52 protein-coding genes and 8 pseudogenes (2 of these 60 cut by a window edge) are annotated in these 56,558 nt (G+C 58.9%); 28 read left to right on the top strand and 32 right to left on the bottom strand.

The genetic code is table 11. From position 1 onward, the window contains the following. Nucleotides 1-146 carry the 3' portion of an ATP-dependent zinc metalloprotease FtsH gene (gene ftsH / locus MMG91_RS04570; RefSeq protein ID WP_310658874.1) on the top strand. 1,681 nt of this gene lie to the left of the window's left edge, so only the last 146 of its 1,827 coding nucleotides appear in the window; its start codon lies beyond the left edge, outside the window; it ends in the stop codon at nt 144-146. A 6-nt stretch (nt 147-152) separates the two neighbouring features. On the opposite strand, the gene MMG91_RS04565 is transcribed toward ftsH, so the two are convergent. Further along, the gene (locus MMG91_RS04565) at nt 153-2,534 is read right to left on the bottom strand and encodes a phosphoketolase family protein (RefSeq protein WP_310658873.1); all 2,382 of its coding nucleotides are present in this window, start codon (nt 2,532-2,534) and stop codon (nt 153-155) included. 213 nt (nt 2,535-2,747) lie between these two features. Here MMG91_RS04565 and fnr point away from each other — a divergent pair, with 213 nt between their 5' ends. Then, nucleotides 2,748-3,494: a fumarate/nitrate reduction transcriptional regulator Fnr gene (gene fnr / locus MMG91_RS04560; RefSeq protein WP_310658872.1), complete on the top strand. Its 747-nt coding sequence runs from the start codon at nt 2,748-2,750 to the stop codon at nt 3,492-3,494. 34 nt (nt 3,495-3,528) lie between these two features. Continuing rightward, on the top strand, nt 3,529-4,512 hold the full coding sequence (locus tag MMG91_RS04555) for a zinc-dependent alcohol dehydrogenase family protein (RefSeq protein ID WP_305502432.1): 984 nt from the start codon (nt 3,529-3,531) through the stop codon (nt 4,510-4,512). Here MMG91_RS04555 and MMG91_RS04550 read toward each other — a convergent pair. Beyond that, a complete protein-coding gene (locus MMG91_RS04550; RefSeq protein ID WP_310658871.1) occupies nt 4,502-5,422 on the bottom strand; it encodes a universal stress protein in 921 nt (306 codons plus the stop codon). The two genes, MMG91_RS04555 and MMG91_RS04550, sit on opposite strands and share 11 nt — an antisense overlap. 223 nt (nt 5,423-5,645) lie before the next feature. Between MMG91_RS04550 and MMG91_RS04545 the strand changes: the two genes are divergently transcribed. Continuing rightward, on the top strand, nt 5,646-6,209 hold the full coding sequence (locus MMG91_RS04545) for a GNAT family N-acetyltransferase (protein WP_310658870.1): 564 nt from the start codon (nt 5,646-5,648) through the stop codon (nt 6,207-6,209). 226 nt (nt 6,210-6,435) lie between these two features. Beyond that, nucleotides 6,436-8,244, top strand: coding sequence for a DAHL domain-containing protein (locus MMG91_RS04540; protein ID WP_310659075.1), 1,809 nt, complete (start codon nt 6,436-6,438; stop codon nt 8,242-8,244). Nucleotides 8,245-8,331: 87 nt separating this feature from the next. Here MMG91_RS04540 and MMG91_RS04535 read toward each other — a convergent pair whose 3' ends face one another. Both MMG91_RS04535 and MMG91_RS04530 read right to left on the bottom strand, forming a co-directional pair. Further along, nucleotides 8,332-9,150 carry an aldo/keto reductase gene (locus MMG91_RS04535; protein ID WP_305506880.1) on the bottom strand — a complete coding sequence of 273 codons (819 nt, stop codon included), beginning with the start codon at nt 9,148-9,150 and terminating at the stop codon, nt 8,332-8,334. Nucleotides 9,151-9,272: 122 nt separating this feature from the next. After that, on the bottom strand, nt 9,273-10,556 hold the full coding sequence (locus MMG91_RS04530) for an NTP/NDP exchange transporter (RefSeq protein ID WP_305446072.1): 1,284 nt from the start codon (nt 10,554-10,556) through the stop codon (nt 9,273-9,275). 122 nt (nt 10,557-10,678) lie between these two features. Between MMG91_RS04530 and MMG91_RS04525 the strand changes: the two genes are divergently transcribed. From MMG91_RS04525 to MMG91_RS04505, 5 genes are all read left to right on the top strand, one after another. Beyond that, nucleotides 10,679-11,467, top strand: coding sequence for an alpha/beta fold hydrolase (locus tag MMG91_RS04525; RefSeq protein WP_310658869.1), 789 nt, complete (start codon nt 10,679-10,681; stop codon nt 11,465-11,467). Nucleotides 11,468-11,727: 260 nt separating this feature from the next. Beyond that, on the top strand, nt 11,728-12,705 hold the full coding sequence (locus tag MMG91_RS04520; RefSeq protein ID WP_310658868.1) for an NAD-dependent epimerase: 978 nt from the start codon (nt 11,728-11,730) through the stop codon (nt 12,703-12,705). Nucleotides 12,706-12,751: 46 nt separating this feature from the next. Then, nucleotides 12,752-13,492: a glycosyltransferase family 2 protein gene (locus tag MMG91_RS04515; RefSeq protein WP_310658867.1), complete on the top strand. Its 741-nt coding sequence runs from the start codon at nt 12,752-12,754 to the stop codon at nt 13,490-13,492. Then, nucleotides 13,489-13,767: a lipid-A-disaccharide synthase N-terminal domain-containing protein gene (locus MMG91_RS04510; protein WP_310658866.1), complete on the top strand. Its 279-nt coding sequence runs from the start codon at nt 13,489-13,491 to the stop codon at nt 13,765-13,767. Before MMG91_RS04515 ends, MMG91_RS04510 begins: the two co-directional genes overlap by 4 nt. Nucleotides 13,768-13,770: 3 nt before the next feature. Continuing rightward, nucleotides 13,771-15,291: a glycosyltransferase family 39 protein gene (locus MMG91_RS04505; protein ID WP_310658865.1), complete on the top strand. Its 1,521-nt coding sequence runs from the start codon at nt 13,771-13,773 to the stop codon at nt 15,289-15,291. A 149-nt stretch (nt 15,292-15,440) separates the two neighbouring features. Here the strand turns inward: MMG91_RS04505 and MMG91_RS04500 are convergent. The 7 genes and pseudogenes from MMG91_RS04500 to MMG91_RS04470 all read right to left on the bottom strand — a co-directional run bounded on the left by MMG91_RS04500 (nt 15,441) and on the right by MMG91_RS04470 (nt 26,482). Beyond that, nucleotides 15,441-16,120, bottom strand: a pseudogene (locus MMG91_RS04500) (PDDEXK nuclease domain-containing protein). 167 nt (nt 16,121-16,287) lie between these two features. After that, nucleotides 16,288-17,103, bottom strand: a complete 816-nt coding sequence (locus MMG91_RS04495; protein ID WP_310658864.1) for a DUF2135 domain-containing protein — start codon at nt 17,101-17,103, stop codon at nt 16,288-16,290. A gap of 3 nt (nt 17,104-17,106) precedes the next feature. Next, complete coding sequence (locus MMG91_RS04490) at nt 17,107-18,726, bottom strand: DUF2300 domain-containing protein (protein ID WP_310658863.1); 1,620 nt, start codon at nt 18,724-18,726, stop codon at nt 17,107-17,109. A gap of 1 nt (nt 18,727) precedes the next feature. Continuing rightward, nucleotides 18,728-23,302: an alpha-2-macroglobulin gene (locus tag MMG91_RS04485; protein WP_310658862.1), complete on the bottom strand. Its 4,575-nt coding sequence runs from the start codon at nt 23,300-23,302 to the stop codon at nt 18,728-18,730. Continuing rightward, nucleotides 23,299-23,937 carry a DUF1175 domain-containing protein gene (locus MMG91_RS04480; RefSeq protein ID WP_405046516.1) on the bottom strand — a complete coding sequence of 213 codons (639 nt, stop codon included), beginning with the start codon at nt 23,935-23,937 and terminating at the stop codon, nt 23,299-23,301. The genes MMG91_RS04485 and MMG91_RS04480 overlap by 4 nt, the downstream gene beginning before the upstream one ends. Beyond that, on the bottom strand, nt 23,934-25,655 hold the full coding sequence (locus tag MMG91_RS04475; protein ID WP_310658861.1) for a DUF2138 domain-containing protein: 1,722 nt from the start codon (nt 25,653-25,655) through the stop codon (nt 23,934-23,936). The genes MMG91_RS04480 and MMG91_RS04475 overlap by 4 nt, the downstream gene beginning before the upstream one ends. Nucleotides 25,656-25,690: 35 nt before the next feature. Continuing rightward, on the bottom strand, nt 25,691-26,482 hold the full coding sequence (locus MMG91_RS04470) for a DUF2135 domain-containing protein (RefSeq protein ID WP_310658860.1): 792 nt from the start codon (nt 26,480-26,482) through the stop codon (nt 25,691-25,693). A 315-nt stretch (nt 26,483-26,797) separates the two neighbouring features. Here MMG91_RS04470 and MMG91_RS04465 point away from each other — a divergent pair, with 315 nt between their 5' ends. Further along, nucleotides 26,798-27,547 carry an SDR family oxidoreductase gene (locus MMG91_RS04465; RefSeq protein WP_305502449.1) on the top strand — a complete coding sequence of 250 codons (750 nt, stop codon included), beginning with the start codon at nt 26,798-26,800 and terminating at the stop codon, nt 27,545-27,547. Nucleotides 27,548-27,562: 15 nt separating this feature from the next. On the opposite strand, the gene MMG91_RS04460 is transcribed toward MMG91_RS04465, so the two are convergent. Together MMG91_RS04460 and MMG91_RS04455 are read right to left on the bottom strand one after the other, a co-directional pair. After that, entirely contained in the window at nt 27,563-28,921 is a 1,359-nt protein-coding gene (locus MMG91_RS04460) for an MATE family efflux transporter (RefSeq protein WP_310658859.1), read from the bottom strand. Between the two features lie 179 nt (nt 28,922-29,100). Beyond that, on the bottom strand, nt 29,101-29,742 hold the full coding sequence (locus MMG91_RS04455; RefSeq protein ID WP_305446084.1) for a LysE family translocator: 642 nt from the start codon (nt 29,740-29,742) through the stop codon (nt 29,101-29,103). Between the two features lie 203 nt (nt 29,743-29,945). Between MMG91_RS04455 and MMG91_RS04450 the strand changes: the two are divergent. Together MMG91_RS04450 and MMG91_RS04445 are read left to right on the top strand one after the other, a co-directional pair. Beyond that, nucleotides 29,946-30,119, top strand: a pseudogene (locus tag MMG91_RS04450) (dienelactone hydrolase); the annotation flags it as partial. A 259-nt stretch (nt 30,120-30,378) separates the two neighbouring features. Further along, nucleotides 30,379-30,993 carry a LysE family translocator gene (locus tag MMG91_RS04445; protein WP_305446085.1) on the top strand — a complete coding sequence of 205 codons (615 nt, stop codon included), beginning with the start codon at nt 30,379-30,381 and terminating at the stop codon, nt 30,991-30,993. A 296-nt stretch (nt 30,994-31,289) separates the two neighbouring features. Here MMG91_RS04445 and MMG91_RS04440 read toward each other — a convergent pair whose 3' ends face one another. The 4 genes and pseudogenes from MMG91_RS04440 to MMG91_RS04425 all read right to left on the bottom strand — a co-directional run bounded on the left by MMG91_RS04440 (nt 31,290) and on the right by MMG91_RS04425 (nt 33,636). Then, nucleotides 31,290-31,532, bottom strand: coding sequence for an SDR family oxidoreductase (locus tag MMG91_RS04440; protein WP_405046518.1), 243 nt, complete (start codon nt 31,530-31,532; stop codon nt 31,290-31,292). Further along, nucleotides 31,490-32,465, bottom strand: a pseudogene (locus MMG91_RS04435) (saccharopine dehydrogenase family protein). Before MMG91_RS04435 ends, MMG91_RS04440 begins: the two are co-directional and overlap by 43 nt. Continuing rightward, nucleotides 32,462-32,863 carry a VOC family protein gene (locus MMG91_RS04430; protein WP_150640965.1) on the bottom strand — a complete coding sequence of 134 codons (402 nt, stop codon included), beginning with the start codon at nt 32,861-32,863 and terminating at the stop codon, nt 32,462-32,464. Before MMG91_RS04430 ends, MMG91_RS04435 begins: the two are co-directional and overlap by 4 nt. A 29-nt stretch (nt 32,864-32,892) precedes the next feature. Further along, complete coding sequence (locus tag MMG91_RS04425; protein WP_310658858.1) at nt 32,893-33,636, bottom strand: SDR family oxidoreductase; 744 nt, start codon at nt 33,634-33,636, stop codon at nt 32,893-32,895. Nucleotides 33,637-33,781: 145 nt separating this feature from the next. Here MMG91_RS04425 and MMG91_RS04420 point away from each other — a divergent pair, with 145 nt between their 5' ends. Next, nucleotides 33,782-34,675, top strand: coding sequence for an AraC family transcriptional regulator (locus tag MMG91_RS04420; protein WP_310658857.1), 894 nt, complete (start codon nt 33,782-33,784; stop codon nt 34,673-34,675). Between the two features lie 219 nt (nt 34,676-34,894). Here MMG91_RS04420 and MMG91_RS04415 read toward each other — a convergent pair whose 3' ends face one another. After that, nucleotides 34,895-35,968: an FAD-binding oxidoreductase gene (locus tag MMG91_RS04415; protein WP_305506169.1), complete on the bottom strand. Its 1,074-nt coding sequence runs from the start codon at nt 35,966-35,968 to the stop codon at nt 34,895-34,897. 200 nt (nt 35,969-36,168) lie between these two features. Further along, nucleotides 36,169-37,068, bottom strand: a complete 900-nt coding sequence (locus MMG91_RS04410; protein ID WP_310659073.1) for a LysR family transcriptional regulator — start codon at nt 37,066-37,068, stop codon at nt 36,169-36,171. A gap of 115 nt (nt 37,069-37,183) precedes the next feature. On the opposite strand from MMG91_RS04410, the gene MMG91_RS04405 reads away from it, so the two are divergent. Then, on the top strand, nt 37,184-38,026 hold the full coding sequence (locus MMG91_RS04405) for a type 1 glutamine amidotransferase domain-containing protein (protein ID WP_310658856.1): 843 nt from the start codon (nt 37,184-37,186) through the stop codon (nt 38,024-38,026). 66 nt (nt 38,027-38,092) lie between these two features. Then, nucleotides 38,093-38,815, top strand: a complete 723-nt coding sequence (locus MMG91_RS04400) for an SDR family oxidoreductase (protein ID WP_310658855.1) — start codon at nt 38,093-38,095, stop codon at nt 38,813-38,815. A 192-nt stretch (nt 38,816-39,007) separates the two neighbouring features. Here the strand turns inward: MMG91_RS04400 and MMG91_RS04395 are convergent. Continuing rightward, nucleotides 39,008-39,163, bottom strand: a pseudogene (locus tag MMG91_RS04395) (LysE family translocator); the annotation flags it as partial. 59 nt (nt 39,164-39,222) lie between these two features. Here MMG91_RS04395 and MMG91_RS04390 point away from each other — a divergent pair. Both MMG91_RS04390 and MMG91_RS04385 read left to right on the top strand, forming a co-directional pair. Beyond that, nucleotides 39,223-39,966, top strand: a complete 744-nt coding sequence (locus MMG91_RS04390) for a protein-L-isoaspartate(D-aspartate) O-methyltransferase (RefSeq protein ID WP_310658854.1) — start codon at nt 39,223-39,225, stop codon at nt 39,964-39,966. Between the two features lie 2 nt (nt 39,967-39,968). After that, nucleotides 39,969-42,401: an SAM-dependent methyltransferase gene (locus MMG91_RS04385; RefSeq protein WP_310658853.1), complete on the top strand. Its 2,433-nt coding sequence runs from the start codon at nt 39,969-39,971 to the stop codon at nt 42,399-42,401. A 325-nt stretch (nt 42,402-42,726) separates the two neighbouring features. Here the strand turns inward: MMG91_RS04385 and MMG91_RS04380 are convergent, their stop codons facing one another. Beyond that, the gene (locus tag MMG91_RS04380; RefSeq protein ID WP_310658852.1) at nt 42,727-43,296 is read right to left on the bottom strand and encodes a DJ-1/PfpI family protein; all 570 of its coding nucleotides are present in this window, start codon (nt 43,294-43,296) and stop codon (nt 42,727-42,729) included. A gap of 313 nt (nt 43,297-43,609) precedes the next feature. Here MMG91_RS04380 and MMG91_RS04375 point away from each other — a divergent pair, with 313 nt between their 5' ends. Beyond that, complete coding sequence (locus tag MMG91_RS04375) at nt 43,610-44,350, top strand: Mut7-C RNAse domain-containing protein (RefSeq protein ID WP_310658851.1); 741 nt, start codon at nt 43,610-43,612, stop codon at nt 44,348-44,350. Nucleotides 44,351-44,501: 151 nt separating this feature from the next. Continuing rightward, nucleotides 44,502-45,014 carry an AAA family ATPase gene (locus MMG91_RS04370; protein WP_310658850.1) on the top strand — a complete coding sequence of 171 codons (513 nt, stop codon included), beginning with the start codon at nt 44,502-44,504 and terminating at the stop codon, nt 45,012-45,014. 16 nt (nt 45,015-45,030) lie between these two features. On the opposite strand, the pseudogene MMG91_RS04365 reads toward MMG91_RS04370, so the two are convergent. Further along, nucleotides 45,031-45,279 (bottom strand): annotated as a pseudogene (locus tag MMG91_RS04365) (hypothetical protein); the annotation flags it as partial. A 46-nt stretch (nt 45,280-45,325) separates the two neighbouring features. Between MMG91_RS04365 and MMG91_RS04360 the strand changes: the two are divergent. The 6 genes and pseudogenes from MMG91_RS04360 to MMG91_RS04335 all read left to right on the top strand — a co-directional run. Further along, nucleotides 45,326-45,456: pseudogene (locus MMG91_RS04360) on the top strand (oxidoreductase); the annotation flags it as partial. Between the two features lie 89 nt (nt 45,457-45,545). Then, nucleotides 45,546-46,088 carry a histidine phosphatase family protein gene (locus MMG91_RS04355; protein ID WP_310658849.1) on the top strand — a complete coding sequence of 181 codons (543 nt, stop codon included), beginning with the start codon at nt 45,546-45,548 and terminating at the stop codon, nt 46,086-46,088. Between the two features lie 302 nt (nt 46,089-46,390). Then, entirely contained in the window at nt 46,391-46,909 is a 519-nt protein-coding gene (locus MMG91_RS04350; protein ID WP_310658848.1) for an isochorismatase family protein, read from the top strand. A 49-nt stretch (nt 46,910-46,958) separates the two neighbouring features. Further along, a pseudogene (locus MMG91_RS04345) lies at nt 46,959-47,156 on the top strand (chorismate mutase); the annotation flags it as partial. Between the two features lie 48 nt (nt 47,157-47,204). Continuing rightward, nucleotides 47,205-47,708 (top strand): GNAT family N-acetyltransferase, encoded by a 504-nt coding sequence (locus tag MMG91_RS04340; RefSeq protein ID WP_310658847.1) that lies wholly within the window; start codon nt 47,205-47,207, stop codon nt 47,706-47,708. Between the two features lie 309 nt (nt 47,709-48,017). After that, nucleotides 48,018-48,572 carry a lipid-binding SYLF domain-containing protein gene (locus MMG91_RS04335; protein ID WP_310658846.1) on the top strand — a complete coding sequence of 185 codons (555 nt, stop codon included), beginning with the start codon at nt 48,018-48,020 and terminating at the stop codon, nt 48,570-48,572. 92 nt (nt 48,573-48,664) lie between these two features. Here MMG91_RS04335 and MMG91_RS04330 read toward each other — a convergent pair whose 3' ends face one another. The 4 genes from MMG91_RS04330 to MMG91_RS04315 form a co-directional block, all read right to left on the bottom strand. Beyond that, nucleotides 48,665-49,261, bottom strand: a complete 597-nt coding sequence (locus MMG91_RS04330) for a LysE family translocator (RefSeq protein WP_305502460.1) — start codon at nt 49,259-49,261, stop codon at nt 48,665-48,667. Nucleotides 49,262-49,312: 51 nt separating this feature from the next. Beyond that, nucleotides 49,313-50,149: an AraC family transcriptional regulator gene (locus MMG91_RS04325; protein ID WP_305446095.1), complete on the bottom strand. Its 837-nt coding sequence runs from the start codon at nt 50,147-50,149 to the stop codon at nt 49,313-49,315. A 74-nt stretch (nt 50,150-50,223) separates the two neighbouring features. Beyond that, nucleotides 50,224-50,700, bottom strand: a complete 477-nt coding sequence (locus tag MMG91_RS04320; RefSeq protein ID WP_305446096.1) for a VOC family protein — start codon at nt 50,698-50,700, stop codon at nt 50,224-50,226. A gap of 409 nt (nt 50,701-51,109) precedes the next feature. Further along, nucleotides 51,110-51,487 carry a c-type cytochrome gene (locus MMG91_RS04315; protein WP_305446097.1) on the bottom strand — a complete coding sequence of 126 codons (378 nt, stop codon included), beginning with the start codon at nt 51,485-51,487 and terminating at the stop codon, nt 51,110-51,112. 216 nt (nt 51,488-51,703) lie between these two features. Between MMG91_RS04315 and MMG91_RS04310 the strand changes: the two are divergent. Next, nucleotides 51,704-51,953, top strand: a pseudogene (locus MMG91_RS04310) (integrase); the annotation flags it as partial. Between the two features lie 6 nt (nt 51,954-51,959). Here MMG91_RS04310 and MMG91_RS04305 read toward each other — a convergent pair. Then, the gene (locus MMG91_RS04305) at nt 51,960-52,514 is read right to left on the bottom strand and encodes a YdeI/OmpD-associated family protein (protein ID WP_123722198.1); all 555 of its coding nucleotides are present in this window, start codon (nt 52,512-52,514) and stop codon (nt 51,960-51,962) included. Nucleotides 52,515-52,810: 296 nt separating this feature from the next. Next, complete coding sequence (locus MMG91_RS04300) at nt 52,811-53,143, bottom strand: hypothetical protein (RefSeq protein WP_310658845.1); 333 nt, start codon at nt 53,141-53,143, stop codon at nt 52,811-52,813. Nucleotides 53,144-53,389: 246 nt separating this feature from the next. Between MMG91_RS04300 and MMG91_RS04295 the strand changes: the two genes are divergently transcribed. After that, the gene (locus tag MMG91_RS04295; RefSeq protein ID WP_305446099.1) at nt 53,390-54,073 is read left to right on the top strand and encodes a hypothetical protein; all 684 of its coding nucleotides are present in this window, start codon (nt 53,390-53,392) and stop codon (nt 54,071-54,073) included. 64 nt (nt 54,074-54,137) lie between these two features. On the opposite strand, the gene MMG91_RS04290 is transcribed toward MMG91_RS04295, so the two are convergent. From MMG91_RS04290 to MMG91_RS04275, 4 genes are all read right to left on the bottom strand, one after another. Continuing rightward, nucleotides 54,138-55,238, bottom strand: a complete 1,101-nt coding sequence (locus MMG91_RS04290) for an NAD(P)/FAD-dependent oxidoreductase (protein ID WP_310658844.1) — start codon at nt 55,236-55,238, stop codon at nt 54,138-54,140. Nucleotides 55,239-55,276: 38 nt separating this feature from the next. Next, nucleotides 55,277-55,627 (bottom strand): helix-turn-helix transcriptional regulator, encoded by a 351-nt coding sequence (locus tag MMG91_RS04285; RefSeq protein ID WP_305446101.1) that lies wholly within the window; start codon nt 55,625-55,627, stop codon nt 55,277-55,279. Nucleotides 55,628-55,660: 33 nt separating this feature from the next. After that, nucleotides 55,661-56,251: a DUF4157 domain-containing protein gene (locus MMG91_RS04280; protein ID WP_305446102.1), complete on the bottom strand. Its 591-nt coding sequence runs from the start codon at nt 56,249-56,251 to the stop codon at nt 55,661-55,663. A gap of 219 nt (nt 56,252-56,470) precedes the next feature. Next, nucleotides 56,471-56,558: the end of a hypothetical protein gene (locus tag MMG91_RS04275; RefSeq protein WP_305446103.1), read on the bottom strand. 140 nt of this gene lie beyond the right edge of the window; 88 of the gene's 228 nt are visible here — the last part of the coding sequence; its start codon lies off the right edge, out of view; the stop codon is at nt 56,471-56,473.

Raw genomic sequence — 56,558 nt, 5'->3', positions numbered from 1 at the left:
ACCAACGGGCCAAGGCATTGCTGCAGAGTCGCCGGGCCGACCTCGATGAGGGGGCCCGCCTGTTGCTGGAAAAGGAAACCCTCACCCCCGAGGAATTCCCGCCTCTGCTGCCGCTCAAGCCTGCCCCGGCATTACCGAAACTGTGATACCCATCAAGCCCGGTGATCCGGCGCCGGTGTCCATTGCCACTGCATCACTTCGGGCATGTCTTGCCCGTGTTCAATGAGGTAAAGCTTGTGTTTCTCCATCGTCGCCCAGTAGCGCGCCCGGGCGGTCTGGAGCTGATCGTGCAGCCGGGGCACGCGCTCGATGACATCCAGCGCCAGCTGATAGCGATCCAGGTTATTGAGCACCGCCATGTCGAACGGTGTAGTGGTCGCCCCCTCGTCCTTGAAGCCGCGAACGTGGAAGTTTTCATGATTGGTGCGTTTGTACAGCAGTCGGTGGATCAGCGCGGGATAGCCGTGGAAGGCGAAAATCACGGGCCGGTCGACGGTGAACAGCTCATCGAATGCAATGTCCGGCAAACCATGGGGATGGTGGTACGACGGTTGCAGGACCATCAGGTCGACGACATTGACCACCCTCACCCGCAAATCCGGCACGTATTCGCGCAGCAAGGTGACCGCGGCCAGGGTTTCCAGGGTCGGAACGTCGCCGGCACAGGCCATCACCACGTCCGGATCGCTATCATCCTGGCAAGCCCAGGCCCACCGCCCGATACCGACCTGGCAATGACGGATCGCCGCATCGATATTCAGCCATTGCCACTCCGGTTGCTTGCCGGCCACGATCACGTTGACGTAATTGCGGCTTCTGAGGCAATGGTCAGCCACCGACAGCAGGCAATTGGCGTCGGGTGGCAGATAGATCCGGACCACATCCGCGGTCTTGTTCGCCACCAGATCAATGAACCCGGGGTCCTGGTGGGAGAAGCCGTTATGGTCCTGGCGCCAGACATGGGACGTGAGCAAATAGTTGAGCGAGGCAATGGGTTTGCGCCAAGGCACTTCGGCGGCGGTTTTCAGCCATTTGGCATGCTGGTTGAACATCGAGTCGACGATGTGGATGAACGCCTCGTAACAGGAAAACAAGCCATGCCGGCCCGTCAGCAAATAGCCTTCGAGCCAGCCTTCGCACACCTGCTCGCTCAGAATCTCCATCACCCGGCCATCGACCGCCAGGTTGATGTCGTCGGGACCCAGGGGCTCCATCCAGGCCTTGGCGCTGACCTCATACATCGCGTCCAGCCGGTTCGAGGCGGTTTCGTCCGGACCGAACAGACGAAAATTGCTCGACGTCAGATTGTCTTTCATCACGTCCCGCAAAAACGTTCCCAGCACCCGTGTGGCTTCTGCCCGCAGGCCACCGGGAACCTCGGTGTTCACCGCATAATCGGTGAATCGCGGCAGCTCCAGCGCCCGTAACAGCAGCCCCCCGTTGGCATGGGGATTGGCGCTCATTCGTCGGTGGCCGGTCGGTGCCAGGGCGGCGATCTCGGGCAGCAAGGTGCCATTGGCGTCAAACAGTTCGTCAGGGCGGTAGCTGTTGAGCCATTCCTCCAGTTGCCGCAAGTGCATGGGTTGCTGGAAATCGGCCAAGGGGACTTGATGCGCGCGCCAGGTGCCTTCGACCCGACGGCCATCGACGAATTTCGGTCCCGTCCAGCCCTTGGGCGTGCGTAATACCAGCATCGGCCACAGGGGCCGCCCCAGTGACCGGGTTTGCGGCTGTTGACGCGCGACCCGCTGAATTTCACGAATCTCCAGCACCATGGTGTCCAGCGTCCTGGCCAGGGCTTGATGAACCTCTGCCGGGTCATCGCCTTCGACGAAATACGGATCGTAGCCGTAGCCATACATCAAGGCCGACAACTCCTCCTCGCTGATGCTGGAAAGCACGGTCGGGTTGGCGATTTTGTACCCGTTCAGATGCAGAATCGGCAGTACCGCCCCGTCGCGCGCCGGGTTGAGGAACTTGTTGGAGTGCCAGCTGGCCGCTAACGTCCCGGTTTCGGCCTCGCCGTCGCCAATGACACACGCGACCACCAGGTCCGGATTATCGAACGCGGCACCGTAGGCATGGGCCAGGCTATAGCCTAGCTCGCCGCCTTCATGGATCGACCCCGGTATCTGCGCCGAAACATGGCTGGAAATGCCGTAAGGCCAGGAAAACTGCCGAAACAGTCGAGTCAGACCGTTGGTGTTGCACCCCACCGACGGGTTGAACTCGGTGTACGTCCCTTCCATGTAGGTCTGGGCCACGACCGCCGGGCCGCCATGCCCGGGGCCGGCAATAAAGATCATGTTCAGGTCGTGGGTCGTGATCAGGTGGTTGAGGTGCGTATAGATCAGGTTCAACCCCGGCGTTGTGCCCCAGTGCCCCAGCAACCGTGGTTTTACATGCGCCAGCGTCAGCGGCGCCTTCATCAGCGGGTTGTCCTTGAGGTAGATCTGCCCGACCGCCAGATAATTGGATGCCCGCCAGTAGGCATCCAGCCCTTCCAGTTGCTCGGCACTCAAAAAATCGCTCATGACGTTCTCCACCAGGGCCTGGGGTAAACCGCAAGACATGCGTCGATTCTGGGTGTCTGCAACGCGCAGGACTTGATTTACATCAAGTCCTGCGCCGGCCGTCACCGGGGCTCCAGGGACGAGGCTTTCCCGCTCGTCGATTCCCCCCGTAAACGTCCGATTGGAACTGCGATCCGAACTATTCTTTACTCCACTATCAGGGGGCTACGAGCGATGCCCGAAACCCGGCCATACCAACATCATTATCTGAAAGCCGCATGCTCCAATTGCAGTGTCCTGGAGCTGTGCCTGCCAATTGGCTTGACCGGCCAGGAGGTCGAGCGGCTGGATACCCTGATTGTTCAGCGGGTAAAGGTTAAAAAAGGCGCCGCCCTGTACCGGGCCGGTGATCCGTTGCGCTCGCTGTATGCGGTACGCATCGGTTCATTCAAGACCAGCATGCTGTCGATCGATGGCCGCGAGCAGGTCACCGGTTTTCAGATACCCGGCGAGATGCTCGGTCTGGACGCCATCAGCGACGATCGGCACACCTGCAGTGCCTTTGCCCTTGAGGACAGCGAAGTCTGCCCCCTGCACTACGCTCAACTGGAGAAACTCGCCCAGGAACTGCCCTCGCTCCAACACAACATGAACAAGCTCCTGAGCCGGGAGATCGTGCGTGATCACAGCATGCTCATGATGATGGGCAACATGAACTCCGATGAACGCCTGGCGGCCTTCCTGCTAAACCTGTCGCAACGGCTGAGCGTTCGCGGATACTCGTCCAGAGACTTTGTGTTGAAAATGCGCCGTGAAGAGATCGGCTCGTATCTGGGCCTGCGCCTGGAAACCATCTGTCGGGGCATCGCCCATCTGCGGGATCTTGAATTGGTCGAGATTTCCGGGCGTAACGTCAAAGTCCTGAATCTGGACGGGCTCAAGCAACTGGTCGTCGGCTGTCACCGGCAGTCGCCCCTCTGACGCCCTACGGTGCACAGGCATTTGGAGAGTCGTCATGCGCGCCATGGTCTTGCATGCCTCCGGCCAGCCGCTGCAACGGGAAGAGCGTGCTATCCCGATACCTGACGCGCACCAGCTGTTAATCAAAGTCCTGGCCTGTGGCGTGTGCCGCACTGATTTGCATCTGGTGGATGGTGAATTGCCGCAAGCGGTGCTGCCGCGGGTGCCGGGCCATGAAATCGTCGGTGAAGTGACGGCGGTAGGTGCCGACGTTACGCCCGACTGGGTCGGCAAGCGCGTGGGCGTTCCCTGGCTCGGCTGGACGTGCGGTGAGTGCACATTCTGCCGCTCGGGCCGGGAGAACCTCTGCGATCGCGCCCGGTTCACCGGTTGTCACCTGGATGGCGGTTATGCCGACTACACCGTTGCCGACGCTCATTTCTGTTTCCCCATTCCGGACGCGCTCTCGGCCACGGAAGCTGCACCGCTGCTGTGTGCCGGGCTGATCGGTTTTCGCGCATTGCAAATGGCCAAAGGGGCTCGTCATCTGGGTCTTTATGGCTTCGGTGCGGCGGCGCATCTGGCGATTCAGGTGGCGCGGGGGCGGGGCCAGCAGGTGTATGCCTTCACCCGACCGGGCGACAGCGAGGGCCAGGCCTATGCCCGAACCCTGGGCGCCGAATGGGCAGGCCCCTCGGATCAACCGCCGCCGCACCCGCTCGACGCCAGCCTGATCTTCGCCCCCGTCGGTGCGCTAGTGCCGTTGGCGCTGGAAGCCACCGTCAAGGGCGGCTGTGTGATTTGCGCGGGCATCCACATGAGCGACATCCCCGGCTTCCCTTATCGACTGCTGTGGGGCGAGCGCAGCATCCGATCGGTGGCGAACCTGACCCGCGAAGACGGCACGGCATTTTTTGCAGAGCTGCGGCATACGCCCGTGCACAGCGACGTCACCTGTTTCGCCCTGGACGATGCCAATCAGGCACTGGCAAGCCTGCGGGCCGGTCAGGTCAAAGGGGCGATCGTGCTCATTCCCTGACGAGCGACCCCGGCTGTTTGACCGCCAGAATACTGCCCGGTACCGAGTAAAGCGCCCGTTCCGTGTTGCTGCCGATCAACCGTTCGAACCCCACCCGGTGCACGGTGCCCATCACCACCACATCGACCTGGTACTCCTCGACAAACTCACTCAGCACCGGCGCCGGCAGGCCCATGATGAAATGCCGACGCTCCGGCGGCACGCCATAGCGCTCAGCCAGAGCGACAAATGCCTGGTGCAGCGATTGCCGCAGCTCCTCCATGAAATCCACATTCCACCCGCCGCTGACCAGGGCCGCATCGCCATTGAAGGCCGGTGACAAGTCATACGCGTACAGCAGATGCAGCGATGCGTCACATTGCAGGGCCAGTGCATTCGCCGATTGAATGATGGTGTCGTTGAGGCCACTGATTTGCGTCGAGGGGTCAAACGGGTCCACCGCAGCCACAATGCGCCGGGGCAAAGCACAACGGGCCCGGTTGACCAGATGCACCGGCACCCTGCATTCGCGCAGCAGGTGGCAATCCAGAGGGGTGACGAACACGCGTTTGAGCAGCGGCTCCAGCGTGACGTCCTTGATCAGCAGGTCGGGCTTGAGCTCTTCTACGCCCTTCAAGATGTCCAGCAAGGGATGAGTGGTAAAGACCACCTCCACGCTCACGTTCAATCCCTCACCACTCAGGCGCTGGATTTCTTCCGCCATCCAGCGGCGATAGCGGCGCAGATAGCGCTGGTACTCCGCCTCATCGGTTTTTTCCTCCCACAAATGGATGATCGGTGCCGGCTCTATAAACGCCCGCACATCCAGCGCCGCCCCGCTGACCTTGGCGAGGGCAACGGCGCGCTGCAAGGCCGGAGACTGGTACAGGGTTCGGTCGGCGATCAGCAACACACGTTGATATTGACCCATCACACACCTCGATTCGGTGCCGGTCCAAAGCGCCGGCCTGTTCCCAGACTGCGCCCGTTACCCCCTATCCCGGTTGATTTACATCAGATGTGAGCATTTGAGCCTGCCGGTCACGAGTGTCTGATCCAGATCAGATTCAACCGCCGCCAGCAGTGTAAAAAGAAATGAACCGCGTAGTTCGTTGCGACGCGCGAGCCTTTCAACCCGGATGGAGAATTGCACCATGCTCACTGTTAAAGAACACAATGACCGAGCCGCTGCCCTCTACGCCACCGTCACCGGACAGCACTGGATTGAAGCGCTCAGGGACGGGCGCCATGTACTGATCCGGCCGCTGACAGAAAAAGACCGCGAGCGTGAATATGCGTTTATCAAGCAGCTGTCCCCGGAGTCGCGGCACATGCGCTTTCTGGCGCAAGTCAATGAGCCCGGCACGGCCATGCTCGACCAGTTGATGGATGTCGACGGCAAGAAGCGGTTTGCCTACGTCGCCCTGATCCACGACAACGGCAAACTGATTGAAATAGGTGTCAGCCGCTATGCCGCTACCGCCGACCATGTATGTGAATGTGCCGTGACGGTTGCCGATGAATACCAGCACCTGGGCCTGGGCACGGCACTGATGGAACACTTGATCAAGGCCGCGCGCAAGAATGGTTTCAGTGAGATGTATTCCGTCGACGCCGCCAGCAATGCGCCCATGCGTGATTTGGCCAAAGCCCTGGGTTTTGAGACCCGTCACGATCCCGATGACAGCCGTCAGGTCATTCATAGCCTCTATCTGTAAAAAAACGCCCCTCGGCATCATTGGATCCGCCGAGGGGCGTTCAACACTCAGGGCTGTAACAATGAATGCCGACCCGCCGTTCGGCTTTTTTTTCAACAGTGTCCGCCAACAACGCTAGGCTTACGGACAATGTGGTGATTATCGCCATTTTGCAGGGAGCGCAAAAATGGAACTCATTAACCGTTGGCAGTCTCTCTTCCCCGGGATGGCCCAGGGAAGATTGCCAATGAAGCTCTCCAATCATTCCAAATGGACGGTCTTGGGCACCACGGCGCTTATTCTTTTCAGCGTGCTGATATTTTTGCTGATCAAATCCTATTCCTACGACACATCGACTTACTTCGAGTCGCGCGACTTCGTTCGCCAACTCAAGCAGTTCGATGCCAATTGGAACGTGAAGATTCTGCGAGCAAAAATCGGCATAAACAACAATTTGCTTCTGGTGGCGCATCCTGAAGCAGAGCAACGCTGGCAACAACTCGACGACCTCAACGCTGCCGGCCCGCTTTCGCCCCTTTGGCAATCTCGACGCCAGGGTTATCTGGATGCGGTGGAAAACAAAACCCTATTGGTTGAGCAATTCAAACAGCACAACACGGTATTGCGAACTTCACTGGATGCCCTGCCTGAACAGGAAGATGACATTCAGGCATTGCTGGCAAATAACAATGACCAGGATTTAACCGCCGCCTCAAACGTATTCGATCTCACGCTGGCAACCCTTGAATACGCCCTCTATGTATCCCGCGCCAAAGCTGAAGAGATCAACCATCAACTGAATGAACTCACCAAATATGTCGATCAACTTTCACCTGAACAGCGCCAACCTTTTACTGCATTTGTCGAGCATGTAAACGCCATCGTTCGAGAGCAGCCCATCGTCAATGACCTGCTCGATCGCATCAGTGTGATTCCGGTCGCCCAGCAACTGGACAGCATCAACGAGTTATTGAACGAGACACAACGGCGCACCGGTGCGACATACCGCCAATATCACCTTTATCTCGGGATATGCGCCGGCATCATGGCGCTGCTGCTGTTGTACCTGGCCGCCCGCCTGATTCGCAGTTATGCCCTGATCAACAAGATGAACAATGAGTTACAGACGGCAAACGAGCGACTGGAACAACGGGTCGAGGAGCGCACCCGCGAACTGATCGAGGCCGAGCGTGAACTGGTCGATGCCGCACGGATGGCCGGCATGGCGGAGATCGCAACCAATGTGCTGCACAACGTCGGGAATGTGCTGAACAGCGTTAACGTCTCGGCAGATTTGATCACCCGTAAATTGGCGGTCAGCAAAACCTTGGGCCTGGGTAAAGCGGTAAACATGATGAACGAACATGCCGAAGACCTGGGGCAGTTCATGACACTCGATGAAAAAGGCAAACTGCTTCGCGGTTACCTCAATCAACTGGTCGACTCCATCGCGGCCGAGCAATCGAGCATCGTTGACGAACTGTCACAACTCACCAAAAGCATCGATCACATCAAGGACATCGTTTCCACTCAACAGGCCTATGCCGGCGCCGCCAGGCTGGTCGAGCCGTTGAACGTCGTCGACCTGTTCGAGGATGCGTTGCGCATGAATTCCGGCGCGTTGAGCCGGCACCATGTCGTGGTCACCAAGGACTACCAGGACACGCCAACGATCATCGGCGACAAACACCGACTGCTGTTGATCCTGATCAACCTGATCAGCAATGCCAAATATGCGATGTCCAAGGTCAGCGACCATCAGCGCCAGATGACGCTGGGCGTCAAGATTATCGATAACGCAACGCTGCGCCTCAGCGTAGAGGATCAGGGCGAAGGGATCGCGGCCGAGAACATGACCCGCATCTTCAATCACGGCTTCACTACGCGCAAGGAAGGTCATGGGTTTGGCCTGCACAGTTGCGCGCTCGCGGCGGTAGAGATGAACGGGCACCTGCGTGTCCACAGCGATGGACCGGGTCATGGAGCGGTTTTCACCCTGGAGATTCCGCTGGAGACTGCCGACGCATTGCCGGCCGCTGGAATGTCAGTCAGTTAAGCCATTTCAGCAACGACGCACTCCTTGTAGCAGCTGCCGAAGGCTGCTACAGATTGCGTTACCGCCTGACAAAACCTGCCAACACGACTAACCCATCAGTGCCATCAACTGTTGACGCTGCGCATCCGTCAGCATCGGGCCGAAACCTGCACCGGCGTTTTCCGCCATGTAGCGCGGGTTGCTCGTGCCGGGAATGACACACGTCACCGCCGGATGAGCCAACAGGAACTTGAGCGCCAGTTGTGCCCAGCTGTTGACCCCCACTTGCGCGGCCCATCCCGGCAGCGGTGTTCCTTTCAATCGCGCGAGCAAATCGCCGCCGCCGAAAGGCCGATTACAGATCACCGCCACACCGCGCTCGCGGCACAGCGGCAGGATTCGCTTCTCGACGCCACGGTCGTCCAGGGCATAGTTGATCTGCAAAAAGTCCATCGGCTCGGCTTTCAACACGGCCTCCACTTCGTCGTAGGCCGACGCCGTGTAATGGGTGATGCCGATGTAGCGGATACGCCCTTCTGCCTTCCATTGGCGCAGGGTGGGCAAGTGGGTTTTCCAGTCCAGCAGGTTGTGAATCTGCATCAGATCGATACGGTCGGTCTGCAACAACTTGAACGACTGTTCCATCTGCGCGATGCCTTCTTCGCGCCCACGGGTCCAGACCTTGGTGGCCAGAAACGCAGGCGAACGAGGCCGATGAATCGACAGCAATTCACCGGTCGTCTGCTCGGCGCGACCGTACATCGGTGAGCTGTCGATCACCGTGCCGCCCTTCTCGAACAACGCCCTGAGTACCGCAGGCAGTTGCTTGTAAGCGGCGTCGGAAGGCGCGACATCAAAGCCGCGATAGGTGCCCAACCCGACCATGGGTAACGGCTCATTGCTGGAAGGAATGGCTCGGGTCAGCATGTTCTTGCCTCCTGTTTCCGTCGACGGCGCCGATGCAGCAAAGGCCGGATCGAAGGTGAAGACCGCCGAAACACCGGCAGCCAGCGTGAGTAGTCTTCTACGCGTGAAGACAGCAGGATCGGTCATGGAATTCCCCCTGGCTGTTCATTCATGGTCGCCCTTTGTTCTTGTCGTCTGGCCAGCCACAGACATAACCAGCCCCATAGCCCGGCAAACGGCACGATCATCACCGCCACCAGAGCAAAGCCCGCGCCCAGTGCCGTCAACCCGGCGGAGAGCCAGCCACTGGCGGCATCACCGCCGCGATACACCAGGGTTTCGATCACATTCTTGGCCTTGTACTTTTCCTCGCGGCTCACCACCGTCCACAGCACTTCTCGCGCCGGGCGCACGATGGCGAACTCAACGGCACGGCGCAGCCCCTGCGCCAGCGCAACGGTTGTTGGCACGGGTGCCAGGGCCATGGCGCTAAATGCCACGATCGTCGCCAACGGCAACGCCACCAGCGCCCCACCGATACCGATCAGTCGGATCAACGGCGCTGTCAGCAGCAGTTGAAATAGCAACGTCAGCGCCGACACGATCAAATCGACGAAGGCGAAGAATTGCGTCCTGCTGGCCACATCAGCATAGCTGCCAGCGACAATCCGTCCCTGTTCGAAATACAGCAAGGTCGCCGCGCTGGTGTGCAACAACATGAACAGCACCAGCCCCATCAGATAGCGCGAGCGCAGGATCAGCGTGACCCCGGCCAGCATGCTGCCGCCCATGCGCCGCTCATCCAGCCAGCGGCTGCCGGACCGCGACGCTGTGCGCGACAACAGCGCCCGATAGCAACGCACCGCGCATTCCAACAGCACGGCCGCCGCGACGGTCAATGCCATCGGCCCAAGACGGGTGGCCATGGTCGCGGCCAGCAATGGCCCGATGAACGTGCCCAGGGTTCCACCCGCGGCAATAAAGCCGAACAACCGTCGCCCCTGCTCGCTGGAAAAGCGGTCGACCAGCACGCTCCAGAAAATCGAAACGATGAACAGGTTGTAGATGCTGATCCAGACGAAAAACACCCGTCCCACTGTCACCGGCGCAATGCGCTGAGCGATCAACACGCCAAACACCAGCATCGACAAGGCAATCAAGCGATAGATCAACGGTACGAAACGCGTGGCAGGCAGCCGCGAAACCAGCGCGCCGAACAGCGGCACCATCAGCAGCATCACCACGAACGTGGCGGTGAACAGCCATTGCAACTTGTCGGCACCGCCCTCAAGGCCCAAGGCGTCGCGCAACGGTCGCACCAGGTAATAACTGGCGAGCACGCAGAAATGGAAGGCGAAACCCAACATCAGGGCCGTTCGTTCGGACGGCAGAACCTTGACCCACTTCAGCGCGCCGGTGGCCGTCATGGCGCAGCGCCCGGATACAAGCGTCGAACCTCAGGCATCGGTGCGCTCCCCGTACGGCAACTATCGATGTACTACACTCTGACAGCGCTCAAGCGATAGCCGTCGTCAGGCCAGAGCAGTCCATGTCGTCCACTAAACTTAGCCGAATGTCGCGCACCCTGATGTCTCTCTTCGCATTCATTGCCGTTGCGTACCTGGTGCTCTGCGCGGCGCTGTTCGTGTTTCAGCGCGCCCTGATCTACTACCCGCAACCCCGCGCCATCGACGCGCCCGAAACGCTGCTGACGCTGCAAGTCGCCGATGCGCAAGTGCTGGTGACCGTCAGGCCGCACGACGGCCCGAAGGCGTTGATCTACTTTGGCGGCAATGCCGAGGACGTTTCCCGCAGCCTGCCCGACTTTTCGCAGGCCTTTGCGGATCATGCGATCTATTTGCTGCATTACCGAGGCTACGGTGGCAGTTCCGGGTCGCCGTCCGAGGAGGCGATTCAGCAAGATGCCATGACCTTGTTCGACATGGTCTACAACACCCATCCTCAGATCGCCGTGGTCGGGCGCAGCCTGGGTTCGGGCGTCGCCGTGCGCCTCGCCAGACAACGCCCGGCCTCGCGGCTGATCCTGATCACGCCCTACAACAGCCTTGAAGACCTGGCTGCCCGTCAGTTCCGCTGGTTCCCGGTGAAGTGGCTGCTTCAGGACAAGTTCGAATCCTGGAAATACGCCGCCCACATCACCGTACCGACGCTGTTGATTGCCGCCGAGCACGATGAAGTCATACCGCGCTCAAGTACGGAAAAGCTCTACACGAATTTCGCCAAAGGTGTGGCCACGCTGCAGGTGATACCGGGCACGGGCCACAACTCGATATCCGAGAGCCCGCAGTACCTCAAGCTGCTGGGTTCCGCGTTGTGAGGGCCGGTAGCACGGTCACAAAAACGACATGATTGCTTAACGTTTTTTTTACAACTCCGCAGGCACGTTATGCGTGGCTGCGGGCGCTACTGCTCATGATGAACGCCGCGCAGACTTCTGACAGAGCAATGGAGCAAGAGGCATGGAGCCAACGGTGGTATCAACCCAAACACATACGCTGATCAGCACTCAGGGGTGATTGTCATGCAAAGGCCTCCTTTGCGCAGGGCAGGGATTAGTCGCACACAGGCGCGAGCCTCATGACGGTTCTGGTCACGGGCGCCGCCGGTTTCATCGGGTATCACACCGTCAAGCGTTTGTGTCGGGAAGGCCTTGAAGTGGTCGGTATCGACAATCTCAACGACTACTACAGCGTGGAACTCAAACACGCCCGGCTCAAGGCGCTGGAATCCTTGCCGGGCTTTCGTTTCCAGACCCTCGACATCGTCGACAAACCGGCCTTGATGACGTTGTTCGAAGACCATGCATTCATCGAGGTTGTGCACCTGGCGGCCCAGGCGGGCGTTCGCTATTCACTGGACAACCCGGACGTCTATGCGCAGTCGAATCTGGTGGGGTTTCTGAATGTGCTGGAAGCCTGCCGACACCATCGCCCCGCGCATCTGATCTACGCCTCGAGCAGCTCGGTGTACGGCACCAACAGCAAAATGCCGTTCAGTGTGGAAGACAGCGTCGACCATCCCATTTCGCTGTATGCCGCCACTAAACGAGCCAATGAGCTGCTGGCGCACAGCTACTGCCACCTCTATGGCCTGAAGGCCAGCGGCTTACGCTTTTTTACCGTTTACGGGCCTTGGGGGCGCCCCGACATGGCGCTGTTCAGGTTTACCGAGGCGATCATCAAAGGCTTGCCGATCGACATCTATAACCATGGCCAGATGTCACGTGATTTCACCTACATCGACGACATCGTCGAAAGCATCGCTCGCCTGCGCTCAAAACCACCGGTGCCGAACGGGCCAGAGGATGGCGTAAACCGAATCTTCAACATAGGCCGTGGCCAGCCAGTGCCGCTGCTGGAGTTCGTCGATTGCCTGGAAGCGGCATTGGACCTCAAAGCCCAGCGCAACTTTCTGCCGCTACAGGCGGGCGATGTGGTCAAGACCTGGGCCGATGTTTCGGCATTGGCCGAATGGGTCGACTTCCGTCCTCAGGTGACTGTTGAAACAGGCGTGGCGGAATTTGTGAAATGGTATCGCCACTTCTATCAGATATGAAACGTGAGCCCTTGATAATAAAAGACCAAGGAGCAAGGGGGACTCTATGAGCCAAGACATTTTTGTATCTGTATTGATTCCAGCAAAAAACGAAGCGAACAACCTCAAACCTTTACTTGAGGAAATCCGCACCGCACTGGCCGATGAGGCTTACGAAATCATTGTCGTGGACGATGGCAGTACCGATTCCACCTTGCACGAACTGCGGCAGATGAAAAACAGTGGCCTGAGTGAATTGCGCATCCTGCGCCATGAGCGTTCGCTGGGGCAAAGCACCTCGCTCTACCATGCGGCGCTCAATGCCCGGGGCCAATGGCTGGCGACACTCGACGGCGACGGTCAAAACGACCCCGCGGACATCCCCGGGATGTTGGCGCTGGTGCGTGGTGAACAGGGTCTGGTCGACGTTCAGTTGGTGGCCGGGCACCGGGTCAACCGCCGCGATACCGCCAGCAAGCGCTGGGCCTCGCGTTTCGCCAATGGCCTGCGCAGCCGCCTGCTCAAGGACGCCACCCCGGACACCGGCTGCGGGCTGAAACTGATCGAGCGTGCGGCGTTTCTGCGCTTGCCGTACTTCGACCATATGCATCGGTTCATTCCTGCGCTGATCCAGCGTCACAACGGCCGCATGATCGTCCATCCGGTCAATCACCGCCCCCGCACGGCCGGGGTGTCCAAATACGGCAACATCGACCGCGCCCTGGTGGGCATTCTCGACCTGTTCGGCGTTTGGTGGCTGATCAAGCGCACCCGGTTGAACACCAATGCACTGGAGATCGAAGGATGAACCTCTCCCGCGAAACCCTTTGGTTGGTGATCGGCTTCGGTGGCCAGATCGCCTTTACCGGTCGCTTCGTCTTGCAGTGGCTGTACAGCGAATACAAAAAACGCAGCGTGATCCCGGTGGGCTTCTGGTACCTGAGCATTGTCGGCAGCACCCTGCTGTTCGCTTACGCCATTTACCGGCAAGACCCGGTCTTCATTGTCGGTCAGGCCTTTGGCTCCATCGTCTATTTGCGCAACTTGCAATTGATTGCCCGCAGCAGACATCTAAAGGACTGAGCCATGCGCAAAACCCTGTCGCCCGGGATCGAATGCCTGGGCCTGATGCTGCTTGCCTTGCTGTTGATCGGCGCCGGGCTGGGGCTGCGTCAACCGCAGAATGTGGACGAGGAACGCTTCCTCGGCGTGGCCCTGGAAATGCTGCACAACGGAGCATGGTTCATCCCTCACCGCGCCGCGGAAATATACGGCGATAAGCCGCCGATCTTTATGTGGACGGTGGCGTTCTTCGCGTGGCTCACCGGCCTGCCCGCCCTCGCCCTTTATATTCCGGGGCTTTTGTCGGCCGCGACGGTCACGGCCATGGTCTACGATCTGGGCCGCAGGCTATGGAATCAGCACATCGGTCGGACGGCGGCGCTCTTGTACCTGGCCACGTATCAGACTTACAGCATCTTGCGTACCGGGCAGATCGACAGCTTTTTGATTCTGTTCACGTCGCTGGGCTTGTACGGGCTGGCGCGGCACCTGCTGCTCGGCCCGACGTGGCGCTGGTTTTATGTGGGCTGCGCCGCCATGGGCATTGGCGTGATCACCAAAGGGGTCGGCTTCGTCCCGGTCCTGATGCTGATTCCGTATGCCTATGCGGTACGCAAAGGCTGGCCCGGTGTGGTGGCCATGCCGGGCGAGGCGCGCAAGTGGTTCCTGGGCTTCCTGGTCGCCCTCGGCGCCATCGCAATCTGGCTGCTGCCCCTGGCGATTTCCATTGTGCTCAATGGCACTGCGGATGAAATCGCCTATGCGCGAGAAATCCTGCTACGCCAGACGGCGGCACGCTATGCCGCCGCGTGGGACCACCGCGAACCGTTCTGGTATTTCTTCGTCAACGTCATCCCGCAATATTGGCTGCCATTGGTGCTCGCCCTGCCGTGGCTGGTGCCGGCCTGGCGCCGGCAACTGCGCAAACACGACGGTCGAGTGCTGGTGCTGCTGGGCTGGGTCGTGTTGGTGGTGCTGTTCTTCTGCCTGAGCAGCGGCAAGCGCAAGTTATACATCTATCCGGCGCTGCCAGGGCTGGTGCTGGTGGCAGCGCCGCTGATTCCATGGCTGCTCAAGCGCTGGTTCGGCAAACGCCCGCGTGGTCGGCGAACATTCCAGACACTGGTAGTGACCTGGTTTGTCCTGTGGTTTGCTCGCGGCTTCATCGAGCCGATCAAGGACGGTCGCAACCCCCATGAAGCGCTCATGGCGCAGGCGGCGACCATGACCCACGGCGCCGATCTGGTATTGGTCAACTGGCGCGAGGGCCACTGGTTATTCGCCCGGCAGCCGATCGTGCATTTCGGGATGAAAGGCTCCTCCGTCGAACAAGCAGCGCAGTGGTTGCGGGACCACCGTGAGGCGTACGCCCTGGTGCCGGACGGAGTGTTGAGCCAGTGTTTCAATCCTGAAGCCGCCCATGAACTGGGCGAAACGTCTCGCGCGCAGTGGTCGATCGTCGGCGCCGATGCCGATAACGGCCGTTGCCATCCCGGGCTGCCACCCAAGGTCTATCGCTTCAGCTGGGACAAGGAAAAGTCATGAGCAAGGCATGGAAGCCGGGAATATTTTTCATTGCTGTACTGCTTGGCGCCTACGCGGTTTCTGCACATTTTATGGTCCACCGACAGCTGTATGCGCACTGGCAAAACCCGAAGAAGCCCGCAAAAACACCCTCAAACATAACCGCTGGTTTACTCGTCAGCATTCAGCGCATAAAACTCATGCAACTTGGCCTGCAACAGTTTCTTGTCGGGGAGCTGAGTCTGATATTCCGCGATCAATGCTGGCGAAAGCGAACGGTTCAGGGCGTACTCGACGACTTCGTCGTCTTTGCTGGCACACAACAAGACCCCAAGCGCCGGATTTTCATGGGACTTGCGGACATTGCGATCCAAAGCCTCAAGGTAGAAGTCCAGCTTGCCGAGGTATTCTCGAACTGGCGTTCGAGCTCCCGGCTCGACCACTTCTCCTGAATCACCATGCGCAGGTAAAACTCGCGTTCTTCCGGGCCTTTGCTTTGATTGAGAATGATCAGGTTTTGGGTCCAGGGTAATTGTCTCAGCAGTGCTGAGACTTTTGCATCGTGCCTGTACGCCTCGTAAAACTGGCGCATACGAAAGAGATTCGGTCGGGTAAAACCGCGCAATCCCGGCTGAGTACGGGCGAGGTGAGTAGCCAATTGAGCGACCACTCCATCCCCCCACTCTGCCGCTTCGATCTTCCGGCTGATGTAAGCCCCGACCTGCCAGTGCAGTTCAATCAACTCGGTATTGACTGCCTGCACCGCTCGCTGCCGGGCAGTGATGATCAGTTGCGCGATTTCGTTAAAGCTTGCACCAACGGACGGTGCAGTAGCGCTGAGGTCATTCACGTGAAGGCGTTCCTGTTTAGTAGACGACCTTCTCTAGTACTCCTCACCTTGAAACAATAAAAATCACGAAGTGTTTCGGCGTGAAACAGTGCCACTGTGATCACGGTATTGGGCAGCAACCTGCTGCCCAATTCAATCGTGTCAGCACTGCTGTCACAATTACCCCCTCACGGATAACTAAACCCCTTAACCAACGTCAACTCCCCCACCGCCCGCATCGGCACCAGGAACGTTTCCATCTTTTCGTTCGGCGTCCCCTCTTCCGTAATCACCGTGATGTGCGCGGTGGTCAGCGCCTGCTGTGCCTCTTCCTGTCCTTCATCATCACTGCGATACCCGCCACCGTAGTAGTTCACGTACACCAGGTATTGCCCCTTGATCGGTGCCGGCATGGCGAAGATTTCCGGGCCGTAGCCGGTGGTGACGTCGACGTCGAGTGCGCCGCCGTTGGCTGCGACGCGATCGCCGTACCAGATATGGCCGCCGTCAGGCGTGACGACATGCAGGTCGAGGTCGGTGCCGTCGCTGTCCCAGGCCAGCAACACTCGCAACTTGGCCGGGGTGGCGCCGCCGCTGGTGTTGAGGAATTGGGTGCGGTGGCGTTGTTGACCATCGGGGCTGCGGACTTCGACGCTGTTGCTGCCGTTGGGGAATGAGAACGGGCGATCGTAGCGGCCGGCGGGGTCGATTTTCAGCGGCATACTGACGCCGTTGACGATGAGTTTGCCGGGCTCATTGCCCTTGGGCGCGGATTTGATCTGGCCGGTGATGCGAGCGGTATTGGCCTGCCCCACCGGTGTGTTGACCGAGGACGCCGGGTAATTAACCGTCTGACGAAATTTTTCGCCTTCGCCTTCGGGCGCGCCCGTGCGCCAGCCGCCGACGGGCGTGTCGAGTTTGACCGCGCTATCGACGGCGAACGTGGTCGGCCATACGCAAAAAGAACAAAGGAACAGGAGGACCTGTGGGTAACGGAGTTTCATGGCCTATTCCAGCAAGAGGTGGCGGGCGAGCCCTTCGATGTAGGTTTCATCCTGGCCGTTGGGGTGTGCTTCGAAGGCCAGGTGCAGGTATTCGTGAGTCAGGTCGAGGCGGTCTTGCAGCGACAGCACGCCGCGCACGTAAATGCGCTGGCGTTCGCGGTCGACAAAAGGACGGCCGAAGGCCAGGCGGCAGACGGCGAAGGTGCTGACTTCGTTGTAGCCAACCTCGCTTTCCAGCCGTGGACGCCAGCCGCGACGTTGTTTTTGCAGCCAGTCTTGCGCAGCGGGTAACGCTTCGCAGGAGGCGACGGGGTTGTCCCAGCGGCTGAGGCTGGCGCGCGGATAAGCGTGCAGCAGAATGGCGTCGTAGCGTTGACCGGCATTGGCCTGTTCGACGGCTTGCAGCCAGGAGAGCTTGTCCGGCCCCGGTTGGTCAGAGTGATAGGTGACGTTGCTGCCGGCGAGGACCAGGTCGCTGGTCCACGCGGCGATGTTGCGCGACTCGGTCGCGGCCGGGCGTGGGGCGACGCGTTGTCGGCTGCTGCTGTCATCGATGCTCAGGCAATCGCCGTTGCGGGTAGCGTTTTGCAGCAGGTAGGTGCGGATCGCGACGCTCAAGGCTTTGGCGGCTTCGGCAGGTTCCGGTCTGGCTTCGCGCTGCAGGACGCGGGCGACGTATTCTTCGCGGTCCAGGCGGGCGACGAGTTTGTCCTTGAGCAAGAACAACTCGCCGTCGCTGTGGATATCGAGTTGATTGCCATTGGCGAACTCGACGCGATAGTCGCCTTGCAAGGGCCCGGGCGCTAACACGCGATCCCCCGACAGCACGCGTTTCAGCGGATAACGCGCGAACAGGCCGACCTCAACGCACTTCCCCGCCTCGGCGGGCCAAGACGAAGGCAGCACCGTCGCCAGTGCCTGACCGTAATTGCGCAAGACCATTTGACTGGTGCCGCGCCCACTGGCCCAGATCGGTGTGCCGTCCGCCGTCCAGCCAGCAAATCCGCCCTGACGCGACGAAGGATCCTGATCCCCCAACCAGCTCCAGGTTTTCACCCGCAACCGGCCACCGAGTTCGCCCACGACATTGCCGTCAGCAGCATTCAGCACCACATCGAGCAACACCCGCCGCGCCTGATCCTGCGCCGGCATCACGGCCAATGCCTTCAACAACTCAGCCACCGAAACCCGGGTCTGCGGTTGCAACGACGGCAAGTCCAGCAACCACTCAGGCGCTTGTCTCGCCTGCCAATACTCGCGCCATTGCGCGCCAGCAATGCCCAGGCGCACAGGCTCAAAATACAACCCGCAAGACTTCACCAATGCCTGATCGCGCTCAATCCTGCCGCCCGCCGTGCAGCAATACACTTCTTCCTTCGATTGCCCGCGACACTCATACGCCGGTTCACGCGCGCCGGTATCCACCAGCCAGCCGTAGACAAACAGCTTCCACACACTACCCAGTGGCGTCTGCACATCAGCAGGCAATGGCTCACGCGAAATTACCTGCGTTTGGCTCAACGCAAGCCATTCACCCTTGAAGCCCAGGCGCAACGGCTCGTCCTGCGCGGTCGCCAGCGCAGGGATCAAACACAACAGCCACCAGACCAAACGCCGGGTCATGTCAGTGGACCGTGACCTGGCCGAGTGCCGGTTTCTGTTCCTGAGCCTGATGCTGTGGCGCATAGACCTGCGTGAAACGCACCGGCGGCAGGTTGAACTGACCCTTTTGCGAGAAACGCACCAGATGACGCAGGCGCAATTCGCCGCTCAGGGCATCCACGGGGATCGCGTAAGCCATTTGCCCCGGTTCGAAACGGGCCTTCTCCAGCGAGGTCGGCTCGGTGCCGGCCTTGCCCATCAGCTTGATGCCCCACGTGGTGCGCTCGACGTCCGCGCCCGGTGGCAGCGGCACTTCGAGCATGCCGTAGCGCAGCGGTTTCGCAGCCTTGCTGGTGATGATCACTTCGTCCAGGTACAGGCTGTCGCTGGACAGCGGTTTGCTGCCGACCGCTTCGAGTTTGAATTCGAACGCTTCGTCACCCGGCACCAGACGCGACAGACGACGGGTGATGGTCACGGCCATCGGGTCCACTGGCGGTTGCTTGCTCTGGAAGCTCAACGCGGCGCGAAGCGGGCGTTCTTGCTCCCCGGTCAGCGACAACACTGCCGGCACGGGTGAAGCACCCTGCCACGTCCAATACATCTCACCGGTAGCACTGTGTTGTTTCTTCCAGCCCTCACCTGGCGCCAGCGCGATGGTCGGCGAGGCCTGCTCGATGCTGCGTTGCAGCCAGGTCAGCGCCAAGGCACGTTCCAGGGTCGATTGCTGTGGCAACAGACGTTGCAACAACGCTTGAGCGTGAGCCTGATCGAAGGCTTGCAGCGACAGGTTCAGCGCTTCGACAAACGGTTGAGAACTGGCGGCCACTTGTTGTTGCGCAACGTCCAATTGACCATTGAACGCCGACGGCAGATTGACCTTGGCCTGACGCGCCAAAGACGCGGTCAGCACCCGAGCGCTGGCCAGCCCCAACGCCGAATCCGGATCGCTCATGACCAGGCTTTCTTCCCCATCGTCCATCATGCTGGCCGCATGGCCTTCGCCGGCTTTCACCAAGTCGTCGATCAAACCGCTGAGCAGCGTGTTCACCGGCAACTGCATCTGTTTGGCAAACGACAGAATCAACGCCCGCTGCAACAGCGGCGTGTTCTGCGCCTGCTTGGCATACACCTCCAGCACCCGCTGGAAATGCTCCGGCGGCAGGCTCAGTTCCAGCGCTTTACTGGCGTGCCAATCGGCGTAATAGGCATACGCGGTCAGGAACGCATCCGGCTCACCGTCATAGCCCCACCAGGTGAAGCTCGCCGACGGGCCGGCCATTTGCACCAGCCGCAGGCGGCTGTTTTGCATGATCAAACGCAAGCGATCGCGGATCTGCGGGTTCGACGACAAGGTCGGATAAGCGATGCTCAATGGCAGTAAACGGCTGGCGGTCTGTTCGACGCCGCCGTATGGATAGCTCAGCAGATCATCAAGCGCCGAACGGAACAACGCTTGCGGGCTGTCATCCAGACGCAGGCGAATATCCGTGGCGTCGGCCGGCAAGGTCAACGGTGTATCACCGCTGGCCACATCCAGGCTCTGGCTCTGAGTCACCTGCCAGCCTTCGCCGGTCGCGGTCAGGCGCACGGCCAGGGCGTCAGCAGTTTTGCCGTCCTGCACCAACTCGGCGGTCCACTCGCCATTGGCCACGGTGAACGCTGGCAATGCGATGTAGTTGATGCCGTTGTTCAACGTGACCGGCACCCGTTGTTCGGCGCCCGCGTAATGAATCACCAGCTCAGCCTTGACCGGTTTCTCGGCCTGGCTGAAAGCGAACACACCGAGATCCGGTTTGTCGCTGTTGCGGAACCTGGTCGGGCCGCTCCACTTCAGGTACAGCGGTTTTTCCGAACGCACGAATTGCTTCTTCTGCCCGACCTGGCCGTCATCGGCAATGGCCCGGGCGGTGATGCGCCAGCGGGTCAAGGAGTCCGGCATTTTGAAGGTGAAGCGGGTTTTGCCATTCGCATCGGTGATCAATTCAGGCTGCCATGCAGCGGTGTCGACGTCTTCACGACGTGGTCGCTCCAACACTTTCACCCCGCGCTCGCTGCGGTTGGCTTTACCCGGTGCGCCTGGGCTGCCCGGCAATGCCACGTCGTAGCTGATGAACGACAAACTGGCGCTGGTGCGCACGTTGTTGCGGCGTGGGTGATAGAAGAACTGGTCGATGGTCGGCGCCACTTCCGGTTGCAGCGCGTAGACCATTTCATCGACCACGCTGACCGTCAGATGCGCCGGAATCGGCTTGCCGGCGAACTGCGTGGTCAGGTCAACCGACACGGTATCGCCCGGCTGATACGCCTCTTTGTCGGTGGCGATGGCCACGTCGATTTGCGGCGCGATTACCTTGATGCCGGCGTTCTGGAAGCTGTACTGACCGCCCTTGGTATAGAGCACGGAGAAGGTCAGGTTCGGCGCGAAGCTGTCCTTCACCAGGATGCGCGCGCGGTATTGGGTGTCGCTGAGTTTTTCCATCTTCAGCCAGTCGCTGCCCTTGGACAGCAGCGCCGTGGCCTCGACCTTGTCGCGTTCCAGCGACAACAGCGCATCGATAATCGGCTCGGGGAAAGTGATCAACGCGAGTGCTTCGTCGCCGGCCTTGTACTCGGGTTTATCGAGGACGATTTCCACAGTGCCGGGCACGGCTTTGACGCCATCACCAGTGACCGAATGACCGGTCGCGCCAAGCACACGGCCGTGATCATCTTTCAGCGTCAGGTTGTAAGTACCTGGACGGTCGAAGGCCAGGGTGAAGCCTTTATCTTTGGCGGCGAGTTTACCTTCGCCAGTGGTTTGATCTTCGAGTCGCACCCAGCTGTAGCTGCTCGGGTTGACCGCTTTGCTCTGCTCGCTGCCACCTTCGTTGGTATAGCTGAATGCAACCTTGCCGCCCACTGCGCTGAACCGCTGCGGCGCGCTCAGACGGAAACTCGCGGCACCGCGGTCGATGAGGATTTCCTTGGCGGTCTTGACCCGATACGCCGCGCCATCGCTGGCGAACACGGTGAGCATGTAGCGGCTCGGCTTCTCGGCAGCGGGCAGATCGAGGCTCGCGTTACCCTTGGCGTCAGTGGTCAGTTCGGCGCTGGTCAGTTCCACCGGGAATTGCCCGAGGTATTGCAGCTCGTTATCGACCATAGACAGTTGCTGGGCGCGCAGGCTCAGGCTCAACTTGGCGTTAGCCACCGGTTTGCCGTCCGGGTACAGCAACACCAGACTGCCCTTCACCGGTTCACCGGTGCGGTAATCCTGCTTGGCCAGGTTCAGGGAAATCTCGAAGTGCGGCTTGATGTATTCAGCGACGCGGAAGGCACTGCTGTAGGCCTGATCCTTGTAGCTGAAACGCAGCTCATAGCCACCCGCCACCGCGTTGTCCGGCAACTGGAAACGGCCCTGAGTGCCAGCCTTGGAGTCAAGCTTCAGCGCCAACGATTGCAGCGCGGTGCCCGTGGCATCGAGTACGGTGACGTTGACGTCGGCAGCAGTCGGCGCCACGGAATCCCGCGCATTCTTGAACTCGCGGCCGACGATTTTCAGCGACACCCAATCCCCCGGCCGATACAGCGGTCGGTCGGTGAAGGCATAGAGTTTGGTGTCGTAGATTTCGCTGTCGTAATAGAAGTTCTCGGAGACGAACACCCCGCCCTCTTCGTCTTCGCCAATCACGAATGAACGCTCCGGGCTGACGTGTTTCAGCCGCAGCAAACCGTCGGCGTCAGTAGCGCCACTGCTCATCACGCCCAGGCCGTCGGTCCACAGCACATTGACCTTGGGCACCGAACTGCCTTCGTGTTTGCGCGCGGCCCACACCAGCAATTCATCGCCGGCAATCTTGCTCACCGCCACGGTGTTGGAGACGAAGACCATGGTGGTCGCGCGGTACTTGCCGATCAGCGCTTCCACCAGATACAGGCCCGGTTTCAGGTTGCCCAACGGGATGTACACGTTGCCCGGCGAAACACTGACGAACTCGCTGGAAGAACCGGCCAGGTTCACGCCCTCAGGCGGCTGGATCGGCTTGGCTTGCCACAGCGGATAACGGAATTGACTGACCACCGGCAAGCCAGGAATCAATGCGAACTGCGGCTGAGCGTCGTAAGGCGTTGGCGCGGTAATGGCGGTGCCCATCTTCAGTTCCGGCACTTCCTCGGTGACTTGTTTGCGCGACTCGTAGGAAAACGCCCGCTGCATCACCCGACGGGATTTGCGGTACCAGTTGTCCCACAGGTACGCGAGGGTGTTCGACAGGCCTTCGCCCTTGAACTGGCCGTCGCTGACCACGCGGTGCAGGTTCTTCTGGCGCTTGAGGAAATCCAGCGGCTTGTCGATGCGATACACACGAATGTCCGCACCGCCGTAAGGCTCCATGCGGAACCGGCGGTAATCGCGGCCCGGCGCTTCGAGACGAACCATCGCCTGTTCGTCGCTGGCGAAACTGCTGTCGGCCAACAGGAAAAAGCTTTCACCGGCCACCGGCGTGTAGCCGCTCGGCTCGACGGTGTCTTCGGCATTCACCGCCGACAAGGGCAGCACCAACGCCAACAACAATGGAATTCGAGAGCAAATGCGCAGCATGCGGGCACCGATCATTGGGAGAGGAAGTTCAGTCGATAGACGCCGATGAAGTTGGGGTTGGCTGCGTCGGGTATCCATCGGGTGTCCTTCCATGTCATGAGTTGTTGCAGGCTTGCGGAGCGCATGCCGTTGTCAGTGGGGGTGGTAGTGCCGGTGTGATAGGCGATGAAACGGCCCATCCAGATCATCAGGTGCTGGTCGTCGCCCTGATCGAAAAACATCAAGTCGCCGGGTCGGGCCTGGGCCAGATCGCGACCGACCAGATGACTGTTGAACTGAATCAGTTTGATCGCGTTAACGTAAGGCCCGACTTTGCCGCCGCCCTGCTGCCATTGCTGGGCGAGGCCGTGTTGGGCATCGCTCAGTTGCAGTTCCGGCGGCAGGTAGCGATTGGACAGGCCGTTGCTGCGCAGCCATTTGTCGTCATGGACTTTCAGCGCTTCATTGGCGGCAAATCGCACCAGCCCGGCGCAGTCCTGCTGATACCAGCGCGGGCTCGGGCCTTGGGTCAGTTGTTCCTGGGCGATGCGCACGAACCAGGCGCGAAATACCTGGGACTGCTGCGGGTCGAGCGCCGGGGCTTCGCTGGCAAAGGTGCGAGTCCCCAGCAGCAACGCCAGCAGGCCGAGGCCTCGGATGAGTGCGGTCACAGGGCTTTCCACTCCAGCGGCAGCCACTGCCAGTGGCCGTCAGGCTCGCTGCCTTTGGGCAAGGTCAGGGCGTACTTGCCATAGCCGCCGAGGGTGCGCAGTTTCGGGATCAGGTAGGTTTGCGCGGCGTTGTAAAACACCGGCTCCATGTCCTGCGGCAGGCTGTCGAGGGTTTCCTGTTGCATCAATTGCGCCATGGAATCCGGGCCGAAATAGATCGGCATCAGCAGGTCTTTCGGCAGCACGTCAGCCAGCGGTGGGAAGCGTTTGTCGAGGGTGCCGAGGGCTTTGTCGACCAATTTGTCGTCGAGGGAGAACAGCAGCGTCGAACCGTGGCGAGCCAGGCTTACGCGCATAAAGGCTTTGCCAGTGATCGCGTCCGGTTGCTCGGCATCCTTGGCCTTATAGGGACCGAAGTTGGAGCTGACCTGGCGCTGCCACTGATGGGTTTGGCCTTCCTGTTTCTCGACCACCGGGAACGCATGCTCAGCGACCTTGCCTTCGTAGGCGCCGACCATCGAGCCGAACAGGTTGCCCAGGTCGCCGTCGAGTTTGGCGCTGTCATCGTCATTCAGGCTGGCCACCAGCAGCGGCGTGTACAGCCGCGAATCGGCGTACCAGCACAGGCCGGCGGCACCGGCCATGTGTTCGGTCAGGGCCTGGGCCACGGCGTCGTCGGCACCGAGTTTCACCAACAGCGGTTTCTGTTGTTCGGCGGCCAGTGGCAAGGCGACGCAGGCGCTGGCGCCCATCGGCATGGCTTGCCAGATCGGTTTGAAGTCGAAGTCTGGCTGGTTTTCCAGTTCGTCCATGGCGAGGAAGCTGTGCCAGCCCTTGTCGTCCATGTCGAAACGCAGGCCGGCGAAATTCGGGATAAAGCGCTGGTAACCCATGGCCAACACACTGGAGTTGACCGAGAGGCGTTGTTTTACCTCGGGCGTACGCGGTGGCAGGCCGAAGGCTTCGGGGAACAGTTTGTCGCCGTTGAGCAAGGCGGCGATGGCCTTGGTCGAAACGCTGCCGGTGTCCTCTGATGCGCCGTTTTCCGGATCGTAGAGCTTGGCCGGATTGGACAGCACCACCAGTTTGTCGCCATGGGAAGCGAACACCAATGACTTGCTGGCGTTGTAGTTGAGCTGATAAAGCGTGACGGCGTCGGCGCCGACTTTCACCTCGCTGAGTTTGCTCAGCTGCGTATCACCCAGCGCCACTTTCGCCAGCGGCTCCAGCACCTTGGCCAACCCACCGCGATCCATCACCAACAGGAAATCCTTGAGACGCCCATCCGCCCCGCGCCACAGCGCCACATCCGCCGGTTGATCGAACAGCTGCTCGATCAGGCTGTCCTGCAACTTCAGGTCATGCTCGTAAATGATCCGCCGCAGACTGCCAATCAAACCGAGACGGTCGGCGTGGGCTTCGTAATAGAAGACGAAATCTTCGGTCAGGGTTTCCTTGAGAAACGGCACCGCCAGCAGATCCTTCGGCAGTTGGCTCAGGGAGTGGGTTTCGAGCAGACCGTCCGGCCGGCTCATGCCCAGTTTGTCACTGGCCAGTTCCGCAGGCGGAGCCTTGGGTTTGTTCAGGAGCCAACCCAACCCGCCCGCCACGCCGGCCACCAGGCACAGCCCGATTACCAGCGCCGGCCAGCGACGGGAAGTGTTGGCGGCCGGTTCGGCTGCTGGGGAAACGGCCGGGGATACAGTGTTATCACTCATGTTCACAAACCCAATTCATCCGTGGTGCGGGATGTTTAATAGTTGAAAGTCTTGACCAGCAGCAGGTCGCCGATCGCCCGCAAGGGCACGATGAAGGTCTCGCGTTTTTCGTCGACGGTGTTTTCGTTGAGCACCAGATTGATCTGCGAGGTGATCACCTCGTTCTGGTTGCTGGTCTCATCGAAGTTATAGCCGCCGCTGCCGAAGTTGCCCCAATAGTTCACGTAAACCAGATAAGTGCCATGCATCGGCGCGGTCATGGTGAACATTTCCGGGCCGGGGCCATCGACCCCGTCCGGGTCCAGGCCGCCGCCATTGCTCATGGCCGGCCGAGCCCAGAACGCATGCTGGCCGTCGGGGGTAATGATGTGCAGATCGAGTTCGGCCTTGGGATCGTCCCAGCCCAGCACCACGCGAATGCGCGCCGGCGTGCGCAGGTTGTTGGCTTCATAGAATTGAACGCGCTTGAGCGACTTGCCCTCGGAACTGCGCACTTCGACGCTGTTGGACCCGGCACCGAACGCATACGGCCGGGCAAAACGTCCTTGGTCGTCGGTGTACAGATTCAGGGGATTGCCGTTGACCGCCAGGCTGTGCGGCGGTCGGAGGGTGCCGAGGGCCTTGAGCTGGCCTTCGATCATCGTGCGATTGCGCTGCACGCCGCGGTCGATGGGCGGCGTGGGATAGGCGACTCGAGGGTTTTCACTGCGGTCCAGCAAGCCGTGATAGCGCCAGCCGCCCACCGGTTCCGACAACTCGGCCGTGGGCTCGGCCCATGCCACCTGGGCGCAGACCAGCGTGATCAGCAGTGAAAGAGAACAACGCATGTAACGCCTCCTGCCATGCATAACGAAACCTGGCGCCCGATCCTCGGCGCGTTATTGGTTTGACTGGCATTAGGCCAGAGGCCGGCAATATAACATTGCCAGCAGTGCAATTTTCCGATCTTTTTCTGTCTATAGCGGCTTTTTTAATAAGCCGATGGCCGCCGACTTACACCCGCTAATCGAACCATTTATCGGACAACACAAACAAGTTCTCGCCCCCGCAGCCATTGAGTTCATTCCGGGTCTTTAATGGTTCCAGGATTAAAAGCCAGGCAGACACACCGCAATCTCTGCGCACGCATCGGGAGACTCGTCATGAAATTCGTCATCATTGGCGGTACCGGGCTGATCGGCAGGCAGCTCTGCAAAAACCTGCAAGGCCTGGGGCATGAAACCCTGGCCGCGTCACCCAGCACCGGCGTCAACGCCCTCACCGGCGAAGGCTTGCAAACCGCTTTGCAAGGCGCCGACGTGGTGGTCGACGTGGCCAACTCGCCCTCCTTCGAAGACGCTGCCGTGCTCGACTTCTTCGAAACCTGCGGGCGTAACCTGCTCGCCGCCGAGAAAACCGCTGGCATCAAACACCATGTCGCCCTGTCGGTGGTGGGCACCGAGCGCATGCTCGACAGCGGTTACTTCCGGGCAAAAATGGCGCAGGAAAAACTCATCAAGGACTCGGGGATCCCCTACACCATCCTGCGGGCCACGCAGTTCTTCGAATTTATCGGGGCGATTTCGCACTCCGGCGTGCAGGAAGGCGACACCGTGCGCCTGACCTCCGCCGAGCTACAACCGATTGCCGCGGTCGATGTCGCGATGGCATTGGCGAAGGTCGCCGTGCAAGCACCGAGCAATCAGACCCTGGAAGTGGCCGGCCCTGAGCGCTGGCCGCTGGTGGAGTTCGTGCGCCTGTTTTTGCAACACACCAACGACCCGCGCCAGGCCCAAGCGGACGACACGGTCCCCTACTTCGGTGCGCCGATCGATGACCATTCGCTTACGCCGGGAGAGCACCCCATCATCGGGCCGACGCGCTTCGAGACCTGGCTCAAGAGCAGCGTTTGATACTCAAGCGAGGCCCTACACCAACCGCTCAATCTTCTGATGCTGCCAGATCATTTTGTAATACAGCGTCTGCAGCATCAGCATGCCCAGATACGCCACCGGAAATGCCATCCACACACCTTGCAGCCCGAAGCGCGCATCCAGCAGGTACGCCATCGGCAACTGCACCCCGACCACACAAACGATCGAAACCGCCACCGGCACCAACACCGTGCCGCTGGCGCGCATGATGCCGCCGACAATCGCCTGGAAGCCGAACACCAACAGGCTCCAGAGCATGATGTGCAACAAGTGTTCGGCCATCGCCCGGGTGGAATCATCCGTGAGGAACAACCCCAGCAACCAGTGCGACAACAGATAACCCAACACCACCAAACCACCGGTCAGGCACACATTGATCAATAGGCCCGTGCGCAGAATCGGCCCCATGCGCTCGATGCGTCCGGCCCCGATGGCCTGCGCGCCAAGGATCGACGCCGTGATCGCAATCGACAGCGCCGGGAACTGCACGTAATTGACGATCTGCGTCACCGCCCCATACGCCGCCGTCGCCTGGGAACCATGCTGGTTCACCAGCGCCAGAATCACCAGCTCCGACAACGACAGCACCACCATCTGCAACCCGGTCGGCAGCCCGATGCGTAACACCTTGCCGAGGATCTCCAGATCCAGCCGCATCGCCGCAAACATCTCCCGATCCGGCGCCAACGGATGCCCCTTGCTAATCAACCGCCACGCCAGCCACCCCATCGCCGACAAGTTACCCGCCAACCCCGCCCACGCCGCACTCTGAATCCCCATCGGCGGCAGCCCCAACCACCCGAGAATCAACGCCGGCGTCAGCGCCAGCCCGACACACGTCGACACCACCAGCGCCAACAACGGCGACACCGTATCGCTCACCCCACGCAGCAGCTGCGTGAACAACACAAACACCAACAACGACGGCAAAATCCACATCATCACATGCGCATACGCCACCGCATCGTCCAGCACATCCGCCGGCGTCCCCAAACCCTGCAACGCCGGCCGGGCAAACACACTCCCCAACACCGCCGCCACCAACCCGATCATCGCCCCCAACAGCAACGTCGAACCAGCAATCGCCTTCACCAAATGCAACTCGCGAGCGCCCCAGGCTTGACCGATCAACACCCCGGCGCCCGCGCCAAGGCCGATGACCAGGGCGATGAAGAAGAACACCACGGGGAACATGCCCGATACCGCCGCGAGAGCCTGGGTGCCGAGCATTTGACCGATGTAGATGCTGTTGATGGTGCCGGACATGGATTGGAGGAAATTGGAGAGGACCATGGGGGCAAGGAATAGGAGGTAGGTTTGCCAGAGAGGGTGTTGGGTGGTGGGGCTTTGCATTGAGGTTCCGTCTCGGGTGGGGGCTGGCGTTTGGGAAATTCTACGCTACGGAACCGGGAATAAGGCGCTCCTGTTTTGCGGATTTGGGGAGCAGAAGTAATGTCTGCGGGACTGTCAGATTTTTTGTGTGCGGGCCGGTAACGGCCTTCCCTGTTACCGGAATTACAAGCCCGACGCCCCTACGCCGCCTGCCGCCGCATGGTCAGGATAGCAGCACCGAAACCGATGAATGTCGACCCCACCACCCGGCTGACCCAGCGGGACAGCGCAGGCCGGGTCAGCACACCCTTGGCCCGCGAGGCGAGCGCGGCATAGAGGCTCAGGGACGACACCGACAATGCCATGAAGATCGAGGTGAGGATCAGAAATTGCGGCAGCAATGCTGCACTCTGATCGATGAACTGCGGGAACAACGCGGTAAAGAACATCGTCGCCTTGGGGTTGGTCACCGCCGTCAGGAAGGCCGATTTGTACAGTTTGGAACGAGTCGGCCGGCTTTTCTTCAAGTCGTCCTGAATCCCGTCCGGGAGCATCGGGCCCTTTTTGAACAACTGTCTGATGCCCAGGTAGAACAAATAACCGGCACCGATGAACTTCACCATGTTGAACAGCCATTCGGAACTGGCAAGCAGCGCCCCCAGCCCCAGCATGGCAGCGGACGACAGGCAGAACAGGCCACTGGCGTTGCCGAGCGATGACCATATGGCGCTGCGCTGCCCATGGGCCAGGCTATTGTTGATCGCCATCAAGGTCGCAGGCCCTGGGCTGGCGATGGCAATCGCGGCGACCAGTGTAAAAGTCAGAATCGAGTGAGAATCCATTTTCAAAGCTCGTCGTGGTGGGGGCTGGTATGTTACAGGAACGAGCGGGACAACAAGCTAAGTGGTGCGCGGTTTCCCAGACGGTATTTGGATTGATAGCACTCCTTGCCCACCGCCAGCAATCGGGCGCCAAAGCAAAGGAGGCTTGCAACGAGGAGGAGTCCATATACGGACGTTCAGCCTTCTCACTAAAGACCACGAACATGTCGGTGTGCAAACCTGGCGCGCAGGCAATGCTCGAAGAAGAAGTACCAGGCGATGGCATCATTTGCCGGGATGGCGACAGCGCTCGCCCGCGTGAGGTAATTCAACAACAGATTACATCGCTGATAGCAGAGTTTCTTCAGTCATCTATCTACAAAGAAGGCAGTTTGTAAACTCGTGGTACAGGAACTGCCGCAGCTCAACTAAAACCCCGCAGGAGCAGTTTCAGCGCCCGCGCAATCTGTCAGAACGGTTGGCCAGGGATGAGCGCTCTGGGTCGGTTGCTGCCCTTTGCTACAGGCAGATAACGGCCAGAATCGGTCGCTCGACAGCCCGCACACTCATCGTCGAGAATGAGCCGGGCACTCAGCGCCCAATGGCGATCAGCAATACTAAGGGATGGTTCCGTCCACAGGACTCGCGAGGAAGCACATGATCGATGGTTCTGCCGTTTTGACAGTTTTTTTGGTCTACCTTGCCGGTGTCGTTATCCCAGGGCCGAATTTTGTCGCAGTGGTCCATAAAGCGGTGTCTGCAACACGGTTAGAAGCTCTGGCCTTGGTAGCGGGTATCGTACTGGTCAACTTGTTCTGGTCCACCTGTGCAATTGCAGGTCTCGGGATTGTATTTGCTGCGCTCCCTTGGGCTGCGCTTGTTGTAAAGGTTCTGGGGGCTGCCTACCTGATGTGGTTCGGATTTCGACTGCTGATCAACGCAGGGAAGAATGCGCTTGGCCCGCTAAATGATGCCGTCGCCGGTAGTTGCAGGCAGTCTTTTTTTCAGGGGGTGATTACCAACATAGGCAATCCCAAGTCCATGGCCTTTTATGCCGCTGTCTTTTCAGCCGCAGCCCCCGCTCACGTTTCGTCAGGCACGTTTTTGTCGATGCTGGCAGTTGTAGTGGTGGTTTCAATGACCTGGTATGGAATGGTCGCAATCGCTCTATCGCAGCCTAAGATTGCTGCTGGGTATCAAGGTCGGAAAAAAGCAATCGATCGACTGTGCGGTGGTTTGATTTTGTCTCTGGGGATCCGCCAGCTGGTTTAGAACTTGTTCTGTGATGCAAGAACTGCCCTTATGGACAGGCTGAAATCGGCCAAAAGCGGTCCTCCGCATTATTTAGGGAAATTGGCAGCGCATCTACCAAATTGGGCGTATGACGGAGCGAACGCCCCACACCAATGGCAGCTACCGCGCTCCATCAAGCGGGGGCTGGAGAAGGAGTGAAAGTGCGGTATGAGGTGGTGTGTGAATCTGCTGCGACCGAGGCTTGCGTCATTATCTGAAACCTGGAGCCCTACAGGCGCACGTCACCGTGCGCCGACAGCATTAATCAATGGTGCTTAGTAACCAACGCCTCGTATGCCACCCGAAGCCCGAATGGATTCGCCTGTTACCCAATGCGAGTCCTCGGACGCCAGGAAGACGGCCAGCGGTGCAATGTCTTCTGGTTCGCCGAATCGGCCTAGCGGCGTGCCCGCTATAAGTTTTTCGCCAAACTCACAGGCGAAGTTGCCATCAGTCGCTGGGGTGTTGTCGCGCCCTAAAAATCTGTGATTGTCGTCCCTGAAATCGTCTCGGCGAATCCGACGCCAAACACCCGCGCAGGCGTTTCAAAGCCTGGTCGTCGCTCACCGCCCAGCACCCGGCGTGCAGCCTCCACAGCGGCCAACGGTGTGTAGGTGTAGCCGTTGACGGTCTCGATCACTGAGCGCGCACTTGCCGTCAGCGCCAATGACTTCAGCCACGGCTCGGGCGCGGTGGGCGTCACGCTGCTCCGCGCTTGGGCCATCGGGAAGTTGTGAGAGATCGCCTTCAGGAAAGGCATCGCCGGTGATGTGCACGAACATGGAAATGTTGGGAATGCCGGTGGAGTGCCAGCCGGTGACCAGGTCACCGAAAGACAGTGGCGCGCACAGTGCCGGGCCGTCGCCAAAATCGAAGTGCTGCGGCTTCGTATCCGGGGTGGCGACCAGCAGTCCGTCCACTCGTGCCAAAAGGCCCGCGCCAATGATCTCGCTGACACTCAACGCTGATCCCCGTGACATGGAGCCTGCGACCTGTAGCGCTACCTTCAGGGCCTGCGGATCCTGCACACGGCGAGCGACATGCATCGCCAGGCAGTCTGTCGGCACCACGTCCCAGCCGACTCCGGGCAGCAGCATGACACCCGCCTCGGTAGCCTGAGCGCCAAGCCGTTCTGCCAGCCGATAGACATTGATCTCGGCCGTTATGTCCAGATAGTCGACCCCGGCCTTGATACAGGCCTGCATCAAGGCGTCCGCCGTCTGAGCAAAAGGCCCTGCGAAATTCAGCAGCGCGCCGATGCCATGCAAGGATTCGGCTGCTTGGGCATCAGGGGTGAACACTCGATAAGGCACGCCCAGTTGCGCAGCGAGTGACTCCAGCCTTTCTCCATTGCGACCAGAGATCACAATGTCCAGCCCCAGCGCTTTGGCATGCTCGGCAGCCATGCGACCGGTATAGCCGGTCGCCCCGTAGATCATTAATTGATTCATTGGGCGTGCTGCCAGTTTTTGTAGACGAATTCGAGGCTGTAACCGTCCGGGTCAAGGACATTGGCGGCGTAATAATTCGGGTCGTAATACAGACGTGCGCCAGGTGCACCGTTGTCTACAGCGCCATTCTCCATAGCCGCCGCGTAAGCTGCGTTGACCTCGGCCTTGCTGTTCGCCACGAAGCCAACATGAACCGCCCGCCCCTCCACAACACCCTCGCGCAACCAGAAAAACACCCGCCCATTGGCACCGAAGCCCTTGAGGTCCGGGTGGCCTGGCGGACCGTCCTTGCCGTCGTAATCAAGCCTGCCGGTAATGCCAAGCGGGGTCAGTGTCGCCGTGTAGAAACGGATGGAACGATCAACGTCGCTTACCGAGATAAAAATATGATCAAGCATTGCGATTGCCTCGCTTTTCAGATGCTGATTTAGATGAAATACCCGCCCGCGACTTCGATAGTCTGGGCATTGATCCAGCTTCCTTCTTCAGACAGCAGCATGGCGATAACGCGAGCTACGTCCTCCGGCTCGCCCACCCGGCCAAGGGCGGTTTGCGATGCGAGTAAAGCTTCGAATTCGTCATTCAAGCCGCCACCGAGTTCGGTGCGGATCGCCCCCGGCGAGACGGAGTTGGCACGGATGCGCCGAGAGCCGAACTCCTTGGCCATGTAACGAGTCAACACGTCGAGTCCGCCCTTGAAAGCCGCATAAGGCGCGACGCCTGCCGTGGCCACTCGGGTCGTGGCGCTGGTCAGGTTGACGATGCTGGCGCCCTCTTCCATCAGCGGCAGCAAGGCTTGAGTCAGGAAAAACGGGCCTTTGAGGTGAACGTTCAGCAAGCCGTCAAACTGCGCCTCGGTGACAGATTCCAGGGGATGGAACAAGCCATGGCCCGCGTTGTTCACCAGACCGCCGAGCGTTGCCACACCCCAGGTTGTCTGTAAGGTGAGCACCACCGTTTCTCGGAAGTGCTCGAAGCTGCTCACATCAGCAACGTCCAGTTCAAGCGCCACGGCCTTGCCGCCCGATGTCTGGATACGCTGGACAACAGCGGTTGCCGAATCAGCATGGCTTTTGTAGGTGAGGATGACCCCCATGCCGCGTCGAGCACAATGTTCGGCCGTGCTGGCGCCGATGCCCCGGCTGCCACCGGTGATGACGATAACGCTCATGCGCTGCTCCAATGTCACTGAGATGAGCCCCCACAGTAACCATCGCCTTCGCAACGAGCGCAGCCGTTCCTACTCGAATCCTGCCTGTTTCTGCTTTTTGCTTTTTGCTTGCCTGGGCGTATCAGCCTGGGTTCAGATGTTCCCCATGACAAACCAATTGAATGAACTTCGCTCGCTGGCTTCCCGTGCCGAAAACCGCCGCACGGAGACGGGCATCCCACGTGTAGCCATGGTCCAGGGCGAAATCCCTGAACACCTGCTGGCCGCCGTTTACGACCCGATGATCAACCTGATCCTGCAAGGCAGTAAATCAATGACCATCGGCGACCGCACGCTTCGCTATGACCCGGCGACTTATTTCGTCATGTCCATCGAGTTGCCTGCGGTCGGTCAAGTACACCCTGCCTCTTCCGGCGAGCCTTACCTGGCGGTCAGCCTGACACTCGACCCGACGGTCCTGGCGACTCTACTGTCCGACCTGCCAAAGCCCATCGGGCAATACGACAAGGATGCAGGCTTTTCGGTAGCCGCCGTGACGCCCGACTTGATGGATGCCTGGGTGCGCATGCTTCGATTGATGACCCGGCCTGAAGAAATTACGGCCCTGGCGCCTGTATACGAACGGGAGATTTTGTACCGTGTTTTACAAGGCCCACACGGCTGGATGCTGCGGGACATCGCGGCACCCGATAGCGCCATGGCTCGGGTCAGCCTGGCCATTCAGTACATTCGCCGGGAGTTTGCCGAGTCCATCCGGGTGGAGACACTGGCGCAACGCGCTGCGATGAGCGTGTCAGCCTTTCACCGTCACTTCAAAGCCGTCACCGCGCTTAGCCCGTTGCAATATCAAAAAAGGGTTCGACTACTTCAGGCTCGTACGTTGCTGGTGGCCAACGCCAAAAGTGTTACTAACGCGGCCTTTGAGGTCGGCTATGAAAGCGCTACCCAGTTCAGCCGCGATTACGCACGGGTATTTGGCTTACCGCCGGCACGAGATGCCGCGAGGATACTTGGGGAAACCCGAGGCGAGAGAAGATAGGAAAAAAATGACTATTAACCCCGTCATGTATTGAGTCGGCTTGGCAGTCGGTCTTTGTCAGGACCAAGCTATAGGGCCAAGAGATCATTGTTTTGATGGAGCGATAGCTGCTCCTTGACGAGAGACAGCAATCGGCCAAAAGCGGACGCTTGCAAAGGGCAGCTTCGAACTCAAGCTGATGATCGCGAGTGCTGGGCTGACGACAAAGATAAGTGTCCTCTACGCTTGGAAGAACCGGCCGGGACGGCATGGGCTAAGGGCAGAAGATGCCTTGTCGTCGATTATCTCCTCGCTGGCAAGACGGCCCACTATCGCCGCCAGCGTGACTCCAGGATGCATCGCGCAAACGTACACGCCGCCGATATTGGGTAGATAGCCGATGATGGGGGTGCCATCGATAGGAATTGGTCTGAGTCCGACACAAGCCAATTCCGGATCAATGGAAATAACCCCGTAGAGTTCGTTCTGGATGGCCCTGGCGGTTCGTAGCGCTATCGCTACTGGCTGGTTTTCCACGGAGTCGCCCAAGTAGTCTTCCGCCGCTAGCAACGTACCATCCGTGCTTTGCCTCACTTCCATTTCAGGGCTAGAGATGATGGTGTGCACGAGGTTGGGTTGTGACTTGTAGCGGATGAATATTGCAGGAGAGGCCTCTATTGGAAGGGACATTTTTAGCGTGTCTGTCAGCTTCGTGATGCCAGTCCCTGCTGCCAGTACGACAATGTCGGCATCGATGATGCCCATTGCGGTTTCGACTCCCGTCACCTTTGCGCTCTGGGTTGTAAAGCCGAGAACCCGAGTCTGTGTGAGAACCTTCGCACCATGAGCCTGGGCACCTGCGATCAAAGCATGCGTTGCTTCCACTGCGTCCAGCGCGCCTTCTTCGGCTTCATACAAGGCATGCTGAGGGGGATTCTTGAGATTTGGCTCAAGGCCGAGAATCTGGGATCGGGACACCAGGGTTGCCGAAGGCTGGTTACCTGAGGCTTGCAGCACTCCACCTGTGCTCGCGCTGTAAGACAGGGAGCCTGTCCATCGTACCTTCAGACCAGGCAGCTCCGTTTCGAGTCGGCGGTACTCTTTGATGGCTGCACCGCGCAATTGCGCGATTGGATCGGGCCCACTGTGTGAGGTGTTGATCCATGCGAATGAGCTTCCAGTCACTCCGGACGCTATACCTTCAGCCTCGACCAAGATGACATTCGCGCGTTTGCTAGCCAGGTGATACGCCAGGGACGCGCCCACTATGCCTGCGCCAATGACAACGACTCGTTTGTCTACACCATTTCCCATGTCAACCTCCGTTTTGTCGACCTGACGATGGTACGACATCCGGATGATCGAATGACGTGAGAACCTAGTCGTCCATGACTCCTTTGAGCGTCCGCTTTTGGCCTATTCTGTTGAAAAAGTCCAGCTTGGTTCTCACGACAGAAAAGTACGCGTCTGAGATTGAACTCCTTGCTTTCAGCAGAGGCTTCCAGACTCGGATTTTACGTAGCATCCAGGATGAACTCGATGAGCGCTTTGGATGCGGCTGATAATTGCCGGTGAGGCGGGTAAATAATCGAGAATGGTCGAGTGCGACCATTCAACTCCGGAAGTATTTCCACCAATTCCCCCCGCAGCACTTTCTCCCGGATGATGAAGTCATATGTCTGGCAGATTCCAAGACCGCTTTCGGCCAGTGAAACGATTCCCAGGACATCATCCGAAACCTCCACATTGGCTTGCGGCAACCATTCGATATTTTTCCCGTCAAGGCAGAACAACCACGGTCCGATCTTGCCACTGCTGGGCATGATGAACGGCAGGCAAATGTGCTCGCCTAACATTTCAAGCGTCGCAGGAACACCGGCGCGAGCCAGGTATTGAGGAGACGCGACCAGGCACAGCCGTGCATCTTCCAGCTTGCGTCCCACCAGTCCACTGTCCGGCAACTGCCCCAGGCGAATCGCCAGATCGTAACCTTCGGCAACCAGGTCGACATTGCGGTTGGTGATACTCAGCTCCACCCGCACAGCTGGGTATTGCTGGGAAAACGCACTGAGCAGCGGCGGCAGACGATGATGTCCATAAGTTGTCGGCACGCTCATTCGAACACGCCCGCTCAACTCGCCGTCCTGCCCGCGAATGTTGCGCTCCACCTCTTCAATCTGGGAAAACGCAGAACGAGTCTGTTCCAGATACAGCTTGCCGGCGTCGGTCAGGCTGAGTCTGCGAGTAGTGCGTCGCAACAATTGCACACCAAGACGCGATTCAAGCCTCGCCAACGCACGACTGAGCACCGAAGGCGTGGTCCCCAAGGCGACGGCAGCAGCACTAACGGTGCCCTGCTCAACTACGCGAATAAAAGCTTCCACATCGCCAAGATGGTCAAATCTACGAGGCATTATTGCTTTCCAAGTCCAAATGAATTCCATTCACGGTAGTTTATCGCCATATCACACATCAATAGAGTATCCAGTCAGGGGCGGCAAGCGTTCGCCCAATTACTTTGGACACGACATGAAAACACTGACCCGTATTGCATTGACCGCAGCCCTCGCCAGCACCAGCTTGGCGGCCAGCGCTGACAACGTGCTTGTGGTGCTTTCCGATTCGGCGAAACTCGATTTGAAGGACGGCAAGGTCTTTGCGACCGGATTTTACCTGAACGAGCTTTTGCAACCGGTGAAAATGCTGCTCGACGCCGGCCATAACGTCACCTTTGCGACCCCGAACGGTGACGTGCCGACGGTGGACAAGACATCCATCGACAAAATGTACTTCAACAACGATGAAGCAGCGCTTCAGACCTATAAGGACTTGCTCCATCAACTGAAACTGACCCAACCAGAACAGTCGCCAGTCATTAGCCTTTCCCGGGTGGAACAGATCGGTTACGCGCACTTTGATGCGGTCTACATTCCCGGCGGCCATGCTCCCATGCAGGATCTGCTCCATAGCCATCCGCTGGGTCGCTTGCTGGCGGATTTCCATGCACAAGGCAAGACCACCGCACTCGTCTGCCATGGTCCGATTGCCCTGCTCTCGACCTTGCCTGATGCCGAAAACTTTACCCAACAACTCCAGACTGCGAAGCCGGCAAAGGGTCGCGCCGACTGGATCTATGCAGGCTACAAGATGACCGTTATCAGCAACAAGGAAGAGGAAGAAGCCAAAGGTCTGCTCAACGGTGGCGCAATGAAGTTCTACCCGCAAACGGCGCTGGAAAAAGCCGGTGGGGTGTACCGCAGCAACGCTTCGAATTGGACGCCTAATGTGGTCATCGATCGCGAGTTGATCACGGGCCAGAATCCGGCCTCGGCCATCGAGGTCGGGAAGGCATTGCTCGGTCGACTGAAATAACAGGCCTGCGACATCGCACTATCCCCCTCCCACGATTCCGGATGTTGCCGGGTTTTGGAGCACTCAGTGAAAACTCGCACTTTCCTTATCACCGGAGCCAGCAAAGGCATCGGGCGCGCGCTCGCGGCTCAATTGTTCCAGGCAGGCCACCATGTTGTGGGCATCGCTCGCAACAGTTTGGATCGGCACTTTCCCGGCACCCTCATCTCCCTCGATCTAGGCGACCGGGAGCAGACCAAAAAAATGTTGGTCGAGCTCGTTTCACGTTATGACTTTGATGGTTTGATCAATAACGTCGGCCTGGTACGCCCCCAGCCTTTAGGTGAAATACACCTCGACGACTTTGATGAGGTCATGCGGATCAACCTGCATAGCGCCTTGCAGACAACGCAAGCATTGCTACCGGGAATGCGCAACCGAGGTTGGGGAAGGATCGTCAACATCTCCAGCCTGACTGTTCTGGGGATCCCAAACCGCACCGCCTACGCCGCGGCAAAAGCCGCAATGGTCAGTTTCACGCGCTCCTGGGCTTTGGAGCAGGCAACCACCGGAATCACCGTCAACGCCGTTGCTCCAGGCCCCACGGAAACCGAGTTGTTCCGTGCCGGGAATCCGCTCGGCAGCGACGACGAAGCTCGTTATCTGGCGAGCGTTCCAATGGGCAGACTCGGTCGGCCGGATGAAGTCGCAGCAGCCATCGCCTTCCTGTTATCGGAACAGAGCGGCTTTATCACCGGCCAGACATTGTTTGTCGATGGCGGAGCGTCTGTCGGCAAATCGGCTTTCTAACGGCAACACTTGCGGCTCAGCCACTGCCAAGGTGGCGGTCGATAGTCGGCTCGTCACGGGGCAAAACCCTCAATCCGCCACCGGGATGGGTGAAGCGCTACGCAATCCTCCGCTCGCTCAGTCAGGCTGAGGCCGCGCGTGTGTTTCGCAGTGCCCAGCCTTCCTATTACCGGAGTTACAAGCCCGACGCCCCTACGCCGCCTGCCGCCCCATGGTCAGGATGACAGCACCGAAACCGATGAATGTAGACCCCACCACCCGGCTGACCCAGCGGGACAGCACAGGCCGGGTCAGCACACCCTTGGCCCGCGAGGCGAGCGCGGCATAGAGGCTCAGGGACGACACCGACTTGCCGAGTCAGCCCGCTGGCCATACGATTCGACTATTCCTCAGACGGAGGAGTCATTGTGAAGCCGGTGATGCTCGTGACGCGCATCCTGGCGCCTGCCATCGCTCTGGCACTGGCATCCGCCGGCCTGCATGCCGACGACCCGTTCGCGCCGTTGCGCGACGCCATGGTGCGGGAAATCGCCGACCTGTCGTCCGTCACCCGCGGCGAAACCGGCAGGGCCGAGTTTGCCGCGCCGGTGATGACCGCGATGGCCAAGGTGCCACGTCATAAGTTCGTCCCGCCCGACGAGGTGCCCTATGCCTACGAGAACCGCCCGCTGCCGATCGGCTACGGCCAGACCATCTCCCAGCCCTACATCGTCGCCCTGATGACCGACCTGTCGCAGGTCGGGCCCGGCGACGTGGTACTCGAGATTGGCACTGGCTCGGGTTACCAGGCGGCGATCCTCGCCGAGCTGGCACAGGCCGTCTACACGATGGAGATCATCGAACCGCTGGCAGTGCAGGCCGGGGAGCGCCTGGGCCGGCTGGGATATGCGAAAGTGCAGGCCCGGCAGGGCGACGGCTACCACGGCTGGCCCGAGCACGCGCCTTACGATGTCATCCTCGTCACTGCCGCCGCCAGCCATGTACCACCGCCACTCATCGCCCAGCTCAAGGCAGGCGGGCGAATGGTAATCCCGGTCGGCGCGCCGTTCATGATCCAGTACCTGCTGCTGATTGAGAAGGCAGGCGATGGCAGTGTGTCCACCCGGCAGGTGCTGCCTGTGCGCTTCGTGCCGCTGGTCGGTGGCGGTTAAGCATGCATTCGCCGCCATTGGTCGCCCTGGCGCTGCTGTCTGCCTCCGCGCTCGGCTATGAGGTGCTACTGCTGCGCCTGCTCTCGATCATCCAGTGGCACCATTTCGCCTACATGATTATCAGCGTCGCGCTGCTCGGCTACGGCGCTGCCGGCACCGCCGTGGCGCTGGCGCGGCCTGTGCTGGCGCCGCGTTTCCACGGCGTGTTCATTGGCGGCGCGGTGCTGTTCGGGCTGAGCGCCATCGCCTGCTTCAGCCTGGCCCAGCAGGTTCCGTTCAATCCCCTCGAGATCTTCTGGGACCCGCGGCAGTCGGCGCGCCTGCTGATGATCTACCTGCTGCTGTTCGTGCCATTCTTCTGCGCGGCGGTGTGCATCTGCCTGACCTTCACCTGCTATCAGGAACAGATTCACCGGATCTACGCCTTCGACATTCTCGGCGCCGGCGTGGGCAGCCTGGCGATCGTCGCCGCGCTGTTCGTCCTGACGCCCGTCGATGCGCTGCGGCTGCTGGGCGGCACCGGCATCGCCGCCGGGGCGCTGGCCGGCATGGCTTGCACGGGGCATAGGCACTGGCTTGCGCCATTGCTGCTGGCGGCGGCGGTCGTGGTGCCGGCCGGCGTGCCCGGGCGCTGGATTGCCCTGTCACCCTCCGAGTACAAGGAACTGAGCCAGACACTGCGTATTAAGGATGCGCGCGCAATCGCCCAGACCTGGAGTCCGCTGGGCCTGCTCACGGTCGTGGACAGCCCGACCATTCCCCTGCGCCACGCGCCGGGCCTAAGCCTCAACGCGACGCAGGAACTGCCCGCACAACTTGCCATCTTCACCGACGGCGATGGTCTTTCCGTGCTGAACCGCTATGACGGGCGCCGCGAGCCGCTCGCCTACCTGGACTACCTGACCTCGGCTCTGCCCTATCACCTGCTGCGACAACCCCGCGTGCTGGTGCTGGGCAGCGGCGCCGGCGCCGATGTGCTGCAGGCGATCTACCACGGCGCCAGCGCGGTGGATGCCATCGAGCTGAACCCGCAGGTGATCGATCTGGTCCAGCGCCGTTTCGCCGACTTCTCCGGCAAGCCGTACAGCGCACCCAACGTCCGTGTGCTGATCGGCGAGGCGCGCGGCCTGATGGCTTCGCGCACCGAGCCTTACGACCTGATCCAGATCGCTTTACTGGACTCCTTCGGCACCGCCTCGGGCGGCCTGCATGCGCTGTCCGAGAACTACTTGTACACGGTGGATGCCTTCGCCGAGTACCTGCGCCATCTCTCGCCCGGCGGCCTATTGGCCATCACCCGCTGGATCACCCTGCCGCCGCGCGATATTCCCAGGCTGCTGGCCACCGCGGCCACGGCCATCGAGCGCGATGGGCAAGCCAGCGCGGCGCGCCGCATCGTCATGATCCGCGGCTGGAAGACCGCGACGCTGCTGGTCAGCAACAGGGATTTCGACGACGCCGGCATCGCCGTGCTGCGGGAGTTCTGCCGGTCGCGCTCCTTCGACCTGGCCTACTACCCTGGAATGACCGTGGCCGAGGCGAACCGCTACAACCTGCTCGACCGGCCCTGGTTCTTCGAAGCGGCACAGGCCCTGCTGTCCGGCGAGCGCGCGGAGTTCCTGGCACGCTACAAGTTCGACGTGCGTCCGACCATGGATGACCGGCCGTATTTCTTCCACTTCTTCAAGTGGCGCTCGCTGCCGGAACTGCTGGAGCTGAAGGCGCAGGGCGGCCTGTCAATGCTGGAGTGGGGCTATCCGGTGCTGATCGCCACGCTGCTGCAGTCCAGCGTGGCCGCCGTGCTGCTGATACTGGCGCCGCTATGGGTGGCGCGGCGGCGCCAGCGGCACTGTCGGAGTGCGGCGTTGGCCAGGTTCGAACTTCGAGTCGTGTCCTACTTCGCCGCCATCGGCTTCGCCTTCATGTTCGTGGAAATCGCCTTCATCCAGAAGTTCACCCTTTTCCTCAGCCACCCGTTGTATTCGGTGGCGGTAACGCTCAGCGCGTTCCTGATCTTCGCTGGCCTCGGCAGCCGTTACTCCGGCCGGCGGCGGGGGGACATCGGAAGTGGTGTGGGGTCCCATCATCCGCTCGCGCGGCCAGTCCTGGCGATCTGCGCGATCGCCCTGCTCTACCTGATCGCCCTGCCCCCGTTGTTCCAGCTGCTGGCGCCGGTGCAGACCTTCGCCAGGTTCGGCATCTGCGCCGCACTGGTAGCGCCGCTGGCGTTCGCCATGGGCATGCCGTTTCCGCTCGGACTGGGGCGCGTCTCCGCGCGCGCCGAAGCACTGGTGCCGATCGCCTGGGGCGTCAACGCCAGCGTATCGGTAGTGGCGGCCGTCCTGGCGACCCTGCTGGCGATACACTTGGGCTTCACCGTAGTGTTGCTGCTGGCGTTGCTGCTGTATCTCGCGGCGGCGGTCGCGTTTCCCTGATCGCGGCGGTGCGGAGCGAAACGTCAACAGCCCTGGTGAGACGAATCGCCAGTTGGAAGCCGCTTGCCGCAGTTCACACGTCTCGCCGTGTCGATTAGGGAGGGTGACGCCTTTCCTGCTTCGAAGCTAAGCATTTGAAAATGTGGACGTGTGCGTCATGCCAAAGATGAGAGGTTCCGTGCCGCAAGCAATGGGTTTTGGCCGACGCAGTCGAGTCGTCAGAGGAGGCTTTCATCCCATAAGCTGCCGGTGGTGACAGGCAGAAAACGACTGTGGATTTAGCCAATCTGTTGCATCGACCGGTTGAATCCACAGGACAAAGCGGTCACCCATGTTCCGCTGCCAACAATGACCTGAACTGCGAAACGCTCTCTGAAGAGAGTCCGGCAGCTTCGAACACTGCGCAGGTAAAGCTAACGGGTGCAGGGCCTGGAGCAGTTATGATGCGGTCGGCAACGACCGCTACTTGGCTGCTTCGATAAAGCGCGGCGCCTTCATAACCTACGGCATTCTGTTGTAAGAAGTCGGCGCTGTTCGAGGTATGAGAAACCGAGTCGAGAAGCCCGGCCCTCGCAAGTGCCAGCGTTCCCCCACAGATACCGGCAATTGTCGCTCCACTTGAACGACTAGCAAGCAGAAAGTCCCGAATATCCGGTGCATCTGCGCGTTCCCAGATCATTCCACCGATGACGACAACAACGTCCGGCTTCCAGTCCAGGCATTGTTGCAAGCTGCTATCCACAGCTACAGCCAATCCACCCTGCGAGCGGAACTGCCCCGTAGTAGAGGCGAAAAACCTGACGTCGATCCCGTAAAACGGGGATGCGGTTCCTGCAATGAAAGCGTATTCCCAGTCCGCAAAACCGGGTGTCAGTATCAAGCCCACGCGTGCCATCAGTCAGAATCCTCCATGTAAACGAATAACATAGAGTGACAACAAATAGATCTCAACGACTGCTTACGTTTTTACACAGCCTCGGTCGACAGCTGCCGGTCATGTAGTGCGCTAACGGCCAAAAAGCTGGCTGGCTCAGCCTAATGTGAACTGACTGAACAGCATCAACACGGGTACAACCACACATTGCGGCCAGCTCGGTGATGGACTCGTTTTCTGGTGTATCCGCGCGCCCTACCGTTCTTTTGGGGTCTGCCGGAGAAGATGTCCGGACTAGACTCGCTCATCCTGCAGCCCTGCCATACTGTTCAACATGACCAGTGCAACCTTCCGCTTCTACGAGGAGCTCAACGATTTCCTGCCGGCCGAACGGCGGCGGCAGTCCTTCACCTGCAAGTGCGCGCGAGGGGCGACGGTCAAGCATATGATCGAGGCGCTGGGGATACCGCACACCGAGGTCGAGCTGGTGCTGCTCAACGGCGAGTCGGTTGGCTTCGAGCGGGTGATCTTCGACAGTGACCGACTGGCGGTGTATCCCAAGTTCGAAGCGCTGGACATCAGCCCGCTGCTAAAGGTTCGTGCGCAACCTTTACGGGTGCTGCGCTTCGTCGCTGATGCGCACCTTGGCGGGCTGGCCAACTTGCTACGCATGAGCGGTTTCGACACCCTCTACGACAATGGCTTCGAGGATAGCGAGATCGCCGAGATCGCTGCGCAGCAAGGACGCATCGTGCTAACCCGCGACCGCGAACTGCTCAAGCGGCGGATCATCAGCCACGGCTGTTACGTGCACGCGCTGAAACCGTCGCTGCAGTTGCGCGAATTGTACGAGCGCCTCGACCTGGCGCGTAGCGCGCGGCCATTCAGTCTGTGCCTACATTGCAACCTGCCGCTGCACGAGATCAGCCCGGAACAAGCCCGGCCGCAGGTGCCGCCACGCGTTGGCGCCCTCTATTCGCACTTCCTGCGCTGCGACGCCTGTCAACGGGTTTACTGGGAGGGCTCGCACTGGCGCAGCATGTGTGCACTGCTGGCACCTCTGCTGGACCGATAGCCGAGCGCATCGGGCCGGCTGCGTTGCCAGGGATACTGGCTTTTGCTCAGGTAGATAACGCCTAAAGCGACCCTTGGGCGAACGATTCAATTGCTGCCGCATAATTGGCAACCGCCTAGACTGGGCTAACTCACTAACCGAAGGACATAAAATGCTCATTGTCTTCAGCGGCCTTCCGGGTACCGGAAAGACGACTATCGCAAGTGACCTTGCCACCAGAACAAGTGCCGTGTATCTGCGGATCGATACGATTGAGCAGGCCATCCGAAATTCCGGTGCTCTGGCACAAGACGTGGGTCGGAGCGGTTACATGGTCGCTAATGAGCTTGCTCTGAGCAATCTTCGTTTTGGCAGCACGGTCATAGTCGACTGTGTTAACCCAGTCATCGAAAGCCGAAAGACGTGGAGCGAAATCGCCACACGCGCTGGTGCTCCATTAGTGAATATCCAGGTGGTTTGCTCTGATAAACATGAACACCAGCGACGGGTAGAAACCAGGAAGATTGATATTCCCGGGCTGACGCCACCAACCTGGCAGTCTGTATTGGATCATGAATATGAGGCGTGGGATAACGCCCCGTTTAATATAGACACAGCCCTGACCTCTCCGGCGGAGGCTGTGGCAATGATCACCAAACGATTTTTATCTGGAAGCCCAACGTAGCAAGGTGTGATCCGCCGTCGTGTTCGCTCGCCTCGCCGATCTGCCAAAGGCTCCAAATGTAGTGGAGCTTGAGAGGGTCACTGTCACACAAAGCCCACGAAGAAATGTCTTCCATGGCCAGCGCCGTTTGCCAGCGATCCACGTTTCGTTTTGCCCAAAAAGTTGCTGCTCCGACTGGATCCTTTATCCGATCCGGCTCGTTTTCAAAACGGCCATTTTCAGGAATGACATGTTGCCCTCCATGCTTAGCGCACCCGAGATGCATGCCTGCATGGTCCTGCCTGGCTGGATGTGAGGCCCTGCCGACATTTGGCCTGAGTTTCCGGGCGCTAGAGCTGACACTCACTGACACCGTGGCGTGGTACCGCGATCACGATTGGTTTGAAAACCACAGTGCGCCTCCGTCGCCGGAAAACGCACATCCGTCATGGCCGACGACTGACTTTCGCAGATAAGATTACCGTCGGGCCCCACCTTCACCGCATATCAGGACAAGGACGTAAACATACTGTGAGTAGGAAAATAATTCTGATGCGTCACGGCCAGCCAAAGTTGGTCGCAACCGACAAAATGTCAGCGCTCGATATGAAAGACTGGATCGAACAATACAACCGGTCCGAAATTACCAACCAACCCGTCCCGGATGCCAGCATGCAGCTCGCCGCAACCGCCACGGTGATTGTTTCAAGCAACGCACCTCGTGCGCTGACTTCCGTCCAGGCTCTTGGCCTGAAACCCGCCCTCGTCGACGCGCTTTTCTGTGAAGCGCAACTGCCTTATGGTCACTGGAAACTGCCACGGCTATCGCCGTTTACCTGGGCATTTATCCTTCGAGTTTTATGGTTGTGCGGTTACTCACGCAGAGTCGAATCCGTCGGCACTGCGAGGATGCGCGCCAGCACAGCAGCTCAACGACTTCAGTCCCTTGCCAGCGAAGGACCGGTTCTGCTGCTCGGTCATGGCTTTATGAATAGAATGATCGCCAAACAACTGGTGGCAGATGGATGGACTCGCCAAGAACGTAACGGCAGCCAGTATTGGAGTGCGACGGTGTATCAATATGGCGGTGTTTGAGAGGTGCCTATCACCTCGACATACGTTTTCACACCCTCCGGGCCATAAGCGGACCTCAACGATCAAAACGAGGAGTAGCCGTCACGCAGGTCACGCCCCTTGCCAACAAGGGTACCGTGCAGATATTGTCAGCGTTATGAATCAGCCACGCATTGCCTCGACTACCATTACCACGACCGCCCGGGGCGGGTCGTGAGAGGTTTCGTGAGCCAATAACGCACGAACTTCAAAAGGCCCGCCAGTGATGGATAGGGCCTTTTCTTTTGCCCTTGTGTCGCTGGTCCAAACGCAAGGAAAGCACTATGTATGCACTGTTGATTCTCGATATGCAGGTTGGGTTGTTTCATGGCCCGGATAAACCATGGGCTGGCGAAGCGCTGCTAAACACTTTGAATAGTCTGTTGAGCAAAGCCCGGAGGGCAGGCGCACCAATTTTTCTTGCTCGCCACGTAGGTCCGCCTGGCTCGCCTATCGAACCTGGAAACCCGATCACAGAACTGGTGCAGGAACTGCTGCTACAAGGCGATGAAGTGATCTTCGAAAAAAGCCGACCCAACGCGTTCGCCATGACGAATCTGGCCGATCGGCTAAAAGCTTGTGGATCTCAAGGCGTGGTTATTGCCGGAATGAAGACTCAGTACTGTGTCGACAGCACCTGCCGCGCTGCACGAGATCTTGGGTTCGATGCAGTACTGATCGCCGATGGTCATACCTGCACCGACACCCCTGCATTGAAGGCCGAAAATATCGTCGCTCATCACAATGCAACCCTGGCGGGCCCGTTCTGTCGTGTCGTTCACGCTGAGAACTGGCGCTTCTAAGCAGCAAAAAATACGCGTCGGCGGCCCCTTTACCAAACGTTAGGCGAGTTTTCACTATGTGCTGGCTGCCTCAGCGACTTCGGGGCGTGCTCCGGAGCGTTTCAAGGCGATGTTGGCGACACGTCGCGAGTGGGCCGAGGCCGAAGGCTTGAGCCCGGATGCAATCGAGAAGATGTACAGCGACCTGGTGAACCACTTCATTGCCGAAGAGATGAAACACTGGGCGGCTCATCAATCCGAAACCTGATCCGCCGCACAGCGACCAAGTAGTTCAACCAAAAAGGGGAGCGACCCTATGAAGCCCGTCAGAATTCGTACCCTCCAAAATACTGACGCTGAGGCGTTGCTGGCATTTGAATTGAACAATCGCGAGTGGTTCGAGCGTTTCATTGACGCGCGCGACGCTGCTTTTTACTCGCAGCAGGGCGTCACCGACCACATTGCTGCTTATTTATCTGGTTTTACCGCCGGAACCTGGCACCCATTTGTCCTCGAAGAGGCTGGCGGAACTATAGTTGGGCGAGCGAACCTGAAAAGCATCGATATGTCCGAGCGGTCGGCCGAAGTTGGTTATCGGATTGCTCAAAGCGCTTGTGGACGGGGACTGGCAACGCTGGCGGTGAGGCATTTGATCCAGGAGGCGCAGTTACATTGGAGCCTTAAACTACTGGTTGCCAACGTATACGCTGCAAATATCGGCTCGGCAAAAGTGCTCGAACGGTGTGGCTTTTTGATCGAACCTATACCCCGGCAAGAAGGGACAGAGTACGAATATCGGTTTGGTCTTTCGATTAGATGATTGAAAACGGGCACCTTGTCAGTGTCCGTTTTTTTTACAGTTGCCTGCTGCGGTTTTTGGTAGTCCTCAGTTTTCCCGTTACCTGCGACATTTCACAGACCTGACAATAGTCTTCAACGACGAACCCGGCTGATACACAGAGGTCAAAGCAGGTGATGACGTCGCCAATGATCAAAGGCCTCATTCAAGGGCGAAGTCAGTAGCTCACATACTTTAGGGTGCACCGGATAATTTCAGCAGGCTCGGATGCTGCCGAGGGGCAATTGCTGACTGCTGCCACATCCAATGCTCCCGTATCGGAGTACTAACATGACTCAGTCAATGCGGTTCTTCCTATCGATTGTCCTTGCGACGCTGGCATCGGCCAGCTTCTTGAACACTGCTAGTGCGGCAACCGCCGAGGACCTGGATGTCGACTCTCGGCAAGCGTTGCAAACTCTCTACAAGTCCACGCCATTTGCTGAAAGCATTTCGCAAAACGCCAAAGCGATTCTTGTCTTCCCGAAAATCATCAAGGCAGGCCTTGTGTTTGGCGGCAGCTATGGCGAAGGTGTGTTGTTGAAGGACAAGAAAGTAGAGAATTATTACAACTCCGTAACCGGGTCCTGGGGGCTGCAAGCAGGCGCCCAGTCATATGGCTATGCGGTTTTCCTGATGACCGACAAAGCCGTGGACTATGTACGTCAAACCAAGGGTTGGGAAATCGGCGTAGGCCCCACCGTTGTAGTGGTGGATGAAGGGGTGGCGAAGAATCTGTCCAGCACGACAGTGAAGGACGATGCCTACGCGTTCATTTTCGACCAGCAAGGGTTAATGGCCGGGATCAGCATCGAAGGAACCAAGATTTCCCTGATCAAGCGCTAAAACCGGTCGTTTGGCGCATGGATGCGCCAGGCGTCCGCTTGAAGCCATGCGGGATCCAGCGGCTGATTAAAACGCTCTGCCCAGTCAACGACCTACACCAGCACAGTCAACCAGGCCGACACCAGCAGCAAAAAAGCCAGTGCAGTGTTCATGCGTTTGAATGCCTGTGGCGAACCAAAAGCCCGGGCACTGCCCACACCGAGCAATGCCCACAGGGTCATGCACGGCAAGGAGACCAACAGAAACATCAGCGACAACACCACCAGTCGCAGGGTCTTGTCGCCGCCACCGACAAATACGCTCACCACCGCCACCGCCATCATCCAGACCTTGGGGTTGACCAATTGCAGGGTGGCGGCGCCGAACACGCTGAGACCCTCGTCGCGCGGGGTGGCTGATTCCAGGGACGGCGGCGCGCTTTGAAAGATCTGCCAGGCCAGCCAACTCAACCAGAGCACCCCGGCCCAGGCCATCGCCTGCTGCACTCGCGGAAACCGTAGCAGCGTTTCACCCACGCCGAGCCCGACTGCAAACACAATCAGCGCCGCCGCCCCGCAGGCACCAAAGATGATAGGCAGCGTGGCACCCAGCCCCCGCCGCGAACTGTGGCTCAACACCAGAATATTGGTCGGCCCCGGGGTAATCGAGGCAACGAACGCAAACAGCAGGAAAGGCAGCAACGACTCCACGGCATGGACTCCTTGATCAGATAGGAAACCATGATCGCGGGTCAGCGGGATTCAGTCTGGAAGGTTTGAGCAGCGCTTGCGGTAATCCGCGGGGGTGAGCTGGTAGGCCCGGCGGAACCAGCGCCCCATATGGCTTTGATCGGCGAACCCGAGAGCACTGGCCACCTGCGCCGGCGACTCGCCCCGCGCCAGCAACTGTCGCGCCTTGGCCAGGCGCAGCTGGATCAAATAAGCATGAGGCGCCAGCCCAAAGGCTGCCTTGAAGGCCCGCGTCAGACGAAAGCGATCAACCCCACAGGCTTGGGCCAGATCATCCAGGCCGATGTCTTCGTAGACATGGGCATGCAAATAGTCACGCGCAACCTGGGCCACCCACGGCAGGCGCGGATCAAAGGCCTGACGCTTGCGCCAATCAAGGTGGCAAGTGAGCGAACCCAACAAGGTGTCGATGGCGCTCTGGCGCACGATGCGCAAGTCGCCCTCATGGAGCGCGTGGAAGGCTTGAAAAATGGCAGTGGCCAGGCGCGGATCCTGGCTCAGGGTGTCGGCAAACCCCGGCTGACTGTTGGCCGGCGCGTGCTCGAACAACGCGTGCAACTCCCGCTCCAGCCAGTGCGGATCGAGGTAGAGCATGGAATAGGTAAACCCCTCCTCGGTCGGCGCATGCCCATCGTGGATTTCCCCCGGTTCCAGCATGAATACCTTGCCCGGCGTACTGAGGTGGCGAACGCGCCGGCAATTGAACTGCTGCACGCCCTGCTCGGTAACCCCCACCAGAAAACTGTCATGCCAATGCGGATCGTAGGCATGCCCCTGAAAATGGGCACGAATCGATTCAATCCCGGTATCGGCGTCCTGGGACAACTCAATCCAGTTGCGTCTATCCACGGAAGGCTCCATAGGTCATGGTTCAGCGTTGAGCTGTGCGGACGACTAAATTACCGCGCAATGGAAAAGGACGTTTAGAAGATTTGTGCAGATTCCTCGGCAAACGCATCCTTGATAAATGCCTCCAGCTCCTTCTCTTCCAGCAGCTCAATAGAAAAATGGCCGAAGCGTTTCGGTAACCAAATTATGCGTGTCCCACTGGGCGTTTGGAGATCATCGCGAGACAGTGGTTTTCCGTTCTCGTTTTCCGGCTGGACTCCTGCATCAATCAATTCGTCGTAGGCTGCCTCGATGTCTGGTGTGGAATAGCAGTGACGGTAGATCGTGCCTTCGCCGTTGGAGTCCATTAACGCCTTGAGATTTCCGGTAAACGGTTGCACCAACATAAGGCGCTCCGCTCCAAACATGACGATCGCATAGCGCACATGCAAACCGTCGCGCTGCCAATCAAGTGTCCTGGAAATCCTGGCACTGAAGACTCGGGCGTAATACCTGCACGCTTCCTCAAGGTCTTGGACGAGAACATCCACGTGGCTGAACTTTAATTTCAATTGCCTCACCTTTTTCAGACATACGATTGGTTTGCTGCCAGTCCGGGTATTCTGACCTTTGCGATAGCGACTGATGCATGCGGCCGATTTCTGTCGATGTTGACCGGTAGTTATGGGTCTAAACCAGTCAGTTACAGGAGCTCTGCACCGAGCTTAAACTGTAATCTATCCATACCAGAGCGCGGATCTCATGCCATCCCTCCGCCACGTTTTTACACAGCCTCGGCCATTACTTGCCTGTCACGACCGCAGCCGACTGCTGCTGGATGCGAAGAGCCGCCCGAGCTTGTATTAATCCGAGATTATTCATTAGCGATGTGCCCGCGAGAGGTCGACTGGCTCACCGGCATTGCCCCACAAGCCCTCAAACCTGAAATGGCTTTTAGGTGCCTACCTCTCATCTCAAAAATCATCGATTTTTTGAAATCACACCAGCCATGTATTGATTTAAATCGCGCAGATCTTTAATCCTCCATGAGTACGGCGATAGCTTTACACCATTCTCTCGCAACGTTTTTGGAATCAAGTCTCCATTTGGACGAAGTATTATCGATGATACAATTACGCCCGGATAATCATTCAATCGTTTTTTGAAAGCGGATGTTGTTAGATCAGGTGTAGGAGGATTGCTTTTATTAGCCAATGGTCCTGTTGCTTTGAGATCTATTCCGTGGCACATAGTGCATCGCTGTAAATAGAGATTTTTTCCATTAAGATTATCCGCGTAGGATAGTGATGTTTGAACTAGCGATAAAATTCCTAGCGAAGCGATGAATAATATTTTCATTGTTTTTATCTTCCTTGATCGGATCAGCGTTGACTGGACGCGATTTGGCGCGCGGGAAAGATATCAGCCATCGTGTCGGCACACACAGTCATTTCCGATGCCCATTGAATCAACTCGTTTTCCAGGCGCATCCCGGTGACCGCTTCTGGCTGGACAGCGACCGCCACTCATTGTGAGTGATCCACCCTTGTCCTCCCTCAATGTGGAGGACAAGCCATGAACACTATCGCTACATACAGCCATCAGCCTTGGAACAAAGGAAAGCTTGTCGGCAGAAAGCCCCGCTCCGATTCAGAATATCTGGGCCATCCGGGTAAGACTTCAGCTTGCTGAGAAGACACGAGATTTGGCGCTCTTCAACTTGGCCATCGACCGCAAACTGCGTGCTTGTGACTTAACCAAGCTGCGAGTACGAGACATAGCCCAGGGGGAACATGTGTCGTCACGGGCCATCGTGATGCAGCAGAACAATTTAAAAATTTTCTGCCTCGGGCGCACGGAAGGCCTTACTGTAGTAGCCAGACTGGTCGAAACAGCAAACCTGCTTCTTGCCGGACGCAAGCATATCGCAGGCATCACCAATTCGTTTTGCGCGCGTCTTAAGTTGCTTGGCTGAAGTAATCCAGTGTATCCAGTCTACTCGTGCGATGGTCGTCGTATTGTTCCAAACTTTACGAGCCTCAGGAGTGGCTGCCAGTGCCTCCTGAAAATCTGGTGGGATGTCAGGCTCGGGTTCCTTCTTCACAGGGGTTAGCTCTAGTGTAACGATATCCCCAACGGCCGCGCCTGCGGCTTCGTGTAACTCTCTGCTTACCTGCAGCCAATGGCTCAGCTGACCATCCGGCTCAAGGGTTGCCTGGAAATGGTGCCCATTGATTGTGCCTTCAACTGTCGTCCTTCCTCGCCTCGGAAGCTGTTCACTCGCGTCTCTTGGCAGTACTACGAACGCCCACGACGTATCATTACCAGGCTTTGCCGGACGAAGAAGCTTTGCTTCGAATCGGGATTTCACATCGATTGTTGTCATTGCAACTTCTCCAACTAATACGCCTAACTACTATTTGGCGACATCACTGTCGCGTTTAAACGCGACAGTGTCGTACAACGTTCCTTGTCGTCCTGCAAGCCCTTGTCTTGCCTGGAGGAATTGCAGCAAACGCGACATAGCCCAGGGAGAAACGCGACATGGATGACGCCAAGCTCAGCTGTGGTAAAGATTCAGTGCAGAAGGTCGACGCTACCTATTTGCCACTAGTCTGTCCAGCGGCTGCTTATTGCCGAGGTTGTGTAAAAACGTTTTTAGAACAGGTTTGGGGATCAGGGTCAGTACGAAAATGATCCGGTGACCCCGCGTGTCGCACCACGACGCAGCGACCGGTGGCGACAGGCAGAATCCGGCCAAGTGCAGTGACTTTGGCTCTGTATAAACGAAGCCATTTTAGCTCGTTCCTCAATCATGGTTTTGGCCCAACATTGCAGATTCAGACAATGCCGATTGATGGTTTCGTAGCTTTCCTCCAGAAAACCATCCGCCGCCTGGCAGTCTGATTCAGACCAGAGATCGAAACGCTCAATGAAGTGGTGAACCAGTTTATTGCGCAGCTCAACCAGCTCCTTGAGGTCGGCCTTCATTGCCTCATAGTGTTCGGCTGCCATTTCCAACTGGAATCGATGCCGGAGCCAGATCTGGTCACCGACATCGGCTTCGGTCTGTGAATCTTCTTCATTTGGGGCGGCGGGGTCAGAAAGCTTTCGGTCAACATCCCCACCAACGTACCCATCGTCTTGTTCTGTGCAGACTGGGCCAACTGGTTGAGCGGTTGATCCCGTACTAACCTACACCCTTGAATGACAAGCAAGGTAACCCCCACAGCAGTGAGTGCAACTATAAGGATATAAAGAATGCCATTGGATAGAACGTGCTTCTCTCACGCAAAGGAGTTTGCCAGCTTCGACCAAGGCATCTATCTGGGCATAGGCAACGACGTTGTCGTGCTTACGATGGGAAGTCAGGGAGGTATTGCCCACTCCGAAACAGTGACGCCCGTCACTGAAGGCATGTGCTGGGCGTATTGCTGCCAGTGGGTTCTGAACATCAAGGCCAATAAACGTTATCTGGTAAAAACCCTCGATAATGTTTCTGCATCAGAATTACAGCGGGACATGATGAGCCGTCACGCAACGTCTGACACCAGCAACGCGCTGCGTTTGGCATTGGGTGGACTGCATTCTGCCTACGAAGATGTTCCCGAGTTGTTGACCAGCGTCGACTCTATCTCGACGTGCCTGAACAGGTACGCAACAGGACACGCGAACTTTTTGATGCTGACGCTCAAGGGCGGGACCCAATGGGCGCACGCGGTGGTCTTGAAACTCAATCAAAGTTCAACAGGCGGCTACCTGAACTGGAGTTACCCCTGCGCCATGTTTGATCCCAATATCGGACAAGGGATGTACAACAATCACGCCGATATGGCAGCGGATGTGCTTGCACTCAATCAGGCTTACTCCGCGGCCTTTGCCCAAAAATCGGTGGTGACTTCGGTCAGGGCGCAATTGATTTCGTACAGCAGTGGGGTGAATTGATGAGGTAGTTGACCTATCGTTTGCAAAAGGCATGGCAGCCTGCCGCCCCCCCTGCTTGACTGGCTCACCACGGACTCCGGACAGACAATAGACGCCTTCTGTCGCTACTCAACGATGTATCGTGAATGAAACGCATCAAGCTGGGGATGATGTGAGAAGCATCTGGCCCAACGCCTCTGAGGGTGGCCGAAGCAAAGTTGCGCTGTTTCGGTAATCCCACAAAATACAAACCCGGTACGTGCTCCGCCTGCCCATTGCGCTGATCCAGGTTCCCATTGGCCCCCCTGTGTAGACCTGCCAAAAAACCGAGGTTGGGACGAAATCCGGTCGCGAAAACCAAACTGTCCACTTCGGTGTGCTGACCATCGGCCCAGAGCACGCCCGTTGACGTTACCTGCGTGAACATTGGCTTGCGCTCAAAAAGCCCCTGCTTCATGGCTCGACGATAGGTGCCATCATCCAGTACGGGGGTGCTTTGATCATTCAGCCAACGAGTCCTCTCCATCCCTGTCCACTTGAGCCAAGCATGAAAATCCACACCGAGGATCTTTTGCGGAAAAAATCGAATCGAGTCCCTTGTCGCCAATACGACGCTGCTGACTTGAGCCAACTCATGGGCAATTTGTACCGCTGAGTTGGCGGCACCTATGACCACTACGCGTTGATCACTGAAGCCATCGACATTTCGGTAATCAGCGCTGTGTAAACGTTGCCCGCTAAAACTCTCCAGCCCCTGAATGTCGGGGATGAACGGCTGATTGAATCCGCCGGTGCAAACGATCAGTGCTTTGGAGCAGAAACACTGACCATCCGATGCCTGAAGCAAAAACAGTCCTTTCTCTTTACGCACTTTCTGGACACGTATGTTCTGCCGTATGGGTAGCTGGAAAGCGTCCGCGTACTGCTCCAAATAACGTACGACTTCATCGCGTAGCGGATAGTGCCTGGCTTCAGCTGGAAAGGGCATCCCAGGTAACGATGAATAAGCAGCCGGGGAAAAAAGTCTCAGGCTGTCATAGTAATTGCGCCAGTTTCCACCTGGCTGGCTCTCGGCATCGAGGATGAGGAACCTGAGGTTCTGCTGCCGCAGATGCCAGCCACACGCGAGCCCAGCTTGGCCCGCACCAATAACGATGGCGTCCATGGGCTCATTTTTTACATTCATGTATGCGCACTCATGCATATATACAGATGATAAAAAAACTACTCTGGCGCACCTGGGCAGCAAAACGGGGCCAGACTCTTCATGTGCTGGAGAATGTCTTCAAGCCGTGTCACCACCGCCGCCCCATCCACCTCGTAGAACATCTGCCGGCTGACCTTGGCAGCACGGACGATGCCCGCCTCTGACAGCACTTGCAGATGGCGAGATACCACAGAACGCTCTTGGGGCAACCCTTCGGCAATTTCGGCGATATCCGCACGCCCCAGTTGCATGACTCGCTTGAGCACAGCGACCCGCGACGGCTCGCAAAGCGCTTTGAAGAAGGCTCCATCGAGAGAGTCGATTGCGGCATCAATTGCCCTGGAACGTATAGAGGTTCGGTTCGTCATGCGGAGGACTATATGTGTATATCCATGCACACGTCAATTCGCCCCCTCTCGCACCCATCGTCTGACCTCAGCCTGTATGGCATAAGCCGGCGCCTCCACCGCATTGAAGTCTTGGGTATACCGCTGGGCAAATCCTTCTACCCCCCATTCCTGATACTGCTGAACATGCTTTAACTCGTGAGCCCAGAGCGCGATGTTCTGTTCGGCGGTTTGAGCGTCCCGGAAGAGGATGATGTCGATCAGCGTCACGGCACCGACATCGGGGTTTTGCAGCATGGCAGTGGCAGCGTTGAATTGGCCGTCGTCGCTAACTTTGTAGCGCGCGGCATCGAGGACGCTGGGGTCGTACCAGCGCAACAGTTGCTCGCGGATGTGCGGTGGAATGGGTTGGATGCCGGCGTTGGCTGCGTCAGAGCGGGCTTGGGTCAGCCACAGCGCCAGGGCTGGTGCCGCGATCTGGTAGATACCATCCGGACCAAGCAGCGGTCCCACGTCTGGCAGGCAGATGCAGCCGTTCATGCACACCTGTGTCTCGCCAACTGGGCAGGCGTTGGTCTGGGCTCGTATTTCAAGCGTCAGGCAAAGAACCAACAGCGCCACCAGGCGCGTGGTGATGGGCAGCATTGGGCGCTCCAGAACGGACGCAGCGCAAACAGTGGGCCACAATTGATCGACGATCCGCATAGCTTTAGCGTAGTCCCGAACCAAGCGCTCCCAGGGTAATGGCAAGAAGCGGTACTGAACCGACTCCCTGAGCGCCAGTTGCCCTCAAGCAGCGGCGCAGTTATGGCAGCGGCCCGTTGATTTGCGCCGAGATCGCCGCAGCACCTCGCATCAACCGGGTTAATCGACGACTTTTATCTGCGTCAGCCCTACCCGCTCAGCCTGCTCTAAAATCTCCGTCGGCGTCGCGTCCGCAGTGGGCATGATC

This window comes from Pseudomonas sp. JL3 (assembly GCF_031570575.1).
GTDB classification, from domain to species: Bacteria; Pseudomonadota; Gammaproteobacteria; order Pseudomonadales; family Pseudomonadaceae; genus Aquipseudomonas; species Aquipseudomonas cucumis.
The sequence above is the reverse complement of the archived record's forward strand: the minus strand, read 5'-3'. Positions and strand labels throughout refer to the sequence as shown.

Bases quoted from the DNA above. Each gene is read 5' to 3' on its own strand.
- MMG91_RS04565 (WP_310658873.1), bottom strand. From the start codon at position 2,534: ATGAGCGATTTTTTGAGTGCCGAGCAACTGGAAGGGCTGGATGCCTAC.
- fnr (WP_310658872.1), top strand. From the start codon at position 2,748: ATGCCCGAAACCCGGCCATACCAACATCATTATCTGAAAGCCGCATGC.
- MMG91_RS04555 (WP_305502432.1), top strand. From the start codon at position 3,529: ATGCGCGCCATGGTCTTGCATGCCTCCGGCCAGCCGCTGCAACGGGAA.
- MMG91_RS04550 (WP_310658871.1), bottom strand. From the start codon at position 5,422: ATGGGTCAATATCAACGTGTGTTGCTGATCGCCGACCGAACCCTGTAC.
- MMG91_RS04545 (WP_310658870.1), top strand. From the start codon at position 5,646: ATGCTCACTGTTAAAGAACACAATGACCGAGCCGCTGCCCTCTACGCC.
- MMG91_RS04540 (WP_310659075.1), top strand. From the start codon at position 6,436: ATGAAGCTCTCCAATCATTCCAAATGGACGGTCTTGGGCACCACGGCG.
- MMG91_RS04535 (WP_305506880.1), bottom strand. From the start codon at position 9,150: ATGCTGACCCGAGCCATTCCTTCCAGCAATGAGCCGTTACCCATGGTC.
- MMG91_RS04530 (WP_305446072.1), bottom strand. From the start codon at position 10,556: ATGACGGCCACCGGCGCGCTGAAGTGGGTCAAGGTTCTGCCGTCCGAA.
- MMG91_RS04525 (WP_310658869.1), top strand. From the start codon at position 10,679: ATGTCGTCCACTAAACTTAGCCGAATGTCGCGCACCCTGATGTCTCTC.
- MMG91_RS04520 (WP_310658868.1), top strand. From the start codon at position 11,728: ATGACGGTTCTGGTCACGGGCGCCGCCGGTTTCATCGGGTATCACACC.
- MMG91_RS04515 (WP_310658867.1), top strand. From the start codon at position 12,752: ATGAGCCAAGACATTTTTGTATCTGTATTGATTCCAGCAAAAAACGAA.
- MMG91_RS04510 (WP_310658866.1), top strand. From the start codon at position 13,489: ATGAACCTCTCCCGCGAAACCCTTTGGTTGGTGATCGGCTTCGGTGGC.
- MMG91_RS04505 (WP_310658865.1), top strand. From the start codon at position 13,771: ATGCGCAAAACCCTGTCGCCCGGGATCGAATGCCTGGGCCTGATGCTG.
- MMG91_RS04495 (WP_310658864.1), bottom strand. From the start codon at position 17,103: ATGAAACTCCGTTACCCACAGGTCCTCCTGTTCCTTTGTTCTTTTTGC.
- MMG91_RS04490 (WP_310658863.1), bottom strand. From the start codon at position 18,726: ATGACCCGGCGTTTGGTCTGGTGGCTGTTGTGTTTGATCCCTGCGCTG.
- MMG91_RS04485 (WP_310658862.1), bottom strand. From the start codon at position 23,302: ATGATCGGTGCCCGCATGCTGCGCATTTGCTCTCGAATTCCATTGTTG.
- MMG91_RS04475 (WP_310658861.1), bottom strand. From the start codon at position 25,655: ATGAGTGATAACACTGTATCCCCGGCCGTTTCCCCAGCAGCCGAACCG.
- MMG91_RS04470 (WP_310658860.1), bottom strand. From the start codon at position 26,482: ATGCGTTGTTCTCTTTCACTGCTGATCACGCTGGTCTGCGCCCAGGTG.
- MMG91_RS04465 (WP_305502449.1), top strand. From the start codon at position 26,798: ATGAAATTCGTCATCATTGGCGGTACCGGGCTGATCGGCAGGCAGCTC.
- MMG91_RS04460 (WP_310658859.1), bottom strand. From the start codon at position 28,921: ATGCAAAGCCCCACCACCCAACACCCTCTCTGGCAAACCTACCTCCTA.
- MMG91_RS04455 (WP_305446084.1), bottom strand. From the start codon at position 29,742: ATGGATTCTCACTCGATTCTGACTTTTACACTGGTCGCCGCGATTGCC.
- MMG91_RS04445 (WP_305446085.1), top strand. From the start codon at position 30,379: ATGATCGATGGTTCTGCCGTTTTGACAGTTTTTTTGGTCTACCTTGCC.
- MMG91_RS04430 (WP_150640965.1), bottom strand. From the start codon at position 32,863: ATGCTTGATCATATTTTTATCTCGGTAAGCGACGTTGATCGTTCCATC.
- MMG91_RS04425 (WP_310658858.1), bottom strand. From the start codon at position 33,636: ATGAGCGTTATCGTCATCACCGGTGGCAGCCGGGGCATCGGCGCCAGC.
- MMG91_RS04420 (WP_310658857.1), top strand. From the start codon at position 33,782: ATGACAAACCAATTGAATGAACTTCGCTCGCTGGCTTCCCGTGCCGAA.
- MMG91_RS04415 (WP_305506169.1), bottom strand. From the start codon at position 35,968: ATGGGAAATGGTGTAGACAAACGAGTCGTTGTCATTGGCGCAGGCATA.
- MMG91_RS04410 (WP_310659073.1), bottom strand. From the start codon at position 37,068: ATGCCTCGTAGATTTGACCATCTTGGCGATGTGGAAGCTTTTATTCGC.
- MMG91_RS04405 (WP_310658856.1), top strand. From the start codon at position 37,184: ATGAAAACACTGACCCGTATTGCATTGACCGCAGCCCTCGCCAGCACC.
- MMG91_RS04385 (WP_310658853.1), top strand. From the start codon at position 39,969: ATGCATTCGCCGCCATTGGTCGCCCTGGCGCTGCTGTCTGCCTCCGCG.
- MMG91_RS04380 (WP_310658852.1), bottom strand. From the start codon at position 43,296: ATGGCACGCGTGGGCTTGATACTGACACCCGGTTTTGCGGACTGGGAA.
- MMG91_RS04375 (WP_310658851.1), top strand. From the start codon at position 43,610: ATGACCAGTGCAACCTTCCGCTTCTACGAGGAGCTCAACGATTTCCTG.
- MMG91_RS04370 (WP_310658850.1), top strand. From the start codon at position 44,502: ATGCTCATTGTCTTCAGCGGCCTTCCGGGTACCGGAAAGACGACTATC.
- MMG91_RS04355 (WP_310658849.1), top strand. From the start codon at position 45,546: ATGCGTCACGGCCAGCCAAAGTTGGTCGCAACCGACAAAATGTCAGCG.
- MMG91_RS04350 (WP_310658848.1), top strand. From the start codon at position 46,391: ATGTATGCACTGTTGATTCTCGATATGCAGGTTGGGTTGTTTCATGGC.
- MMG91_RS04340 (WP_310658847.1), top strand. From the start codon at position 47,205: ATGAAGCCCGTCAGAATTCGTACCCTCCAAAATACTGACGCTGAGGCG.
- MMG91_RS04335 (WP_310658846.1), top strand. From the start codon at position 48,018: ATGACTCAGTCAATGCGGTTCTTCCTATCGATTGTCCTTGCGACGCTG.
- MMG91_RS04315 (WP_305446097.1), bottom strand. From the start codon at position 51,487: ATGAAAATATTATTCATCGCTTCGCTAGGAATTTTATCGCTAGTTCAA.
- MMG91_RS04305 (WP_123722198.1), bottom strand. From the start codon at position 52,514: ATGACAACAATCGATGTGAAATCCCGATTCGAAGCAAAGCTTCTTCGT.
- MMG91_RS04300 (WP_310658845.1), bottom strand. From the start codon at position 53,143: ATGGCAGCCGAACACTATGAGGCAATGAAGGCCGACCTCAAGGAGCTG.
- MMG91_RS04295 (WP_305446099.1), top strand. From the start codon at position 53,390: ATGCCATTGGATAGAACGTGCTTCTCTCACGCAAAGGAGTTTGCCAGC.
- MMG91_RS04290 (WP_310658844.1), bottom strand. From the start codon at position 55,238: ATGAATGTAAAAAATGAGCCCATGGACGCCATCGTTATTGGTGCGGGC.
- MMG91_RS04285 (WP_305446101.1), bottom strand. From the start codon at position 55,627: ATGACGAACCGAACCTCTATACGTTCCAGGGCAATTGATGCCGCAATC.
- MMG91_RS04280 (WP_305446102.1), bottom strand. From the start codon at position 56,251: ATGCTGCCCATCACCACGCGCCTGGTGGCGCTGTTGGTTCTTTGCCTG.